The sequence below is a fragment of the Pseudomonas morbosilactucae genome (assembly GCF_023241715.1).
GTDB lineage: Bacteria > Pseudomonadota > Gammaproteobacteria > Pseudomonadales > Pseudomonadaceae > Aquipseudomonas > Aquipseudomonas morbosilactucae.
In genome coordinates this window covers 1-57,355 of sequence record NZ_JALQCW010000021.1, presented here as the reverse complement: position 1 = coordinate 57,355, position 57,355 = coordinate 1, and the positions used below count along the sequence as shown (strand labels likewise).

Here is a 57,355-nt window from a genome sequence, read left to right as displayed (position 1 = left end):
AAAGCTGAATGCGGTCTGTTCGGTTTGGTGAACGAGGGCTAATTACTGATGCCTATGCTCATGGGAAGGATGCCCTTATTGTTCCCTAAAAATTTCATAGTTTGGTCCGACGTGTTCGTCGATTGGAACTCCATGGTTTTGATGCCACTGGCATCAAATCTACTGACTGCCACCGCGCTTGCCGCGCAGTTGGCGCAATTCATTCAGACAGGCTTGGGCAACGGCAGAAGCGGGTTCGCCCTGTTGCCGAGATGGTCGCGAGGGGGGAGGTGAGGGTGATTCTGCAATGGATGCCGGTTCGGCCTGACCTGCCCAAGGATGAAAGTCTCCTTTCAGCGCCCGCTGGATCAGTCCCATCAGATAGGCCGCTGGCTTGCGGACATTTCCTGCTGTACAGCGTGCCCCCGCTTCGTTGAGCACCGCCTGCCGATCCGCAGGTTTGAGCTTGTTCAGCGCAACGGCTACGGCCTGACGCTCGCTTGGGCTCAGGTGCAGCGCCGCGGGCCATTGCAGGTTATCCTCCGCTGGGGTCGCGCGCGGTACAGTACAAATACTTTCTTTTAATACAGTACCGGAGGCGTTCGGATTCCGGACGGTGCCGGAAACACTGGCGTTCAGTCCCGGTTCGGACTCCGAACGAGGGCCTGCACGATTCCGAACGCTGTGATCTTCCCCCAGTTCGGAATCGCGCAGCGCGGTATGCGTTGCCTGATCCAATCCTTGCTGTGTCCAATGTTCGCCCCAACCGTCGATCCGCGTCGGTAACCGATCTCGATCAATATTCGTGTCCCGACGGATTTCCTCTACAGCGTGCTGAGCAACAATGCGCACGGCCTTGGTCGCATGACCGAGAGCATGTCCGACCAGCTCCAGGTAATCCTGATCCAGTTCCATTGCCTCGGCGGGGGTTAACGGCTCATCGTGCAGAACGTACAGAGAACCTTGGAGACGTCCGCTGAGCTGATCGCGTCCGCGACTCACCAAACTGAGCCAACGCGTCAACCTGAGCATCATCAACACCCGAGCAATGGTTTCACGGGAGGTTGACGCGCTGTAGGGCACGCTCGACAGGTAAGGCTGTAAATCTTCGTAGCGTGGCGTGACCATGCCTTGGCCTTGGAGCATCAGTCGAAACACTTGCCAGGCATTACGTTCCAGCGGCGTCAGCCGATTATCCAAAAGCAACCGACGCGGCACGACTTCGTGTGACTGGCCGCTGAACAGAAAGCCTGCTTGTAGCGCCTGGTTGGAGGGATGTTCAGTGGCGGTGCGTACTGGCCAACGCTCACTCAGTTGCTGAGTGCATTGCTGCAGGACACGTTGCCAGCGAGAGGAAGGGGCGTTGTTCATGTACCGTCACTGTACTGGTCAACTTGCTGCCACACGATGGTCAAGCTGATCTGTTGTTCTTCGGCCAGCATCATCATGGCGTCGAGCTGATCCTCGGTACTGTCCTGAGCCCGCAGTTGGCACCAACGCTGCCAGAGTGCATGTTCCTGGGCTTCACTCAAGTTATGAGGTCGACCCTTGCGGGTTTCTATCTTGAGTAGACGTCGACGCAAGGCGGTTTCCGAATGCGCCAAGCCAAAGCACTGATACATGATGGTGCTGCTGGCGCCCAGTTTGAGCGCTCGATTGATCATTCGCTCGTTCTGCTCATCACGTTCGGCGTGCTCTATCAACCGATGCAGCACCGGCGAGTCAACCTTGATCTCGACCCAAGACACAGTGGCATGGGCCAGGTGCGACAGCGTGGTGGGCGGTAAGGATTGCAACAGATAGATGTCGTCCTCACTCAGTCCAAGTGCCTTGCAGCGTTGCAGATTACCCAGGCGCAGCTCATACAGCACCTGGGTCAGCATGGCTTGGTTGAGGACATTGAAGGACAGGCTCATGGCAGCATCTCCTGTGAGTTGTTTTCATGGGCAAGCGTTAAGTCGATCAAGCGGCGGGCCAAACGGATGAGACGATACAGTTTGATTAACAAACTGTCGGGCAATCGTTCGAGACCTACATCGATGACTGGACGGTCTAGCAGGGGGACTTGGTAAACCCCCAGCAACAGTTGTCCGAACAGGGCTGAGGGTAGTTGCTTGCGATCCTCCCAGTTCACGTCGTCTTGAGCGCGCAACAGAGCCAGGAGCATTAGGTGAACGCCTGTCGCTCTTGGCGCGGCGAGATCAAGCCGTTCGATGTCCAGAGCGAAGCCCAGGCCAAGCGGCTGATCGATGATGCTCTCTGGATACCCGGCATAGGCCGCCATTTCCCGCGCCAGTTTGGCGATGGCTAAGCGCAGTTGTTCGGGGCTATCCAGTGCTGGTGCAATGCCCCAGATGTCGTCAGTCGTGCAGGCTTCGATGAGCGATGCTGCTTCGGTGGCTGTCTCGCGGTCGATCTGTTCGCGAATCTGTTGAATGCGTGACGGAGGGCTGATTGCTGATACGGCATCCGTTTCGGGTGCAGTGAGCAGTTCCTCCTGCGAAGTTTCAGCTTGGGTTTTGGTCTCTGTTGATTGGGGGCGTGGCTCGGAGGAAGGGGAGCCTGCCGGGGCTTCATCAACGCTTGGCGGATGGCTGTTCTCAAAGCCAGGCGTCGAGATGACTCGTTGGGTATCGCTCAGCTCCAGGGCCAACATACGGGAGGACTGTCCGAGCAAGCGGCTCATGCGTTCAAGCAGTTCATCCTGAAGCTGCTCAAGATCTAAGGACTCGGGTTCGGCATCAAAGTCGCCCAGGGTATCAAGCCAAAACTCGGCGAATACAAGGAGGTCGGTTGGATAGCGGTTCCAGGTTCGTTCGGCCTGGCTACGTAAAGCGATCAGGCGTTCGATCTGGGGCTTACCCAATCCTGCATACAGGATTTGTGGAATCGCGGGCAGTAAGTGTTCGAGGGTGTCCAGCATCCGGCTGATGTGCGGCTGAGAAATCGGATAGCCTCCAGCAACAAGACGTCGTGCCAGTTCTCGTTGTGAGAGCACAACTCCTTCTGCTTCGAGCATCGTTTTGAGTTTAGCCACGGCGAGCGCACGTTCGATGAAGGTGAGTTGGCCGTGCAGATCGCTTTCTGCCAGATGGCCGAGCAGGGCAGTGATTTCATTGGTCCAGGGGCGGAACAGGCAATGAATGCGAAAGAAGCGCTCGTCGCGGGTTTCCTGCCACAGTTCGCCGAGAATCGTCAAACGCGTGTTACCTCCATTGCGGATGATGAAATAGGTTTCACCCGGGCGACGGGTAATCGGCGGTGGTTGATCCAGCCCACGTTCACGGATCGAGGCCTTGATATCCTCATAAAGCGGATTCCGGATGAAACGCGGGTTGTGCTCGTAGGGCCGCAACTGCTCCAGGGTAATCAGCATAGGCGTATCCATGACTGGATCGGACAACCGCTCCAGTTCTGGACCTCGAGGGAAGTGGTCTTGGTACAGCTTGTCGGTCATTTCCTCCTGACTGAGCTTCTTCATCTGAGCAACCTCAGTTACGCCGGTTGTGCAAATGGTCGCCGACCTCGAACTTGATGATCTCGGCAGTTCCCGAACTTTCGAAGTGTCGGGAAACCTCTGCGAGGAACCACCCCATGTCCGAGCGCCCACCCTGCAGGCGAAAGACCACGGTGCAGTACTCTTCGCAAGGTGGGTGGGGTGGTCGAATGGAGGGTGGAACGATAATGGGCAGTTGATCCAACATCAAAAAACTCCTCGCCAACCGCTGTTGGCCTCAAGGTGAATCAAACCCAATGACTGGGTGAGAAATGCCGGCTGGGGGATTCGTCTCATTGATCCTCCGGGCGCTTGCTGACAGTAGAGATCGCTTCGCGCCATTCCGGAAACAACTCGATGGCCAGCGTTTGCATGGTTTCCAGCGCGGATGGCGAGCGTCGTTCGCGTGACTGGCGCGTCTCGATTCGGTGGACCGGTAGGCCGAGGGAAGCGGCATTGAGATACGCCACTCGGTCTGGAACTACGGTGTCTAGAACCGAGATGTTGGTAGCCTCAGCGAAGGTCTCGCGCAGGCCACGGATGATCATGCGCGTGTCAATCCGGATGCTATTCACCTGGTTCAGTAGCAATCGCAACGGGGGCGGTGGAATGCCCAGGTGGCGGAACGGTTCAAGCTCACTCAGCAGATTCAAGGTGCCGCGGCGCAGTTCGCGGGCGGCGAGCATTTCCGGCGTGATGGGAGAGAGGGCGAGATCGGAGGCCAGGATGGCCATCTCCAGTAGCACGCTACGTGCGCCTTGGGTGTCGATCAAAAGCAGGTCATAACTGGTACGAAAGGCTTCCAACAGATTGTGTAGACGCAATCGCCCGTCAGGGGCGTGCAGCAGCAAGGTACTCAGTCGGCCGTGATCATCGTTGGAGAGGATCAGGTCGAGACCGACAACCGTAGTTTTGGAAATTACCTGCTCAGAGTCTGTCAGGTTGAGTGCAATAAGCTCGTACGCGCCAGCGACAGCCTCATGGCTCAACGTGTAATAGCTGGAGAGGGTGGGTTGGCTATCCAGATCCAGTAGCAGGACACGCAGGCCAGCATCCGCGACAAGACCGCCGAGGTTGGCGGTCACTGTGGTCTTGCCTACCCCACCTTTGGTGGAAATCACCGATAACACGCGCATGGCATCAGCCCAGCTGCGCCAAGCGCTCGGTGACCCATCGCTCGATCTCCAGTGAGTCCCAGCCCACTGCACGCAATCCAATGCGCTTGGCTTGAGGGAATTTCCCTTCCTTCATCAGGTTGTAAATGTGCGCGCGCTTGAAGCCGGTTTTTCGTTCTACCTCGTCGCGCCGCATGATGTGGCGTTCGATCTGTGGTTGAGACATTTCAGCGATGGGTGAGGATTGATTGGACATGGTGGTCACTCCTAGCGCCAGTTGGCATTTGGTGGGAAGTGACCTGGATTCAATACCTGAAAATGAGATTAGTCATTGCAATGCAATTGACGTTATTGCAGTGCAATCCTTACCGCCTAGCTTGGGTAAGACTACGTCGGCCAGCCGCAAATTTTTCATCCAACGAACGCTTACTCAGCCCTGGAACATCGCCGTAGTGCGCGGTTATAGAATCGACAATAGATCTTGGCTATCAAAGATCGAATGACGTCTTCCGCTTTCAGAAGAGCCAAGCATGGTATTGACTAGTGCTCCAATAACGTTGAGAAAGCCGGCTTTACTCTGTCCGCTGATCTCTTTTGCCGAGTCGGCAAGCGAGCGAAGATTTTCTCGCTCCAATCCAGCAGCTGCCAGTTCTGCCATGAGCTCCTGGAGCTTTGTCTCGGTAGATTTTAGCTGCACCTGTAGGGCGTCCCTATCAGCTAGCAAAATCAAATATGTGCCGTAGCGTATCGATTCTTGGTCAGGTGTGATTTCGTGAAAAAGAAAAGAGGGACGCTCATCTGGATAGTGATGAAACATCCACGACTTTAGATCCGAGTGCCGGATGGTTAGCAGTTTGAGATCGACAGGTGTACCGGGTGAAACGGCGATGCCGAGCAACCCATAACGCAACTCCAGGTTTCGTACGGCATCCAGAATTTTCTCTAAGTTCTTGTATAAACAGGGCCATTGCGGGAAAGCCGAGATGAGGCGCTCAGGGTAATTCCACGTCAACTCGAGAATGCTAGCTTCGTAATTCACCAAGCCACACCAACGTATAGCCGCTTCGATGGGGCTGTAGAACAGCTTTTCAGCAGAGCTATGGGGATTAGGTCCGTACATAGAGGTAGCCTCCTATAAAAGGGCAGACCCGCTAGGTACTGTCTAAAGATCTACTGAAGTGACCTAGGCTTCCGTGCGGTTGCTGTCCGTTATTTCCCAGATGCTGAGCAAGTATTTTCCGTTCGGATTGAGTTGATCAGTCACTTTGGAGCTGCGCGGTTTAACCAACGCGTGGCGCGTCTAGTCGAGCCGCCCACTATTTTTCCGTGCGTGCTTGATGTCTTTCGAGGGTGGGGCTCCGAATCGCCGGGTATATTCGCGGCTGAATTGAGCGACGCTTTCATAGCCGACTCGCAACGCGGCGGTGTTCACGTCTACCCGCTCGATCAACATCAGGCTGCGCGCGGCTTGCAGCCGTAATGATTTTTGATATTGAACCGGGCTGGTGCCAGTCAGCTTGCGAAAATTGTGATGCAGAGTAGAGCTGGCCATGCCCGATAGTTCGGCGAGCTCGGCCACGTGCAGCGGCTTGTCATAGTGATGCTTTAACCATTCAATGGCTCTCACGATGGCCTTGTCTCGGTAACCATCACGAGTGACGCCGCGTAACCAATGGCCCGCCCCACTGAGCAGCAGCCGAACACATATTTCCCGTTTGATAAGGTCCGACATCAGCCCTGCTTCAAGCGGCCGTTCGATCAGCGTGGCGAGTCGAGCGAACGCGTCGAGCATCTCGCCTGACGCTATTCCGGCTGCGAACCCTCGCGCTTCAGATGTCATTTCTTGCTTTGGCGGTGCTTGGGTCTGGATCACCTCATTGAGCATCGAAAGATCGAGCTTCAACACAACTGCTAAATAAGGGGTTTGCTCGTTAGCCGCGGTAACGCGAGCCAGTGTCGGAATATCAACTGATGTGACGAAGAGCGCCCCCTGCCCGAACTCACAGACCTCTTCGCCGAAAGTGATCTCCTTCGCGCCCTGCAGAATGATGGCTACGCAAGGCTCATAAATGCAGTACGTGGGCGTACCTAGCTCGGCCATTCGATAAAAGGTCAGGTCTTGAATCGATGTTTTGCAGACCTCGTTCAAACCAATCTGCATGGTGACTTTTTCGATAAGCCGTCTGAGTGCCTGGAGGCGTTCGTTGGGCTGAGCGGGTTCGCTCAAGGTCATGGAATGTAGATGGCCGAAACCGAACTGCGAGAAGGAACCGCTCGTCATCACATGCGCTCCTATTTACTGAATGTTCAAGTCTGCTTAGAGTGCGTGACCAGCACAAGTGCATCGGCAGGATTGTGCAGAAAATATGGCGCATTATGGTCACCCGGCCAACCCTCGTTGTTCTAGTTTCTAATATGAAGACCGGCTTCGATGAGCCCGTGAACCCTCAGTCGCGAAAGGAACGCTGGATGGACAGACGAGATTTTCTTACCTATTCGGCGGTTGGTTACTGTTTGTTCGTTCTATCTCTTAAGGATTCTCCGAACAAGTCTTCAAATGTGCTGAAATACGTCCGACAACCTGATCCGAGCCGCCCATGCGCCAGTTCGCACGTCTGACCTTGAGCGCCCTGATCCCGGAAGACACCAAGATCATGAACTTCCGGCACTTGCTGGAGAAGCACAAATTGGCGCCTACGATCCTGGCAGTCATCAACGGTTATTTGCAGGAAAAAGGTCTGTCGCTGCGCCAGGGCACAATTGTCGATGCCACCATTATTCATGCCCCCAGTTCGACCAAGAACAAGGATGGGAAGTGCGATCCCGAGATGCATCAGACCAAGAAAGTTAACCAGTATTTCTTTGGCATCAAGGCTCATATTGGCGCCGATGCAGAGTCAGGATTGGTTCATCACGTCCATGGCTCCGCCGCTAATGTGGCTGATGTCACGCAGGTCGCCGAACTGCTGCATGGCGAAGAAAACGCGGCGTATGCGGACGCTGGATACATGGGTGTAGAGAAACGTGAAGAGCATGAAAATCGTAAAGTGATCTGGCAAATCGCGGCTCGCCGCAGCACCTATTCCAAGTTGAATAAACGCAGCCTGCTGTACAAGGCCAAACGCAAGATCGAGTACTGCAAAGCTCAGACACGAGCCAAGGTCGAGCATCCGTTTCGTGTGATTAAGCGGCAGTTTGGTTACGTGAAGGTGCGCTTTCGTGGGCTGATAAAAAACACGGCTCAGTTGACCACTCTGTTCGCTCTGTCAAACCTATGGATGGCTCGAAAACAACTGATGGGTATGGGCGAGTTTCGCGCTTAACACGGAAGACCGGGCGAAAAGGTCTTCAATACACCATGCATCATGCACTTTTCAGCAAATAGCGCTGCGTGCCGAGGGTATTTCGACTTGCCGCCGCCGCACGGCAATTTGATCGGAGCATCCTTAGATCAGTTTTCTGTCGTCATAACGGTCTTACTACGTCCGTTTTCGCTCAGCGGCTACTGACAGCTTGACGCCGGAAGAGTTTGATATACGAATCGTTCCACCGTTTGGTGAGGCTGCAGATGCCGAAGTTATTGGCGGGTATTAGGCGAAAGCTCTCGACGCATACTAGGCGATCAAGACGTCTAATAGTGAGGAAACCTTTTAGGGACTCATCCAGCAGCTAATATTTCCTGAATGACTGACGGCGGTTCAGATCTAAGGCGGCGGGATTCGAGGTTGACTATTTTCATATCTGGGGTGTGACAGCTTGTCACTCATTGGTTCGCTACTTTCATACGATGAGGGTACTGAAAAAGGCCGAATTGCTGGGCGTGATACAAGGCTGGAGACTTATTCAGTAAAAACTCCAGGTGAGCGTAGATGTTCACCTGTAGGTCGGTGCTGCCGGCGAAACTGTATTAGTCTTCTGCGACCCACGTTTGGTCGCGTCTCTAAATCTTGAAAGGGTAACTGATACAGCAATTATTTCTTCGTAGTTGCTAAAAGAAGATCTGGAAGATACTCAGGGGAGAGTTCGGGCTACTGTTAATAGGGGCGCGTATTGGGTGCCTTTGGCTTGGCACTCTTTTTTCGTAGACGGAGAAATTCGAGATTCAATCTCAATGAGCATTTCTCAGTACCGTAAAGTCAGCGAGACCTATCGGCGCTTATGCGTGAGGCCACTGGAAAGATAGAGTGTCTTTTTGTTTTTGGGTGTTAGAATTAGTTAAATTTTTTTGGGGTTTAAGAATTCGCTAGCATCAGGTTTATTTTAGCTTGATTTAGAACTATTACGATATTTTTTAGGCGTAAGAGAAAACTTTTTATGAGGCTCCTAATAATCTTTAATTTATTTATTTTGCTTGGAGTGTGTTCGATGTTGTTGCTGTGTTTTCTAGTGGGAATCCGGTTGCTCAGATTTATGAAATTTGCCAGCGCAGGAGCTTGCAGGTCAGTATTGAGGTTGTTATTTATCCAAGCGTAAATTCTGAAAATTGGCTATTTTTTGCTCCTGCAGTGTTAATGATGAGCTGAATTGATTTTCATCTCTGGGACGCTTTAGGAATACTATTAGATGACGCGCAATCTCAAATGCAGCAGAGTGGCCTCGATCCTTTTCTACTAACGCCAGTGCTAAATCAATTCCTGACGTGATGCCTGCAGATGCCCATACATTTTCATCATAATTAAATATAGGCCTGCGGCTGACCTTTACGGAAGGAGTTTTTTCGAGTTCATCATGGGCTGATCAATAGTAGTAACTTCTCGGCCATCCAGCTTTCCGGCAGCGGCAGCGGCAAGGGAAAATATGCCAGTGCATACTTAAGCTAATTGGGTGGATTTATCTGTATGGGTTACAAAGTGTTAAAAGATTTTGATATTTGCAAAGATTATGTACGCCGGAACTACCGAGCAATATTAGCGTTTCTCGCTGAAAAATTTGAGAGCGTATCATTGGTTTTCGTTAATGCTTGGATGGAAACCGAATAAGGTTTCTGATCAAGGGGCACTAGATAAACGACGGAGATAAATACGTCCAAAGCGCCAGCTAAATCAAGCAGGCTGACATCGGGGTAGATAATAAATTATATGGGCTCAGTAGGCGTGTTCGGCTGTTTCTTAGCAACAGTGGGTGAGGGCGCTGATAAATTTGGCTGAAAACGTCAACGTTTTGTCTCTTTTTAGTCTGAGCGTTCAGTTACAGTGTTTTCGTAAGTTGATGCTTTGCTTGTCGCATTAGTTACTGGCTGTGGGGAATGACTAAAAATGTTTAGTCGTAAGGTACCGTCTTTGCTTTTTTATTTTTGACGAGTTCGGAGTTTGCTATATGTCGTGCTTCATGAAAAGCGTCATGGGGTTTGAGGCGAAAAGAGTCCATGGATGATTATTTTCAATTGATACAATTACAGGGCTAATGAACCATGGACCAGTCACTCAAACTCTTGCGGTATCCACTCGCGGCCTTGGCTGTGTTGGTGATGAGCGCTTGCGGTAAAGCCCCGGAAACCACCGCCAGCATGCCGGCCGCCAAAGTCAGTGTGGCTAAGGTGCTGGAGCAGCCGGTCAACGAATGGGACGAATTCACCGGGCGACTGGAAGCCCCAGAAACCGTTGAAATCCGCCCGCGGGTTTCCGGCCAGATCGATCAGGTGGCCTTCACCGAAGGCGCCCTGGTGAAAAAGGGCGATGTGTTGTTCCAGATCGACCCGCGTCCATTCCAGGCTGAAGTGCGCCGCCTTGAAGCCTTGGTCGCCCAAGGCCGGGCCAACGCCACCCGCAGTGAAAACGAAGCCCAGCGCGGTGAGCGTTTGCGTGCCAGCAACGCGATCTCCGCCGAACTGGCTGACTCGCGCACCAGTGCGTCCCAGGAAGCCCGCGCCGCCGTTGGCGCGGTCCAGGCGCAACTGGACCTGGCCAAACTCAACCTGAGCTTCACCCGCGTCACCTCGCCTATCAGTGGCCGCGTCAGCCGTGCGCAAATCACCGCCGGCAACTTGGTCACCGCCGATATCACGGCCCTGACCAGCGTGGTTTCCACCGACAAGATCTATGCCTACTTCGATGCCGACGAACGTGTGTTCCTCAAGTACACCCAGCTCGCGCGCCAAGGCCAACGCGGCGCCACTACCCCGGTGTACCTGGGCCTGTCCAATGAAGACGGCAACCCGCACCTGGGCCAGATGAACTTTGTCGACAACCAGGTCAACCCGAAAACCGGCACCATCCGCGGCCGCGCGGTGTTCGACAACAGCGACGGCACCTACACCCCAGGCCTCTATGCGCGCCTGAAGTTGGTGGGCAGCGGCACCTACTCTGCCTTGCTGATCAACGATGAAGCCGTGGGCACCGACCTGGGCAAGAAGTTCGTCTTGGTGATGGATGCCGACAACAATTCCATGTACCGCACCGTCGAGTTGGGGCCGAAGATTGAAGGTTTGCGCATCGTGCGCAGTGGCCTGAACAAGGACGACACCATCATCGTCAAGGGCTTGCAGCGGGTGCGTCCAGGCTCGCCGGTCACGCCTGAAGTCATCCCCATGGCCAGCAAAGAAACCCTCGCCGCTCTGGCGCAACAACGACAAGCACTGGAAGCCAGCAACCTGCCTCAAGTCACGCCCGCCAAAAGCGCGCCTGGTACGGCAGTGAAACTGACCAGCGCTGCGACACCACGCGGTTAAGGGACGACAACTCCGATGAATTTTTCCCAATTCTTCATTTCACGGCCGATCTTCGCCGCGGTGCTTTCGCTGCTGATTTTGATCGCGGGTGCGATCTCGCTGTTCCAACTGCCGATCAGCGAATACCCGGAAGTGGTGCCGCCGACCGTGGTGGTGCGTGCCAACTTCCCGGGGGCCAACCCCAAAGTCATCGGTGAAACCGTGGCCGCGCCGCTGGAGCAGGCCATCACCGGCGTTGAGAACATGCTGTATATGTCCTCGCAGTCGACCGCCGACGGCAAGCTGACCCTGACCATCACCTTCGCTTTGGGCACCGACCTGGACAACGCTCAGGTGCAGGTACAAAACCGTGTAACACGGACCCAGCCGAAACTGCCTGAGGAAGTGAGTCGCATCGGGATCACTGTGGACAAGGCCTCCCCGAACCTGACCATGGTGGTGCACTTGACCTCGCCGGACAAACGCTACGACATGCTCTACCTGTCCAACTACGCGATTCTCAACATCAAGGATGAGTTGGCCCGCCTTAGCGGTGTGGGTGATGTGCAGTTGTTCGGCATGGGCGACTACTCCCTGCGCGTCTGGCTGGACCCGAACAAGATCGCGTCGCGCAACCTGACCGCTACCGATGTGGTGACCGCCATTCGCGAGCAGAACCGTCAAGTAGCCGCTGGTGCCTTGGGCGCACAACCAGCCCCGAATGCGACTGCCTTCCAGTTGTCGGTGAACACCCAGGGCCGCCTGGTCACTGAAGAAGAGTTCGAGAATGTCATCATTCGTTCCGGCGATAACGGCGAAATCACACGACTGAAGGATATCGCGCGGGTGGAGCTGGGATCCAACCAATACGCTCTGCGGTCTTTGCTCAATAACAATCCGGCCGTGGGATTGCCGATCTTCCAGCGCCCTGGTTCGAATGCGATCCAGATCTCCAACGACGTGCGCGAGAAGATGGCCGAGCTGAAGAAGAACTTCCCGCAAGGTATGGATTTCGCCATCGCCTACGACCCGACCGTCTTCGTGCGTGGCTCTATCGAGGCGGTGGTACACACTCTGTTCGAAGCCTTGATTCTAGTGGTCCTGGTGGTGATCCTGTTCCTGCAAACCTGGCGGGCCTCGATCATTCCGCTGGTGGCCGTGCCGGTCTCGCTGATCGGTACCTTCGCCGTGATGCACCTGTTCGGTTTTTCGCTTAATGCCCTGTCGCTGTTTGGCTTGGTACTGGCCATCGGCATCGTGGTGGATGACGCCATCGTCGTAGTGGAGAACGTTGAGCGCAACATTGAGCTGGGCCTGGAGCCCCTCCCGGCCACTCAAAAGGCCATGAGCGAAGTCACTGGTCCGATCATTGCCACGGCACTGGTGCTGTGTGCGGTGTTCATTCCAGCGGCCTTTATAAGCGGCTTGACCGGGCAGTTTTACAAACAGTTCGCCTTGACCATCGCCATTTCGACCGTGATCTCGGCGTTCAACTCCCTGACCCTGTCGCCGGCCCTGGCTGCCGTGCTGTTGAAGAGCCACGACGCGCCCAAAGACCGTTTCTCCAAGGTCTTGGACACACTGTTTGGTGGCTGGTTATTCCGTCCGTTCAATCGCTTCTTCGAGAAAGCCAGCCATGGCTACGTCGGCACCGTAACCCGTGTAATCCGCAGCAGCGGTATTGCCTTGGTGCTGTACGCGGGGCTGATGGTCCTGACCTTCTTTGGTTTTTCCAACACTCCGACCGGTTTCGTACCTGGCCAGGACAAGCAATACCTGGTGGCCTTCGCTCAACTGCCGGATGCGGCGAGCCTGGACCGTACCGAAGACGTGATCAAACGCATGTCCGACATTGCCTTGAAACAGCCGGGAGTGGAAAGCACCGCGGCGCTCCCAGGCCTGTCGATCAACGGCTTCACCAACAGCACGAACAACGGCGTGATATTTGTCACCTTGAAGCCGTTCGACGAGCGTAAAGACCCAAGCATGTCCGCCGGCGCAATTGCCGGTGCGCTGAACGGCAAATTCGGCGAAATCCAGGAAGCCTACATGGCGATCTTCCCGCCGCCGCCAGTACAGGGCCTGGGCACCATTGGTGGGTTTCGCTTGCAGATCGAAGACCGGGGCAACCTGGGTTATGACGAGCTGTACAAAGAAACCATGAACATCATCAACAAAAGCCGCAGCGTGCCGGAACTGGCCGGGCTGTTCACCAGCTACACCGTGAACGTGCCTCAGGTCGATGCCGCCATCGACCGCGAAAAAGCCAAGACCCACGGCGTGGCCGTCAGCGACATCTTCGACACCCTACAGATCTACCTGGGTTCGCTGTATGCCAACGACTTCAACCGCTTCGGTCGCACCTATCAGGTCAACGTCCAGGCCGAGCAGCAGTTCCGCCTTGAACCGGACCAGATCGGCCAGCTCAAAGTGCGCAACAACAAAGGCGAAATGATCCCGCTGGCGACCTTTATCAAAGTCAGCGACACCTCGGGCCCGGACCGCGTGATGCACTACAACGGCTTTATCACCGCTGAAATCAACGGCGCCGCCGCGCCCGGCTACAGCTCTGGCCAGGCCGAAAAAGCCATCGAGAAACTGCTCAAGGAGGAACTGCCCAACGGCATGACCTACGAGTGGACCGACCTGACCTACCAGCAGATTCTCTCGGGCAATACCGCGCTGTTCGTGTTCCCGCTCTGCGTATTGCTGGCGTTCCTGGTGCTGGCCGCCCAGTACGAAAGCTGGAGCCTGCCACTGGCGGTGATCCTGATCGTGCCGATGACCCTGCTGTCGGCCATTACCGGGGTGATCCTGTCGGGGGGTGACAACAACATCTTCACCCAGATCGGCTTGATCGTACTGGTGGGCCTGGCGTGTAAGAACGCGATTCTGATCGTCGAGTTTGCCAAGGACAAACAAGAGGAAGGCCTCGACCCGCTGGCTGCGGTGCTGGAAGCCTGCCGCCTGCGTCTGCGACCGATCCTGATGACCTCGTTCGCCTTCATCATGGGTGTGGTGCCCTTGGTGTTCTCCAGCGGTGCCGGTGCGGAAATGCGTCACGCCATGGGTGTGGCGGTGTTCTCCGGGATGCTCGGGGTCACCTTCTTCGGCCTGCTGCTGACGCCTGTGTTCTACGTCCTGATCCGTAACTATGTGGAACGCAGCGAAGCCCGCAAAGCCGCCCGTGCCCTGCAACTGGAGGCGCAACCATGAGCCTGAAAGTCTTCCTTCCGAGCCTGCTGGTGCTGGCACTCAGTGCCTGCGCCGTGGGCCCTGACTACCAGGCCCCGAACACCGAGGCGGCCCATATCACGGCCGCCACCGATGGCGCCGCCGGGCAAAAGAACTTTGACCGGGCACGCTTTGAAGGCATCTGGTGGCAGCAATTCGAGGACCCGATCCTCAACCAACTGGTGACCCAGTCGTTGCAAGGCAACCGCGAATTGCGGGTAGCCTTTGCCCGGCTGCGGTCGGCACGGGCGATTCGCGATGACGCCAGCAATGACGCCATGCCCACCATCACCAGCCGCGCCAGCAGTGACCAGGCCAAGGGCCAGATCCCTGGGCAAACCACCCGGCGCGTGAAAAGTGAGCGTTACGACCTGGGCCTGGACATGGCCTGGGAGCTGGACCTGTTTGGGCGTATCCAGCGCAACCTGGAAGCCAGCGATGCCGACCAGCAGGCTGCCGAGGCCGACCTCTACCAACTGCAAGTCAGCCTGATTGCCGAACTGGTGGACGCCTACGGCCAACTGCGCGGCGCCCAACTGCGGGAAAAAATCGCCCTGGCCAACCTGAACAACCAGCAGGAGTCACGCAAGATCACCGAAAGCCTGTGTGATGCCGGGGTCGGCGATCAGCTCGACGTGGTCCGCGCCGATGCGCGCCTGGCCTCGGTTGAAGCCAGCGTGCCGCAACTGCAAGCCGAACAGGCACGCCAGCGCAACCGCATTGCCACCCTGCTCGGCGAACGCCCGGACAAACTCACGGTGGACCTGAGCCCGGCGCAGTTGCCTGCAATTGCCAAGGCCTTGCCGATTGGTGACCCGGGCGAACTGCTGCAACGCCGCCCGGACATTCTCAACGCCGAACGCAAACTGGCCGCCGCCACCGCGCGCATCGGCGTGGCCAAGGCCGACCTGTTCCCTCGGGTCAGCCTCAGCGGCTTCCTCGGCTTTACCGCTGGGCGCGGTTCGCAGATCGGTTCCTCGGCAGCCAACGCCTGGGCGCTGGGCCCGAGCATCACCTGGGCTGCGTTTGACCTGGGGAGTGTGCGGGCCCGCTTGCGCGGCGCCGATGCTGAAGCGGATGGCGCCCTGGCGACCTACGAACAGCAAGTGCTGCTGGCCCTGGAAGAGTCAGAAAACGCCTTCAGCGACTACGGCAAACGCCAGCAACGGCTGATCTCGTTGATTCGCCAAAGCGAATCAGCCGCGCCGCCGCCGACCTGGCCGACATTCGCTACCGCGAAGGCACGGTGGACTTCCTAGTGCTGCTCGACGCCCAGCGCGAACGCCTGGCGGCTGAAGACTCCCAGGCCCAGGCCGAAGTCGACCTGTACCGCGGCATCGTTGCCATCTACAAAGCCTTGGGTGGCGGCTGGTCCCCAGAGACAGTCGCCAGCAAGTAACCAATAGAGCTCCTTTGGTTGGCCGCATCCAACCAAATTTTTGCCCCGCGCCCCATTCGGTCACGGGGGCTTTTTTATGTGGGGGATATGCGCAGGCTTCATCCACGGCATTGGTTTTCAATCAGCATCATCTTGGTTTCGACTGATGATCAGTTCTATTTTGGTCTGGCCACTGCTACTTGCTACCTACCTGATGTTGGCTATATTGCAATGGCGCTGAGACAGCAGTCGAGAGTGTTTTGCGCTAAAGATAGTTGCTGGACTGCGCAGCCTTTCGGCTTAATTCTAAGCTTCGTCAATATGCATTAAATATCCTGGCCTCCAGGGTTTTCGAACGCTGATTTCCCGTCGGCAAATCGAGTGCTAGAGTCACGACCATGGCCGTGGCTCAAACCAACCGTTCACTAATCGCTACGATGTTGATCGCTTGCATTTTGCTGGGCGCCTTTACCTGTGCCTTGAGGCACGCCAGCAGCGTAGGTCTTGATCTCGCGCTGGGTAAACCGCTGTTCTGTGCAAGCGTCAGCACGCCCGAAAATGTAGTGGAACTCAACAGCGGCGAGTCGTCCCAGGCGCATCCGGAAATTCCATTCAATTGTCCCTTGTGCTCGACCATTGGCCTCAACGTCGCTGTGATGTTCTGTCTCAGTTGGTTACTGCGTTTTTGCCTGTGTGCTTTGCCACCGCCATGGGTTGAACCCGATAAAACCCATCCGCATCATGCTTGGCCCCGCCTGAACCCTCGCGCATCCCCGCGCACTGCATAGCCGCTACCTCCTGAATTGACTGACGCCTGCACACAAAACAGTTGCCGGCCAGTCGACTGTGCCTGCTCCATCGAACATGGAAGTTGCCTATGTACGTTCGTCCTCTCCTTCTTGCGCGTGCGCGCATGTCCATTTTTGTGGCAAATCGGCTCAACGCCCATGTCTTGTAAAACCGGTACTGACGTTGCAGCGTATTCACTTACACCGCAACCCTATCGGGTGGCGGTGAACCATCCACGGCGTATCAGCCGTCTCGTCTCCGGTGGGGTACGGCAACAGCTCCCTGAAGAGCTTGGTGACTGCTGCTCAGAGCAGTTCAGCCTGGAGCGTGATTTGATTTTGATACGCCATCGCTATCACCCGGTCCTTGATCTAGTGGAGGAGGCCAGCCCAGCGGGTGACTTCGACATGCTGGGCATCACGTTCGGTATGCAAGGCAGCCTGGCTTATCAAGCAGTGGGTGGGCCTGCGCTATTCTTTCGAGCGGGATACACCACCGTGACGGTATTTCAGCGATCACTTGAGCACCTTAGCTTCGCAGCAGGCGCAACGGTGAACCAGTTGCGCCTGCTGGTGGGGGAGAAGACGTTATGCCGGTATGTCGGACAAGAGCACGCGCGAAGATTACTGGCGACCGGGAAACCGTGCCAACTGGCCCAGCGCAAGACTTCGAGTGCTAGCTCCGCGAACGCCAACGCGTTGGTGCGCCATCTCACCCACAACGATCACAACGTGCTGAATATTCATATCCATACCTTGAGTTTGCTGGCGGAACAGCTGGATTTTCTGGTGCCGAGTGCCAATCGGATGGCCCCGACCACACTCAGCCTGCCGGATATGCAGAAGGTGCAGCGGGTGCGTGATTTGATGATGGAGTACCTCGATCAACCCTTAACCGTCTCCTATCTTTGTTCAGCCGCCGGGTTAAGCGAATCAGGGCTGAAGGAGGGGTTCCATGCTGTGTTCAAGACCACGCCGCATCGCATGTTGCTGGAACTGCGAATGCGTCGGGCGCGGGTCTTGCTGGAGAGTGGCCGTCAAGTCGCACAGGTTGCCTATAACGTGGGCTACAAGCATCCGAGCAATTTCAGCGCGGCCTTTTCAAAGTTTTATGGGACGTCACCCAAGTCGGTATTCGCGGCTTTCCAGCAGCAATATCAAGACCCGGTAAACGCCTGACGAAAAACGTATGAAGCACAACGAATATCGTACGTATTGGCGCTGTTGCCACATTGCCCGTGCTCTATCAGTCAACAAAAATGACCGGGCACTAAGCCAAGGATATTCATGATGAAACTTCCAGCGTTGGTCGAGGCGCTCGCCGAACTGAGCAGTGACGAGATAGCACGTTACAGCCGGCACCTACTGATCCCGGATGTGGGACTGTTAGGGCAGCGACGTCTCAAGAGCAGTAAGGTATTAGTCATTGGGGCAGGAGGCCTGGGTTCTCCAGCATTGCTTTATCTGGCGGCTGCCGGGGTCGGCACCCTGGGGATCGTCGATTTCGATGTGGTTGAAGCGTCAAACCTGCAGCGCCAGGTAATTCACAAAGTCTCCACATTGGGCCACTTGAAGAGCGAAAGTGCCGCCGCGGCGATCAAGGACTTGAATCCCTACGTCAATGTGCGGGTTCACTCGCAACGCCTTGAGGCTGACAGCGCCGTTCAGCTGTTTTCGCAATACGATCTGATTCTCGACGGTACGGATAATTTTGCCACGCGTTACCTGGTCAACGATGCCTGCATCCTTGCAGACAAGCCTTACGTATGGGGCTCGATCTTCAGGTTTGAAGGGCAAACCTCGGTATTTTGGGAAGCCGCACCGTATGGCCGAGGCCTGAATTACCGCGACCTCTATCCCGAGCCACCGCCACCTGAACTGGCACCATCCTGCTCTGAGGGCGGCGTGCTGGGCATTCTGTGCGCATCCATCGGATCGATCATGGCCACTGAGGCAATCAAGCTGATTACCGGTGTCGGCGACTCTTTGTTGGGGCGGTTGATGGTGTATGACGCGCTGGAAATGACGTATCGACAGTTGCCATTGCGCCGCGATCCCAACCGTCGGTTGATCACACAATTGGCCGACTACCAGGCCTTTTGTGGCTTGCTGCCGGCCGTCGATGTTCAAGCGCCCGATGTGCCCTCAATCTCATCACAGGCATTGCATGGTTTGCTCCAAAGGCAGAGTGACGTAGTGCTGATCGATGTGCGCGAGCGTACTGAGTGGGACATCGCGCATATCCGCGGTGCCGTGCATATGCCCAGGTCCGTGTCGCTGGCCAAAGAGGTTGAAGCGCGCTTTGGCAAAGAGGCTTCGCTGGTTGTGCATTGCAAATCGGGTATGCGCTCCAGTGCTGTGCTCAGCGAGTTGCAAGCCTTGGGTTTTTCCAACGTCAAGAACCTTGAGGGCGGCATCCTCGCCTGGATCAAACACATCGAGCCCACGCTGCCGGCTTACTGAATTGACAAGGAGAAAGAGATGTTGGTCATTCTTTCAGAGTTACTGGAGGCTGCGCTGGCGCATGCCCGTGACGAGCATCCCCAGGAGGCCTGCGGGGTCATCGCGGCGCAACAGGGCTCGAGGCGACCCTCACGGTTCATTGCGATGGTGAATCGGGCGCAGTCAGCGACATTCTTCGAGTTTGACCCGAATGAACAGTTGCGCGTCTGGCGCGAGATGGAGGCGCGAGGCGAGGAGCCGCTGGTGATTTACCACTCTCATACCCACAGTGCCGCCTACCCAAGCAAAGACGATGTGTTGTTTGCCAACGAGCCACAGGCGCACTACTTGATTCTCTCGACCGCGCCGGATTGCGAATTACCGGTTCGCAGTTTTCGCATCATTGACGCCAAGGTGACCGAGGAAACACTCCAGGTCCTGCCCGCGTACGTCGCTGTTTAGAAATCCTCTAATTATCCAACGTCATTGCTATCGGCTTTTTACGCCGAGGAGTTCGTCATGCCTGTAGTTGTGAGTATCCCCACACTGTTACGTACCTTTACCCAGGATCAGAAACGTGTAGAGGCTCAGGGCGCCACTGTGTTGGAGGTGCTTGATCACCTGGATAGCCAGTACCCAGGGATCAAGCAACGTTTGATGAGTGGTGAGGTGTTGCATCGTTTCGTCAACGTATATGTCAATGAGGATGACATTCGCTTTGCCGAAGGCCTGTCCACCAGGCTCAAGCAAAACGATGTCCTGACCATCCTTCCTGCGGTGGCGGGAGGATGCTGAGTCCGTTGCTCGGCTGCACACTCACGGGGCCCTTTGCGCCAGCCTCTGCGGCTTTTGCTGCGACGATTGCGTCGTTGCGTTACCAGGCCGAGGTTCTGGGGATCGAAGTGGTGAATACGCTGCAGAGTTCGGAAAGCACGTGGCTGGATTATCAATTCAGTGTGCCTGGGCTTGATCCTGTTACGTGCACTGTCCGCGGCTGGGCCAATGAGGACAACCTAGCGGCCAGCGAGTCGACCGTTCAAGCCGCTGTAGGCCTGATGTCGGTTCACGGCCGTGCAAGTGGAAACGCTCAGGCGCTTGGTGTTGATTACGTGTCGACGCTGACCGCCAGCCTGGCGCTGACAGGCGCCATCGCGACGGCTGTGGGGCGCTTGCGCGGTGGTAACGTCAGCGAATGCAAGGTCTCCATGGCGTCTGCCGGGTTGTTAGCCGTCAGCCAATACCTCGCCGGAGCAACGGCGCCAGACGCTCCGGAGTCGCTGTTGCCGGGCAGCACCTGCGCGGTGCTACGACCACCTTTTACCTCATCGGATGGCATTGTTTTCGAGTTGGAAACGCTGGATGCAGGCCCTTGGCGGTCATTTTGGACGGGTATGCATGTGCCCCTTGAAGATATCGCCAAAGGTTGGCACGGGTTCCTCATGCGCTATGCCAAAGCGGTTTCCCCAATACCCGACACCTTGTGCCTTGCCCTGGCGCAACGGCCTTATGCGGAGATCGTTACGCGCTGCCGGCAGTCGGCATTATCGATCTGCCCGGTGCGCACGCTCGAACAGCGCCTCGATGAACGCCTCCAGGCTTCAGGGCCATGGACATTTGCGTTGTCAGCGGTGTCGACGCCGTTCCGTCCCTGCACGAGCGAGTTGCCGCTCAGTGGGCTGAGGGTGGTGGAGTCATGCCGGCGAATTCAAGGGCCATTAGCTGGGCACCTGTTGTCGTTGCTGGGCGCCGAGGTCGTGCGATTGGAGTTGCCGGGTGGCGATCCCCTGCGCGGTATGGCGCCTTTGGCGGATGGCTGCTCCGTGCGTTTCGATGCGCTCAACTGCCATAAGCAGGTCGTCGAAGTCGACATCAAGTCGGCCGCGGGACGCTGCGCCGTTTTGCAGCAGGTACGCGAGGCCGATGTCTTCGTGCATAACTGGGCGCCCGGTAAAGCAGAAGAGTTGAGGCTGGGCGAGACAGACTTGGCAGCAGCCAATCCACCGCTGATTTACGCCTATGCCGGTGGTTGGGGGCCGCAGGGGCATCCGGATGGGTTGCCAGGGACGGACTTCATGGTTCAAGCCTGGTCAGGGGTTGCGGCGATGATTGCCCGTGCGAGCGCAACGGCAGGTGGTTCGCTGTTTACTGTGCTGGATGTGTTGGGTGGCATTGTTTCAGCGCAAGGGATCGTCGCGGCGTTGCTAGCTCGTCAGTTGAGTGGCCACGCCGGGCGGGTGGACAGTTCCTTGCTCGGGTGTGCCGACTTGTTGATGCATAAGCCCACGGATAAAGGTCAGTTTGGCGGGGTATTTGCCACTGCCAGGGGACTGCTGGCGATCGAATGTTGCGAGCCATCCCATCTTGAACAATTGGCCTTTGGGTTGGGGTACTCGCCGTCAGCGGTTGGCGCTGAGCACGAGCGGCTCCTGCGCGAACAACTGCTGACGAGGACGGCAAGTGAATGGCAAACCATGTTGCAAGCCCGAGGTATTCCTGCCGCAACAGTCGTTGAGGACCTGCTCGACGTCACATGCAACTCTCGTTTTCAAACTTGCTTGAGTGCCCGGGCTTATACCCGAGTCAATTCACCCTGGAGTTTCACATGAACAGTTCAGGCATGATCGACCTCGTACCGCCAGCCGTACGAGCACAGTGGGTACACGAAGGCTTGTACCCAAACCAGACGGTGTTCGAGCTTTTTCGCCGTCATGCCACTTCAACCCCTGATAAGTTGGCGGTGCTGTTGCCGCAAGAGACCATCAGCTATGGCGAACTGTTGCATCAGTCGTTGTGCCTGGCGGCGAGCTTGCGCGCCCAAGGCATTGTCGCTGGCGATGTCGTCGCCTATCAGTTGGCCAACAGTTGGCAATGTTGTGCGATTGATCTGGCCGTTGCGGCATTGGGCGCGGTGGTTGCGCCGTTTCCGCCCGGGCGAGGGCGGCTGGATATTGAGTCGTTGCTCAGGCGTTGTGATGCTCGCGCAGTGATCGTTCCTGAGGTGTATGGCGGCACCGATTTATGTGCATTGATCGAGTCCCTGCGACCCACCCTGTTGTCGTTACGCGCGCTGATCGTTGACGGTGCGGCGCGTGGCGGATGGTCGACGTTGCAAACAGTGTTATCGGCGCAACCGTTGGCCCTGGATGAACTGCCCAGCATCAGCGCTGATTCACCGGTGCGCCTATTGGTTTCCTCAGGCACCGAATCAGAGCCCAAGCTGGTGGCGTACTCGCACAATGCGTTGATTGGTGGACGGGGCCGCTTTCTTCAGCGCCTGCACCCTGAAGGGGAAAGTTTTAGGGGGCTGTACCTGGTGCCGTTGGGCTCCTCGTTTGGCTCCACGGCAACCTTCGGTTGTCTGTCTTGGCTTGGAGGCTCTATTGCGTTGTTGCCTCAATTCGATGTCGCAACCGCCATTGCAGCGATTGAACACTTGAAGCCGACCCATATTCTAGGCGTGCCGACCATGTTACAGCGTATCGCTGCCGACCCTGGCCTGGCGCGTATTGATCGCTCCAGCCTAGTGGCTCTGATCAGCGGTGGGTCGCTGATTGACGAGCAAAGTATACGCCGCTGTGTCGATGCGTTCGGCTGCGGTTTTATCAGCCTCTACGGTTCCGCTGACGGAGTGAACTGCCATAACACCCTGGACGATCCCATCGAGGTGGTACTCAACAGCGTGGGTCGGCCCAACCCGAGCGTTTGCCAGATCAAGGTTGTGGATGCGCAGGGCCAAGCCGTACTTGATGGTGATGTCGGTGAGATCAAGGCACGTGGTCCGCTAAGTCCCATGCAATACGTCAATGCGCCGGAGTTGGACGCACGTTATCGCGATGCCGAAGGCTGGGTGTGTACCGGCGACTTGGGCTATATCGACCCGGACGGTTACCTAGTCCTGGCGGGGCGCAAGAAAGACATCATCATCCGCGGGGGCGCGAATATCAGTCCGGTCCAGATCGAAATGCTCGCCACCGGGCATCCCGATGTGGTGTGTGCCGCCTGTGTGCCCGTTCCCGACCCTGACTTGGGGCAGCGCGTGTGCATTTGCGTGACCCTGCGCGAAGGCGCTGCGCGTTTTGCGCTCAAGGGCCTGACGGATTACCTGCGCGCCCAAGGCCTAGAAGCCAACAAGTTGCCGGAGTACCTGCGTTTCTATCGCAGTTTGCCGTTGAGCCCGGCCGGCAAGGTCGACAAGAAAGCACTGGCGACAGAAGTAGCCTTTCTGGAGCGCGGTATAGGTATCGCCTGTTAAGGAGAGTGGCATGTTCAACGGACTGCCGGATCAACCCGGCCAAAACCTACAGTTGGCAGAGCGTGTGCGCGCATTTGTCGAGCAGGTCATCATTCCCCGGGAAACACAGTTGGCAGCCGATGATGTGAGTGCCAGCCAATGTACTGCGGCCCTCGCGCAGCAAGCCAAGGATGAAGGTCTCTGGGGGCTTGCCTATCCCGATGGCCAACCACTGCAACGCGGTTCGCTGCAGGCGTATTTACCGTTGGCCGAGCAGGAAGGCCGGTCCGAATATGGGCCGGCCATACTGGGTGCCGAGGCCGCTCTGGATACCTACATGTTGCAGGGCGCAGGGGAGGCTATAAGGCAGGATTTTCTGAAACCGCTACTGGCCGGTAAGGTGCAGTCCAGTTATGGAATGTCAGAACCGGACAGCATCGGTTCGATTCCGGCGACGCTCAGCACACAGGCACGCCTGGTCCACGGTCAATGGCGCCTCAACGGTCGTAAGTGGTTTATTTGCCGCGCCGAGCACGCGTCGTTCATGACCGTGGTTGCGCGAACGGGAGAGGGCGCTTTATCCATGTTCGTGGTGCCCACGCAGTCACCGGGCTTCAACATCGAGCGCCGTCTGGAGGTGTTGGGGCGGTTTCAGGGTCAGTGTGAAATCTCACTGACCAACGTCGATGTGCCCCAGGCTTACATGCTTGGGGTACAGGGGCAGGGCCTGGCGTTAATGCAACAGCGCCTGGGGCTGGGGCGCTTGTTGCGCGCGGTGCAGTGGCTGGGCCTCGCCCAGCGTTGTATCGACTTGATGGGCGTGCGCATCGCATCGCCCCGAGGTGAGCAGGCGAGGCTGGCCGATAAGCAACTGGTGCGCTTGCGCATGTTTGATGCCTTCGCGGCGGTAGCGGGCGCCCGGGCGGTTTTACGCGACGCGGCAGCCAAATTTGATCACCATGTCGACACTTCAATTGAAGTGAACCTGGCCAAGCTGACGGCTTCACGGGCGCTGAGCGTGTGTGCCGACTCCGCGATCCAGATCTATGGCGCTGAAGGGCTCAGTGCGCTTTCCCCGCTCGCGGGCATCTATCGCTGCGCACGAACCACACACATCCTCGACGCGCCGATGATGCGTTGATCAGTGCCGTGGGGCGCAGATTGATCGCGGTCTACGAACAGGGGGCTTGCCTGGACTTCGACCTGCCGTCCCTACCGGGTAGGTTGGCATGTTGAATGTGCGCAGCGGGGTCTTTCTAAGGATGCTGCTAATCAGCGCTATGGCACTGCCGATGCTGGTGTTCTATGCGGTCGGTGCATTGGCGCCATTTCTGGTTGCCGATGCGCTTGTGCCGCCCGGCGCCCTGGGTTACCTGACCCTGAGTGCCTTTGGATTTGCCGCGATTTTATCGCTTTGGGCGGGTGCGCTGGTCAATCACCTGGGCTCACGGCGCTCGCTGGTACTCTTGTTTTTTTCATCGGCGCTGGCGTATGGGCTGATGGCGACGGTCCCAGGCTTTTTGGGGCTGGTACTGGGCCTGGCGGTGTGTGGTATTGCCCAGGCGCTCGCCAACCCGGCCACCAACCTGTTGATTCTCGAGCGTGTTCCCGCACAACACAAAGCCGCTGTGGTAGGGCTCAAACAGGCGGGCGTGCAGCTGTCGGCGTTGGTCGCCGGATTGTTGTTGCCCTGTGTCGCTCAATGGCTGGGCTGGCGAGTGGCATTGCTGTTGATGGTGCCGTTGGCGTTGTGGCTGGCCTTGACGGTGCCGTGGGTTGCAACTCGATCCGTGGCGAACAGCACGCCAATGCGTTTTGCGCTGAGGCGTCCAAATAGGTTGCTGAGTCTGTTGATGGCGGTGCAACTCTGTACCGGAGTCGCATTGTCTTCATTCGTCACTTTCCTGGGGCTGTTCTCAACGATGCAGGGCATGTCGCCAGTGGTTGCTGGCGCACTGCTGGCCGTGTTCGGCATCACCGGCATCCTGGCGCGGGTTTTCCTGACACCGCTAGGGGCGCGCATGCGCGATGAGTCCTTATTGTTGCTGGTTTTACTGATCCTGGCGGCATTTTCGGTTTGGATGACGTCCAATGCCAATGAGTGCCAATACTGGTCACTTTGGCTGGGCAGTATCGGTATGGGGGCGACCGCTGTGGCGACCAATGCAATTGCCATGAGCATGCTATTGCGTGACCCAGGGTTTGGCGCACCAGCGGTCTCGGCAGGGATGCTTTCCGCGGGTTTTTTCTCAGGGTTCGCGTTGGGACCACCTGTGTTTGGCGTTCTCATTCATACAGATATGGGTTTCGATATGGCCTGGAATGCCTTGGTCGGAGTCCTGCTGGCTGGCAGTCTGATCTGTTGGGCTTTGCACCGAGCCCGAGGCACCGAGGTTGACCCGTGAGCATAAGTCCAGCTGTATTGAGTGAGAGAGCCTTAAATGCGGCTGTCACCGCTATTTTTGCCCGTATGGACACGATTGAACGGGCATGTGGTGAGCGATTCCCCCTGTTTCGCAGAGCCGGCGACAGTCTCTGGCTTTGTTCTTCGGGCGGCTCCTGGATGGGGGGGTTCTGGACCGGCTTGTATTGGCTCCGGGCTCACTGTCGAGCGTCTGAACAAGACCGTCGCAAAGCCGCTTCATTGTGCCTGAAGCTGGCCATCCATTTGGATACCGATACCCAGAACCGCAGCCTGATCTACTGGTACGGTGCAGCCTTGGGCGACCGCTGCTTTGGGGACGCATATGCGAAATCCTTGGCCGAGCAGGCGGCATTGCGTCTTGCCGAGAGCTGGCGTGACAGCCACCGTTGTTTGCCCCTGGGCTGCGCGATGGGCGGTGGAGAATCTGGCAGTACACAGATCAGCATTGATCCCCTGGCTAGTACCGTGCAGTTGTTGACGCGCTACGCCAATGAGCAAGCCAGACAACGGCTCCGGCACCATCTGCACACCGTAGCTCGAACATTGGGTGATGGCCGAGGCGCCTATGCGGCGCATGCGGATCTTCCCGCGGGAACCGATGCCAGGCGGGAGGTTGGCAATTGGTCTCGCGGGCAAGCCTGGGCAATGCTCGGCCTTGCACGGGCGGCCACTCATCTTGCAGGGCCCTACGTCCCGTTGGCCGAGCAGGCAGCGGATTATTGGCTCGCATCAAGACCAGAGTCGTTGGCACTCAATCGCCTTGACCAACCTGATGGCGAGTATGACCCCTGTGCAACCGTAATCGCTGCTCTTGCCATGCAGACGTTGGCGCCGGTCAGTAGTCGTCAGTCGCAATGGCGCGTGAGGGCTGCCCAGTTGTTGACCTCCGTGGTACGCAGTCCGTATTTCAGCCGCGAGGGCAAGGACGCAGGCAGCTTCGTTGGGCTTTGTTATGGAACGGCGAAGGGGGTTGAAGAGCGGGTGGAGTCACCCTGCAGTAGTTTCTTTTTGCTAGCCGCCCTGCTGATCATGGCAGAGCGGCTCGATCCTTCAGCGGTTTGATCAGTGCGTTTTTGAAGAGTGCTCGGCACCGACGTTCATGACGCCCTTGAATAGGGCAAACTGCTTGACCCTGCTTGGCGCCAAGGTGCTCTCGGTCTGCGTTACGGCTTTGCTCATCTGACTCGCGGCCTCTGCCGACAATCCGGCGCTGCGCAAGGTTTTTGGGTCAAGCAAGGCGTCTCCTGCACACAGCACGACTCGCCAGCCTTTATCGTTTTTGCTCAGCAGAGCGCGACCACCGCGTTCGCCTTGGGTCCAGCCGGCCACTGCGTGATCGCCTTCCACTGTTACCGGACCGACATCCAGCGGTGCATCAGGGCGCTCCCAGGTATGGCGCATCATATGTTCGATGGTTTGCTGGTCGGTTGCGGTGTCGGCAAACACCGCACCGCAGAAGGCTGTCAGCAGAAGCAGTAATGGAGCAAATTTCATGGTGCAGATCCTTCAATTGAGGCTGCCGTCGGTAGCCCGGCAGCCGATTGTTATTTAAAAGCCCATCTTCACGCCAAGCTGCGCCGAGGTACCAGGCATCGGGTAACCGGTGCGGTAGGCGTAGTCCCGGTCGAAGAGGTTTTCAACCGCCACGAAGACTTCACCGACTTTGCCCAGGGCGGGAACCGCATGCCCGACCCTCAGGTTGACCACGGTGAAGCTGTCGACTTGGGAAAAATTCGCCGCGCCGGCAGTGCGCTCTTCCGCCAGTACATACATGTCTTTTTGATACTGGGCATCGGCGCTGAAACGCCAAGGGCCGGTCTCATAGGTGGTGCCGAACGACAGTGATTGCTTGGGGGCGTAAGGCAGGGTTTTGAGTGATGGATCCAACCAGGTGAAGCCTACAAAGCTGCTCCAGCTGTCGGTCCAGCGTTGCTGCCAGGTCGCTTCGGCGCCCTTGATTTCGTAGTCACCCAGGTTGGTGAAGGTCGGTTGCGAAACCGCTGGCGGGAACGCGAACAGGTAACGGTCCTTGTACTTGTCCTTGAACACCGCAAGGTCCAGGGTCGCACTTTCAATCGGATTGAACTTGACCCCCAATTCCTGATGATCAAGCTTCTCGGGCTTGAGGTCTTTCCAGGTTTGCCCCAGGGCCGGGATCGAGTTTGACAGCACCGGCGCTTCAAGCCCCGGGTAGTTGATACCCCGGGAGAGATTGGCGCGGAACTCAACATTGCTGCTGGACAACAACAACCCGGCATGGGGCGCCGTCGCGCTTTCGAAGACGTTGTGCTCGTAGGTCCGTACGCCGGCAGACGGCGTCAGGGTCCATGTATCGTTGAGTTCGAACGCGTGGCTAACAGCGACGTGAGGCGATATCACCCGCAAAGTCGGGGCGGTGTAGTCGCCGCGGGTGGCAGGCGCCACGCGTTTGAAGGTCACGTCGCCCTTGCTCTCGTCGACATCCATGCCCAGCGCCACTTCACCGTTTTGCCACAGCCGCAGGTTTTCTTCCCAGCGCAGGCCTTGCAAAGTGAAGTTGCTGATGGTGTCGCCATCAGTGCCTTGTTGATCCAAAGCGCTGCCACGACCTTCGTTATGGTAAATCTTTACGCTGCCACTGCCCCAATCGTAGGTGTGATCGAGGGAGAGTGAAGCCAGGGTGCCACGGGTATTGAATTTTCCCGTCTTGGTATCCGGCAGGTCCTTTTGGCCGGGGTCGGAAGCCTGGTTGTTGGCATGCAGTAACAGCAGGCCAGCACTCCAGTTGTCGTTCAATCGATAGCCGATACGCGCCATGCCATTGTTCAAACGGCCATCGCCGTCCGGGCGGTCACCGTCCGAATGAGCGGCGCCTTGTGCGAGCAGGTAATCCCAGTCACCACTACGGCCATAGAGAGAGGCCTGGTCGGTCGCGGTGCGAAAACTGCCACCGGTGACCTGAAGTTCGCCATGCTGGTTGTCGCCTTCTTCCGCCCTGAGCGGGGTCAGGTCGATGGCCGCAAAGGTGTTACCGAACTTCTGGGGTTGCGGGCCTTTGTAGACGCTGATGCTTTGCATCGCATTGATAGGCAGCAGGTCCAGCAACGGGTGACCCCAGACGCCCATGTAGAACGGCACACCATCGATGTAGGTCTTGATTTCGCTGCCCGGTCGGCTGGCGCCCATTCCGCGGATGTAGACCGCGCCGCCTTCAGCCCCGCCAAACGAACCTACTGGGTTGAAGCGCGATACCGTAACCCCGGGCGTGCGCCGTAAGGCCGATGCCAGGTCCAATGCGTTAAGATCCCGGATCTGCTCCTGACCGACTACGGTGGTCAGGCTGCCAAAGGAGTCAACCTTATTCTGGTCGATCACCGAGGAGCCGATTACCTTCGTGTCCGGCAACTCCACTGTAGACGTCTCAGCCTGCGCAGCACCTGTTGCGCCCAGCAGCGACAGTGATACGCCGTACCAAATAGCCTTGTGTGTCATTCCTTTGTACTCCCTGTTATTCACGCAACGCGATCGCCTGGCGGCGTGTACGCGCACGTTTTTTTAAAGTCTGAAAGTCAGCCTGCAATGCATCCCCATGCAGTGCAGGTAGGTGCCAACATCAGTTTGCTGTGCGCATCGAGCCGTCCTAAGGACGTAAAAATCCGGACGATCAAGCGAACAATCAGCGCTGATGAGCGTGGCGAATCAGAACAAGGGGGAGGCGCGTGGATTGGCTGACGGCCAGGAGTAGCGGGGAGGTGCCTTGCTACGTGTTTCAAGAGGTTTGCGTTGAGGCGCGAGTGTTCTCGCCAGCCAGGCGAGGCAGAATAGGAACACCAGGCTCAAGGTGATGGAGGAACATAGGGGGCAGCTGAAATTACTGCTCCAGCTGCTTGTGGGCATGCTAGCGGGATCACTTCCGATATCCGCAACCCCCAGTTTGGACACGGAACAGAGCTGACCGCCGGCGCCGTTGAGGGTCAAGCCGCTCATCTGGCCGTGGGCAATTGCGCACGCCAATACATTGAACAAGACGCAGGCATAGAGCATCCAGGCAATCAGCGAGCGGTCTTTGCGGGTTCGGTCCATGGCGGCGACTCTAGCACCTGATATTAGGGTGTGCCACATCGCCACTACTTTTTGTAGCGCCCGCGTAGGCTTGAGCGGATGTGCTGCTTCGCCAGCAAACTGGGCAGTTCAGAGGCGGCTTCAAGCGCCACACCTACTTTGACATCCAGTCGATCACTGCCTTGTAATCCTCAGCAGTGCAGTTCATGCACAGGCCACGCGCCGGCATGGCGTTGAACCCTTCGGTCACATGCTTGACCAGTACATCATTACCTTGCTCCAGGCGCGGTTTCCAGGCCACGTGATCGCCTTTTTTCGGCGCCATAGGCAGTTGGCCGCTGTGACACATCGTGCAGGAGCGATTGAAGACCGCCTCAGGATCCTGTGCAGCATGGGCAGTAGAAAATGCGAATACCAAGGCCGCAGCCACTATTTTTTTCACGGTTGACCTCAACGAGTATTTTTATAATAAGAAAGCTCGCACTCGAAGTGGCGCATGCCCTCCGTGGCGTATGAAGCTTGCTGCCGCGTGCTCTCAGGCAGCCGCGATCCAAGTCTATTGAGAGGCTTTGAACAGCCAAAGTGCGACGTTCTGCCGCAGTTTGTGGCTGGGGCTTGAATACCATTGAGTTTGAGTGGTGGTGCTTTTATGTGTGGCAGGTTGTCGCAGCCTCGTCCGTTATCCGGTGCGTGTTAAATTCTAGGATGACACGATGATTTCTCTTGGCAGGGTTAGCGTCGTGTTATCAAACGCCTGTGCTCTGAAAAGGGATGGGCGTTTTTTTGTAGTGCGCCAGGCACGGCGCATAGCGCCTTGACAGGGCGGTTGGCGCTCGCCTTTGCGAGCAGCTCCACAACCCAGAATCCTGATGTGCTTGCGCGATTCATTGATCGTGCTGTGCAAGCATGCCTACGTGGTGAGTCCTGATGTCCGAACCAACGGGAAACCCAGCGCCGGGTGCGCTGCATGCTTTAATCAGAAGACTGCATTTTTATATTGGTTTTTTGGTCGGTCCGTTTTTGCTGGTGGCAGCGGTCAGCGGCGTGCTGTATGCACTCACACCGCAAATCGAAAGCCGTCTTTACGACCATGCTCTTCATACCGATTCTCAAGGGCCGTCCTTGAGCCTCGCGCAAATAGTCCAGTCAGCTCAGGTAGTGGTGGGGCCTTCCGTGGCGGTGACAGCGGTGCGCCCAGCCCCTGCTCAGGGCGATACTGCGCGCGTGTTAGTTGCGATGCCTGGGCTGGGGCCTTCCGAATACCGTGCGATATTCGTTGATCCCGTCAGTGGGCAGGTGCGTGGTGACATCAAGGTGTATGGCACCAGTGGCGTGCTGCCACTGCGGACCTGGATCGATCAGTTCCATCGTGGGCTGATGCTGGGTGATATCGGCCGTATTTATAGCGAACTGGCGGCTTCCTGGTTGTGGGTCGCCGCACTAGGCGGTTTGCTGCTGTGGTTCGCACAACACCGCAAAAAGATGCCTGCAACGAGGCCGGCGAAAAAAGGCCTGCGCCAGCTTCATGCAACGCTTGGACTTTGCCTGCTGCTGGGGCTGCTGTTCTTCTCGGCGACCGGGTTGACCTGGTCTCAGTGGGCGGGTGACAACATCGGTGTACTGCGAGCCTACTGGGGCTGGTCCACGCCCAGCGTGTCTACCACGCTGGGGCAGACCCACGCGATTAACAGGCCGTCGGATGAACATGCTGGACATCACATGGCCGGCGTGGCGATGCTCACATCGACCCTGGATCTCTCTCTATTTGATACGGTGCTGGCCAAGGCGCGCGCTGAGGGGATTGATGCCGCCCGAGTAGAAATACGCCCGTCCTCGGCACCGGACAAAGCCTGGACCGTCACCGAGATTGACCGCCGTTGGCCAACCCAGGTCGACGCCGTGGCGATTGACGCCGCCACCCTGGCCGTCGTCGACAAGGTTGTGTTTGCCCAGTACCCACTGGCAGCCAAGCTGACCCGCTGGGGCATCGATGCCCACATGGGCGTGTTGTTCGGGCTGGTCAATCAGTTGGTGTTGATTGTGTTCGCCACTGGGCTGGTGGTGATGGTCGTCATGGGTTACCTGATGTGGTGGCGCCGTCGGCCTACACGAGCACTGAGCGGGGGGAGGGCTGCCACGCGGCTCAGCGCCTGGCGTACGTTGAGCCGCGGCGCGCAAGTTGCGGTAGTCAGCGTTGCGCTGTTGCTGGGTGTCGCACTGCCGGTATTGGGTTCCAGCCTGTTGGTGCTGGTCGCTTGGGATGCATGGCTGACAGTCGTGCGCAGCCCGCCCGCGCTTGCTGAAGACAAGGTCTGACCGCACCGTGAGCGCCTGATGGGAAACCGCCGCCGGATTGGAGCATGGCTGAGTCTGTTCGCCATGTTGAGATCTATATCGGTCCGCTGAAGAAGGCAATGATCCAGATGGCTGTAGACTTCACGATGAGTGCATAAACACTTGCTGGTATGACGAAAGGTTGAATCCCCAAGACTTACTGCGCGTTCCATTTCAGGGGCGCGCCGTGAGCATTCATTCACGGCGAATGTTATGAGTAAGCGTCCAGTGAACACACCGTTGCTTTCTGGCATTCGAGAGTATGGTGCCGGTCTGTGTTGAGTAGGCATTACTCCGTTCAAGGTCAGGGTGCCGATGCCACCATTGAATGGCGATCTCTTCACCGCGACTACTCCGACTCAAGCGTTACAAATTTACCGGATGCGTTAAATTTTTAGGTCAGTCTTCGCATCAACTCCAGCTTTCCAGGCTGAAGACCATGAACATCAGAGCCAGGGAATCAAAACGATCACTGCAATGGGAAGTGCCAGTGCTGCAAGCACAGTTTGACTGGCAATTATCCCCGCCATGAGAGGTGCGTCTCCACCTAGCTGTCTCGCCATGATGTAGGACGACGAGGCTGTAGGCAGTGCCTGGAAAAGCAATGCCGCTATTGCTGCTTTGCCGTCCAATCCAAACAAATGACATGCGCACAGCGTGGTTAGTGGCATGATCATGAACTTGACCACCGATGAATACGCGACGGGCCGAACCCAACTGCGCACAGAGCCCAACTCAAGTGCTGCCCCTACACACAGTAAGCCCAGTGGTAAGGATGCCTGCCCTAAAGCCTTAATCATCGGCTCAATGCCAGCAGGCAGGCCCAATCCTAGTACCTGAAGCAGTATCCCTCCGAAACAGGCGAGTACCAGTGGGTTCAGTGCCAACTGCTTGGCAACATTGCCCGCAGACATCCTGCCACCTGTGCCGTAGCGCGCGAACACCAGTACGCACAGAATGTTCACGGTCGGCACTATGGCCGCATTGGCTACGGCAGCCAGAGCGATGCCCTGAGCACCGAACAAGCCGGCTACCACTGAAACGCCCACGTAATTATTAAAACGCACCCCTCCCTGGAAGACGGAAGTGAACGCTGCGTCGTTACCCTTAATGATCCCACGTGCGCCGACCATCAGCAGCGCGACCATGATCGTCGAGAGTACAAGCGCCATGATCATCCCTTGGACTGGCACGTTGTCCAATTTGGCGGTCGCCAGACCATGCAAAAATAGCGCGGGTAGGAGAACGTAGTAGCCTAGGCGCTCGGCCTGTGCCCAGAAACTGTCTTCCAGAAACCGACTGCGCTTGAGCCAGGCGCCCATGGCAATCAGCAGGGCAATAGGCGCGAGGGCAAGCAAAAGTTCGCCAGTCATGAGTACGCCTCGAGCGCACGAACTAACCGTTTACACCCTTCAGCCAGGGTGGCTTCGTCCGTAGCAAAAGAAAGCCGAAGGTGGCCAGGCAGCCAAATCATGGCGGGAAAGCTGGCCCAGTAAGGGGCCGGGACAATAACGTCATCACCGGGCTTAAGGGGCGCTTGGAAGGCGTTAAAGATGATCTGTTTTGCGCCACACCCAACCGCGATGTGATCATCACCGAAATCTAATCCTCGGTCTTCACGTGCCCGCATACGGATAGCCTTGCGAAGCGGCTCAATAGCGTTTGATGGGGAGTAGGTTAGACGGCTGCCTAACGCTAGGTGCGCTGCGTCCAGCACGTGCTCAGTGGCATTGAAATCAGGTTCGCGAAGCGTTAAGTCAATAACATCCCACCTCTCAGCGCGCAGGGTGCCGCACGTTTGGCCATGAGTAGAATGGGTGATTGGAAAGCGCTGGTTGGAGTTTCGTTGCTGTGCATGGTGCCCATTCGGAATGCGTTTGGATGGGCACTACGATAAGGAATCGATACCTAAAGTAAAAACGATATAAAATTCACGTTTCGACAAGTTTTACTCATTGGTCGTTACATGGAGGTGTGCTTTTTTGACAGCCTCCGCCAGGGCTGCTGCCAGCCGTCCTAATGGCCTTTCTTCTTGCTCCAAAAGCACAACACGACGCGTTCTTTGTGGTGATCCGAATGACTGGACTTCCAGGTGCTTGAGTTGTTCGAGGTTCTGGCTGGAAAGTGGAACCACTGACACCCCCAAACCACTGGCAACCATCTGGATGATCGCATCCTGACTGTCTAACTCCATACTGGTTTGCACGCGAAGGCGCATCCGGCGAAGCTCCCGGTCAATGGTACGCCCAGCCCAAGCCCTGCGGTCAAAGCGGATAAACGGTAGTTGCTGAAGTAGCTGCCTAAAATCTAAACCTGCGCATGAGCCCGGAGCAATGATCCAAAAACCTTCTTCGTAGAGTGCTGTACTAACCAGACCGTAAGGGTGCGGTTTCACAGGTTCAGTGGTGATTGCGACATCCAACTCACCAGCCTCTACGCGCGTGGCCAATTCGGCAGACATGCCTGAGGCTACGTTTATGCGTAGATCTGGTTGCTCGGCAGCTAGCGCGGCCAGGGCCAAAGGCAACGCACTGGCCAGCGCAGTCTGGATGGCACCAATTTTCAGTCGACCCCGCAGCTCGTGATCACCTCCAATGTCCGAAGCAATGCTGTCGTAAAGTGCAACGATCTCGCGCGCACGCTCCACCGCCAAGTGGCCTGCATCGGTTAATACGGGCAATCGACGCGAGCGGTCAAACAACGAAGCGTTGAACTCCTCTTCAAGTGACTTTATGTGCAAGCTCACTGCTGATTGTGTGAGATGAACTGTGTCTGCGGCTCGCGCAAATGAACCGTGCTGAGCGATAGCAATTAAGGTACGAAGCGCGCGCAATGACATAGTGATCTCTCATGCGTTGCGGTCGGCAAGCACACGTCAGCGGTCGGGAGCTCGTTGGTAAGCTCATTGGAGCATTCCAAGCATAGCTGTTCGTTTTTGCTGCGCTGTCCAGCAGGTATCATCCAGCCACCCAGCAAGTTTGCGTAGTCACTTGCACAGCGCCGAACAAAATCAGCATCAGAAACAAGCCGCCGCTGGCCAACCGTATCGCCGTGAACGACTCGGGGTCGATTTGACCCTCCATTAATGCATGCCGGCAAAAAATTGAATTTACCGCAAATGCCACCAGACATAAGATCACTTGGAGTATCCAGCGTGAGGGGCTAGAACGGCCTCGATCAGCGTTTGTATTTATGATCATTGCCAAAAGCCATGTAGATAGAAAAAAATTCTACCGTATTCGATAGGTGATTACGCAGTAGCACTGAAAATATTGGTTAAATTATATGCTTGTCCAAATTTGAGCTCGTTCACAACAAAGATCTTCTATGTTGACAGGGTCTATGCTCAGCGCTCCGAAGCGTGATGAGTTGTCACGCCACGATTCATCAGAAGTCGTTCATCGGGAGCTTTTTTTACGTTGAATACCCTGCGTTAGTAAGCGGACGCTCAACATTCCTTGATAAGACTTTCACGTTATTCGGTTTCGATGGCAGCTTCTTCCCCAATGCTTCTTGGCTTGCCTAAGAGCGGCAACCAGAGCGAACCCCGGCCGCAGCCGTTTTGTTCCATTTAAAGGGTTTGGCTGAATGCTCGTTATGAGCTTCGATAAATTGACGGATAGCTGTTTCCAAATCGGCCACGCTGGTGAAGGCGCCCCGGTACAGCGCTCGTCTTTCCAGTTGTGCAAACCAGCCCTCCACGGCGTTCAGCCAGGATGCGCTGGTCGGGGTGAAGTGCAATTTGAAGCGTGGATGCTTTTCCAGCCACTGCTTGATGGAGGCAGTTTTATGGGATGAGCTGTTATCCAGAATCACATGAAAATCCAGTCCAGCTGGCGTGTTGCGATCGATCTGTTGCAGAAAGGCCAGAGACTCCTTGGCGCGATGGCGCTGGGTAATCTGCCCGATGACTTGGCCGCAGCAGCAACATCAACTGAGTACGATCCAAAGCCTGGATCTGAGTTTTCTCGTCAACCGACAGCACCAGCGCGTTATCCGACGAGTTTAGATAGAGCCCAACCACGTCGACCGACCTTGTCGGCGAAATGGGGATCATTGCTGATTTTTAAGGTCTTCAGACGATGGGGTTTGAGGTCGGAAGCCGTCCAAAGTTGTCGAACCTGCCACGTGGTAACCCGAGCATAAGGTGTTAAAGCGAAGGGAGAAGCTGGCCGAGGCATACGTATAACCAATCCATGACATTCGGCGCATAGTATATCGTCGCTTATAGGAAAATAAATTAACCGTTCAGGACACTAGAATATTTAGAACATAGGTATGGCGACATTGAAGCTGACATAATGGACGACTATCTTTCGCTCGGCGTCATCGGTCGCATCGATGCAATGTATTCAGAGCGCGGCTGTATTTAAAGCAAGACTCCATCTAGGTAATTTTATTTTGTGTAAGTAATGTGGCGGCCACGCAAAGTGACTTGGGTCGCTATTGATTTTTTACAGCGGGCTACATCTACTCTGTGGGTATTTTGCTCAAACGCTGGTCGAGTAATTCAAGGGCTTGTTGTTGGATTTCTCCCTGTTGTCGTATTTCGGCGATGATTTCCTGTTCACGCTTATTATTTGTCCACAAGGGTGTTAATGAGCGTTTGATGTTGGACTCAACAGTTCCCAAGTAATGCCCGTCTGGTGTGTGGAATTCCAGTGAAAGAGACGACTCCGGTTCCGAAGAGCGGTTGTTAATAAGCCGCGTTTTCATATCTAATTTTGCAATGAGTGGCGAGTCGCTGCGTGAAGCCTGTTCAATTGATTGATAATTGCGCACTTCGCCGAAGCGTTTTTTTAAGTAACCGGGTGACGCCGTTTAAACTCAAGGCAGGATCTGAAGTCTCTACATATGCTTGGCGTATAGAGTCCATGTAAAAACGCGCGGTCCAGCTATTTTTATAATGGTTGTTGTAGGTGCTCAGCTGTTTGATCGTTTCAGTTGCTGAATCAGAGATGATAAGGGCGATAGGGCCGGGCGGTAATTTTGCCAGGGGCGAAAATTTATGGTCAGCTTCTTCGTAATCTCGTGTTTTTGCACAGCCTGAAATAATCAAAAACAAGATTACCGATAACATCGGCTTCAGTAGGTTGAGTGGCTTTTTTGAACGTTGAACGCGCAGATAGTTGTATGAGGTACACATGGCAGTACTCAAATATTGATACGGGGTGAAAGAGTTGAAGGATGCATCTATTTGCAAGTTGCTGCCCGGAGACCCTTTTTCACAGTTACGCCGAGGCAGCGCAGCTTAATGCGGCGGTATTTGAAGCCTCTCCGAAAGATAGTCTTGAACACCTGGATGCTAGGAGTTCGAGAAGAACCTGCAGTGACTTGGAGGAGAAATAAACCAGCATAGAGGCCGCATCATGCCAAGCGAACTCTATCAACCACTCGTGGGAGCTTGGGTTCTTTTTAAACGTGCAGCCAACGCAACGAGGAGAGTTCTTTTTAATGTTATTTAATAGCAACAGTATTTCAAGATGTAGGCTTTCATCCATTTGAGTTTCAAACTCGATGATGCTGCGTACTAATTTGGCCATGGTGACGTTCTCTGATAAATTTCTCGCGCAGAATGAGTGTTGAGTGTCTAACTAGATTCATGATATGACATGAGATCAACTAGGGATCTTTTGCGAGTTGTATGAGGACTTTAATCGTTGGGTGTGCATTTTTTTTAGGCTGCAAAATAACTATAAAATAATCTGGGTTCGCAGGAATGCCAAAACGTTGATCATTTCCGCCATTTTTTATGAATTTACGTTTGGCCTATTCCTTGCTCTGCGTAACGGTTTCGCTACTACTGATCAGGTGGCCTCAAGGTTTTGACCTCGGCGCCTGCGACAAGCTGCCGCAGTCATCGAGTTAAGCGTTGTTGCAGCACTTAATACGGGTGAATGCTTTTTGGTGTGGCAATTTGTCGCAGTGCAGAATGTCGATAGGTGAGTGCTACCTTTGTGCATGACATGTGATTTCCCTTGGCAGGGTTAAAGCGGTGTTATCAGGCGCCAAGGCTTGAAAAAGCCTTGGCGCTTGTTCTTATGTTCGAAGTTCATGATTTGGGCTAGATGCGCAGACTAAATATCTCCTGATCTGTGCGTCTAACCTCACTGTGGTGACGTCTTTCCTTATGAAAATCGCACGCAATGAACGCTCTCTCGTCGCATGGATTCTCTATGGATGCATCCTGTTCAGCGCGTGCACCTGCGCCATAAGTCATGGTCAGATGGCCGGGTTGCAACTCGCTGGCCTTGAGGGTCAGCCTTGTTCCATTGGTGGCAACTTCGACGCGGGTGCTCAGTTTGACGATTCCGGCCTAGTCACACCGATTACTGCCACAGACTCCACGTGCGTGCTGGTTAGCCTGTTCAGTGCCATCATTCTGGCCGCGTTTTTTTGCCTATGGGGCTTACTTGCTGCCGCCCAGACACGACCTCTTTGCAACTTGCAATTCCCGCGACTAACTCAGCATCGGTGGCCCACGGCCAATCCTCGCGCATCCCCCTTCGGGCTTCCGGTTCTTTGAAATCACCCGTCCAGCTTGGCTTTCATGCCAGGCAGCGTGCGGATTTATCGAATAAAAAGTCTGGAAGTTCTCTATGTTTCGCATGACTACTCTGACGCTGCTCGTTGGCAGCAGTGCCCTTGCGTGGGCGCAAGAAGCCCCCCTGAAATTGCCTGCCGTTAACATATCCGCTGTTGCGGCCGAGCCCAAAGAGGCAACCGCTCTTAGTCTGGACAAGACCATCGACAGCGGTTCGCGCCTCAACCTGAGTGCGCGCGAGAACCCTGCGTCAGTTAGTGTGGCCGACCGCCAGACAATGGAGCGCATCGGGGCGCGCAACTTTCAGGACGCGGCTAATGCGCTACCTGGTGTGAATGCTTCTGCACCACCCGGCTGGGGAGGTTATGTCGCCTATCGTGGTTTTAATGGCGGGCAGATCGGCCAGCTGTTCAACGGTATCAATCTGCAATCTGGCGGCGCGGCCCGTCCTGTCGGCGCCTGGATCTATGATCGAGTCGAGCTGCTAGGCGGGCCCTCGTCCTTTCTCAATGGCAGCGGGGCAGTGGGCGGCAGCCTGAACTTCATTACCAGGCTGGCCAGCCGCGATAAGGATAGTGTCGAGGGGCGGGTGAGCTATTCGCGTTATGACACCTGGGAAACTGCGATTGGCGTTAATCAAGCCCTCAACGAGGGAGATGGGCCTCGGCACTATGCGCGCTTGGACTACAGCCGCACTCACACCAATGGCTACATCGGTCGTCAGGAGAACGGAGCCGGTAATTTCGCGTTTTCGCTGTTGAGCGACGTCAACGACCAGCTATCCCACACACTCGCCATTGAGTATCTGGAAGAGCAGGAAGACAGTCCGTATTGGGGGGCGCCGGTGTTGCAACCGCTGACTGGCAAGCTGCATATCGATAAACACAACCGCTTCAACAATTACAACGTTGATGATGGGCGTTACGAACAACGTACTCGCTGGCTGCGCTCAATCACCAACTACCGTCTGGATGATGCCACCCAACTGCGCAATACCTACTATCACTACGATGGCCAGCGCGATTATCGAAACCTGGAGGTGTATCGCTACAACAGCGACAACACTGCCGTGTCTCGTTCTGGCGCCTACCGCCAGCGACATGACCAAGAGGTAAACGGTAATCGCCTGGAATTGACGCATATAGGCGAGTTGTTCGGTCAGGCCAGTGACTGGGCCTTCGGCTTGGAATACAGCCGCAATAAACAGTTCATCTATCCGCTGTCTATCAATAGCCAGTTCGGTGCTGCGGTAAATCCGAATGGCTTCGATCCAGGTGACTTTCTCGACATTCCCGGTATGGATGCGCCCCGTACCAAGAGCCGTAGCACCTGGACGGACACTTCGTCGACCTTTGTGGAAAACCGCACGCGGCTGACCGATCGCCTGGCGCTGGTGACTGCGTTGCGCTACGACCATATCGACTTCGAAGTGGTTGATCATACGGCTCGAAATACGCTGAATCGCCGCTGGGACGCCTTCACCGGTCGGGCCGGATTAGTCTATGACGTAAGCGATACCGTCAGCGTCTACACCCAATACAGCACGTCCGCCGAGCCGCCAGGCGGAACACTGACCAGCGCCAGCATCGGCCAAGTCGGTAACTTTGATTTGAGCACAGGTCGACAGGTCGAGGTGGGCAGCAAGCTCGACTTTCTCGAGGGGCGTGGATCGGCTACGGCTGCGGCCTATCGGATCGTGCGCAAGAACATCTCTGTGCCATCTTCCACCCTGCAGAACACCACGGAGCAGGCCGGTCAACAGACCTCTACCGGTATCGAGTTGGCGGCATCGCTCAAGGTAACGCCGCAGTTACTGGCTGCCGGCAACTTCGCCTGGGTGCGCGCCGAATACGACGAGTTCAATGAAACCGTTGGCGGGGTGGTGCATTCGCGCAAGGGCAAGAACCCGGTGAACATTCCGGACCGTGTCGCTAACCTCTGGCTGACCTACGATTTGTCACCGACGTGGCAAGTCGGGGCCGATGCGCGTTACGTCTCTTCGGTCTATGCCAACACGGCCAACACCATGTGGGTGCCGTCTTACACCGTTTACGGACTCTCCATCAAGCACGACCTTGACGCTCATACCGAGCTGAGCGCGCGCCTGCGCAACCTCACCGATGAGACCTATGCGCGTTTCATTCATCAGACCAACACCCAGTACTACCTGGGTGAACCACGCAGCCTGGAAGTGGCTGTGCAGTGGCGCTACTGATGCTGCTGACGCGCCCGAGCTGACAACACTGGGTGAGCGATAACGCGGCCCACTTAGCTAACCCGGTAGGCGTCTACTTCACATGCCGCCTGCCTAACTGATAGGTAACCCTATGTTCCTGAAAAAAATCCTGCTGGCGTTCTCGCTCCTGTCGCTGGGCCACATTGCTCATGCGCACGAGTTTCAGTCCGGCGACATTAAAATTGTTCATCCTTGGTCACGTGAGCTCCCAGCGGTAGCACCAACAGCTGCTGCGTATTTTGTTCTCAAAAATCCGGGCAGCGAAGCTGATCGCCTGCTTTCTGCAAGTACTCGTGTCGCTGGCAAAGCAGAGTTACACGAGCATGTGCATGCTGGTGGCGCGATGAAAATGCAGCAGGTAATGAGCGTAGAAATTCCTGCTGGAGGTGAAGTGAAATTCGAGCCAATGGGCTATCACGTGATGCTGCTGAATTTGAAACAGCAAGCCAAAGCTGGTGATCACTTTCCTCTTACGTTGACATTCGAAAAGGCCGGCACGGTAGAAGTCGACGTCGTTGTACAGAAAGACGCCCCTACAGAGCACCAGCCCGAGCATAGCCATGGCGAAGGCCACCAACACTGACACTCGGGGCGTCAGAGGCCGTAGCCGGAGCATACATGCCCTGAGCGCATGACTTAGAGCGTTCTCACTACCGAGTTCGCATCGAGTTCGCATTGCAATTTCTGGAGATGGAAAATGCGTCGTTTGCTGATGTTGGTGACCGCTTTATGTGCAGTGGGCGCAGGGCTTTTCTATTGGGCTGTGAAGACAGAGCCGTTGGATGAGACGGCGCTAGCGAGAGCCGGTATCGTGCTGCTGCCCAAACCTCATGTGCTCCCAGATGTGCGATTGGCAACGGTAGATGGCCAGGCTTTCGACTCAAAATTCTTCGCCGGAAAGTGGACATTGGTACTTTTCGGCTACACCTTTTGCCCAGACATTTGCCCAACCGCCCTCAGTGAATTGCGGCAGGTGTATCTCGCTCTGCCGCCTGATGCGCGCAAACTCATGGGGGTAACGATGGTCAGCGTCGATCCGCACCGAGATACACCCGAGCGTACCCAGCAGTACGTGAGCTTTTTCGATCCAAGCTTCACTGGCATGACCGGCAATCTTGCAGCGGTGCAGCAAGCCTCCAATGACATTGGCCTGCCATTTGTGCCAGGGGACATTGATCAGCCTGACTACACAGTCGTACACACCGGAAACCTTGCGCTGGTAGATCCAACAGGCAGGCAGGTCGGTTTTGTCAGAGGGCCGCTCAGGGTGAAAGAGCTGATTCGGATTCTGCCTGGGCTTTTCGCTCAGGGCGCTTCGGATTGACACCTAAGGTAGGCGCCAGATGCAGGGGTAATTGAAAAAGGGCGCGCGGGGAGAGCGCCTACTCCGTCATTGGACGCGGAGCAGAACTGACCGCCCATGCCGTTGAGGCCCGGCCGGTCATCTGCCAATGAGCAATACCGTAAATAGATTGAACAGGATGCAGGCGTAGGGTAACCAAGCCATCAGCGAGCGGTCATTGCGGGTGTGTTCTCCCAGAACGGCCGATGAACGCGTCAATGCATATTGCGATGTTCCGGGGCGCCCAAGGCTCGGGCCGGAGCCTCGACCTGGATCGACTGCTTTTCACCCTTGGCGTCTTCGACGGTCAGGGTCAGCGGTACTTTGTCGCCTTCCTTAACCTGAGCCACCAAGTCGATCAGCATTACATGATAACCGTGAGGGCTCAGGCTGACCGCCTTACCTGCCGGCAGCTCCACCGACTCGATTTGTTGCATGCTCATCACATCATTTTTCATGCTCGACTCATGAATCTGTACGATCTTGGCCACTGGCGAGGTCGCGCTGATCAGCTTGCTGTCGCTAGTGGCAGTGAGCGTCATGAACGCTCCGGTCGCTTGCTGACCGGCTACCGTTGCCCGAACCCAGGGCTCACTGATATTGACCTGGGTTTGCGCCGTGGCCTGTCCTGCTAACGTCAGCAGTGACACGCTCAGGAGCAGCTGTTTAAGGCGTTGGTTGTGGTTTTTTTTTTGCAGGATTAGGGTTCATGAACGAACCTCCATGACAGTGAGTAAATCTTCCGCACATTCCTGTGCGGTCAGTGAAGCGGACAAACTCAAGCGCAGCTTGCCCAGGGAGTCATAGACATAACTGGTGGCGGTATGAGACAGGGTGTAGGTGTCCCCACTTGGGATTTTTTCATAAAACACACCGAACTCTTTTGCCGTGGCCGCGGTTTGTTCCAAGGTTCCATAGAGCGCCTGGAAGCTGGGGTCGAAGGCTTTTACGTATGCATCCAAGACCTTGGGCGTATCCCGCTCTGGATCCAGGGTGATGAAGATCACTTGCAGTCGGTCACCGTCACGGCCCATGAGCTTCTTGATTTGTACTGCCCTGGCCAAGGCGGTAGGGCAGACAGCAGGGCACTGGGTGAAACCGAAGAAGATCATCGGCACCACGCCTCTATAGCTGGTGAGCATCCGTGTTTCACCTTGTGGATCCTTGAGCTTGAAAGAGCGCCCCATGATCGTGTTGCTCAGATCCTTTGCGTATTTGAAGGACGGCTTGTTGCTGTCACATCCCGTCAGCAGGCCCAGGCCAAGCACGCTCAGGCTGCCAAGTACTGCGCGCCGTGAAAATACCGATTTCATAGGGGCATCCTTTCTACAAAGAGTTCAAGAAACTGATCAATGCTTCGCGTTGCGCTTGGTCAAACTGCAGTACGGCGTTACGCGAGCCTCTTGCTTCCCCGCCATGCCAGATGATGGCTTCCATCAGATTTCGCGCGCGCCCGTCATGCAGGTACAAGGTATGCCCGCTGACTTGTTGCGTCAGGCCGATGCCCCATAAGGGCGGCGTGCGCCACTCATTGCCGTCAGCCAGGTATTCGCCACGTCCGTCGCCCAACTCATCGCCCATGTCGTGCAATAACAGGTCGGTGTACGGGTAGATTTTCTGTTGGCTCAACTCAGGTTCTGCCGCCTCTGCGGTGACATAGGAGGGCACGTGGCAGGTCGCACACCCGGCTTGGTGGAACAGGGCTTTGCCTCTCAGGGTTTGCGGCGTATCGACGTCACGGCGCATCGGCACCGCGAGGTTACGTGTATAGAAGAGGATGCTGGCCAAGATGCTGTCGCTGACCTCCGGGGTGCCACCGTTCGGGGCTTGCTGGCAGGCTACCTGATTCTTCGTGCAGTCGTCCTGGGTTAAAACACCGCTGGTCAGCCCCATGTCGCCGGCAAAGGCGTGGGCATTCTGCTGGTTGAGGTTGGGTTGGCCGGCCTTCCAGCCAAAGCGCCCGATGACGGTTTTACCTTGGACGTCATCCCATACCAGGTTGACCTTGCCGCTGACGCGTCGGGAGCTTTCGGCTTGCTGCACTGCATTGGCGCGGATGTCGTCGTCGCTAATGGCCTCCAGCAAGCCCAGGCCGATCATCGGTGGGGCGATGCGGGCTGAGAATTGGGTCTCTGGATGCATCGGGCCATAGCCGAGCGAGTCGATGTGCAGGTGTGGCTTACGCAGGCTGATCGGGCTGCGGTCGGAAAAAACCATGGGGATCTCGGTGTATTCAACCCGGATGCTGCCCTCAGGCAGATGGCCCGCTATCGCCGCATCTTGCAGTTGCCCGCCGTAAGTGGGCTCTGGCACCACGCCACCGCGCTGCAACTGGGGGGCGTCCGTGGCGCGGGGCTTGATCGAGAGCCGGACCAACATCGATACCGCGGGGCCGCTGGCACCGGTCGGTGGGTGGCCGCGGCCATCCTTGATATGGCAGCTTTGACAGGTGTCGGTATTGAACTGCGGCCCCAGGCCGTCACGTGCGTTCTGTTGAGTGGATGCAACCTTCCAGGGATTACGGAAAAAGCCGTTACCGACAAAAAAATCCATCCGTCTAAGGGGCGACAGGTTGGCAGAGGGCATGGAAAACGCATTGCTGTCTGTCTTGGCAACACTGGTCGAGCCGCCAGAGAGCTTTTCACCAGGCTCCAGGGTGGCGAACTCCTCTGACGGCTGGCAACCGCTTGCGGCGATCAGCAATGCACACGCCAGCAGGCCATGACTGGAGGCACGCCAGATTTTTTGAGTGGTTGGCGGTGCTGTTGGAGAAGTGTGCCAAACGTGCCTTTTGAGCATTGCTTAAGACCGGGCCGCAGGAGGGGCGGTAAGTCTAACGACGCTATTTATTCTTAATAACCTGCGACATTCGGGCACACCTGCGATGTGCCGCTCACGAGCGTTGGCTCTGGTGTCGAGATGTGGCAGGTTGTCGCAGGATGGATTCCCCTGATAGGGCGACGACCCTGCTGGCCGGTGCTTGGTGTAGTTGTTTACGCGACCCGATCGCGCTTCAATCTACTTGCTGTTCGGTGTTAGAGTCGCCGCCATGAAACTGACCCGCTCAGACCGCTCGCTCATTGCATGGACGTTATATTTTTGCGTCCTGTTCAATGTGTTCGCCTGCGGTTTGGCTCATGGACAGATGATGGGCCTGGAGCTCAATGGTGTAGGCGGGCAGTTCTGCTCGTCCCTGGGCAGTCCTGCGCCGGCATCGAAAACGGATTTCACCGACCTATCCATTAGTGGTTGGTCAGGTAGTTTTTCCTGTCCGATCTGCTCGGCCGTGACCTTGAGCATTGCCTTGCTGTTTTGTCTTGGCTGGTTACTGCGCATTGGCCAAGTACGCCGGCCTGACCGCGAACAACGCTGCAAAGCCCCCCCTCGCTATTCCTGGCCTTCTGCCAACCCTCGTGCGTCACCTCTGATCTGACCTGTGTAAGCGGCTAGCTGCATTTAGCTGGACACCGCTGGTTTGCTGTCGCCCGTTTTTTGCTCTTGCTAGGCAGGTGTGAGCGGGCAGGCGCTATTCAATAGTGATTATTCAGAGCGTTGTTGTATGCCTTTTTTGTGTTGCCTGCTGACAGTGCGCCTCGGCGCAGTGTGTTATCTGAGCGGGCTGGCCTGATGCGCCGGGGTGCAATGAGTCGCGCCAGCCATCAGAATGCCTGGGTCGCAGCGTTCTTGGCGATTGTGCTCAAACTCATGGCACTGCCGATGGCCAGTGCCTTTGGCACTCTGAGCCTGGAGCAGTTGCTGACGGGCAGCTTTTGCTCGTCGGGTGGTGTGCAGCAAGTCGCGCTCACGTTGGACAAAAACGAGCCATCGCTCTCCGCCAAGACGGATCAATCCCATTGCTGCTGCTCCCAGTCCGTCGGAGCGGTACCGATTCCGGCGCAAGCGCTCGCGATGCCCGAATTTTTCGCGGCGGCCCTGTTGCGGCCGACCGTACCCTTGCGCTGGCTATCGCCCCGAAGCCGCTGGCCGTCGATCAACCCTAGAGCCTCTCCTGCACCGTGCGTATGACCGCGTTTATCTAAGCCCTCTCTTGCCTGTGGTAACGCAGGCTCGTCAATGCGTTACGGGGGCTCCACGGTTAAAGGTGACATTGGAGAAGTACAAAAATGGCTCATGTATGTGAAAGCCTGAATCGCCTGTTACTGCCAGGTTTTGCAGTGCCTGATGAGTTAAAACGCTATTCGACACGTACAGCGACACCGATAAGCTGGAGGTCGCTATGCGTGTGCTAGCCGTTCCATCCGGTGCGTCTCGATTGGTCAGCAAATCTTCGCGGCTACGCACCCAGGGCGAGCTTTTACTGCCGTTTCCGGATTACCCCGGCAACGCGCGCAGCTTCGTGCACCTCGATACCAGGCTGCTGCCTTACTGGCACACTTTGTTCGATGTGTGCCCGGGCTTACTCAAGCTCGATCCGCCCGACGGTCTGAACATATTTCGCGGTTTCATGACCTGGGCCTATCGCAATCACCCACCGCTGAACTGGACCTATTACTTGAGCGTGTGTCGCTGGCTGCTGGGTTCCAAGTATCAGGCGCGGATTAATGAGGAACATATCGAGGCCTTTATGAGTGCTGCCGCGGCACGCTGGGTCAACAGCGATGACAGCCAGGCACGAGGATTGGTACTGGCCTGGCAAGACTCGCCTGAGAGGGTGTTCGATTGGAAGTTGGCGCCGCGCCTTGTGACTGCGTACGAACCTGATCTGGAGGAGCTTCCACCAGTACCTTGGGACTTTGCCTGGTGCCCTTTAACCGGAAAAGGTGGTGTTGGGTTTCGCCGGTGGTTGCCGATTCCGTGACAGGACTTGCCCTGGGAATCCGTTCGTTAGCTCTGGTGATCTGCGACAAAACACCACGTCTGATCAGGGCATTTCACAAGCGCCACCAGGCGCGTGGATCGGAGCAAAACGAGAAGTTCGCGCGTCCGATTGTCGCAGTTGTTGCCTATAGGCTGCCCACATAAAGTGTGCGGGCTTTGAGCGGAGGCAGACACTTCCACGGTAGCTCGAGGCTTCGCAATTAAACCAGTGCACGTTCTGGTTGCTCGGCCCTCTGCCCAGGGGGCCTTTTTTTATCTAAAAAATCAGGTCATCACTCCAGGGTTCACCCTGGCTCGTATGAAATGACCGGCTTGCCTTGTGCGCATCACAGGGGCAGGTGGTTGGGTACAGCAGACAGGGGATACATGATGCTCAAGGATTCACTGAGCAAGGAAATCACCGTCATCTTGGTGATCAAGCTGTTCGTAATTTTACTCATCAAGTTCACCTGGTTTGCCCAGCCCACGCTTCCAGCCCTCGATACCCAACCCATCGTTGAGCATGTGTTGGGCTCTGGTGAAAAACCATCTGAAGGAGAGCCGAGATGATCTCGGAAAGCGTTGTTGATCTATCGCGCTTGCAATTTGCAATGACCGCGCTCTATCACTTTCTATTTGTGCCGCTGACACTGGGGTTGTCAGTAATCCTGGCGATTATGGAGTCGGTCTATGTAATGACCGGAAAAGAAGTCTACAAAGACATGGTTAAGTTCTGGGGCAAGTTGTTTGGTATCAACTTTGCCCTCGGTGTGACCACTGGCCTGACTATGGAGTTTCAGTTCGGCACTAACTGGGCGTATTACTCACATTACGTCGGGGATATCTTCGGAGCGCCACTCGCTATTGAGGGCTTGATGGCGTTCTTTCTCGAATCGACGTTTATCGGCTTGTTTTTCTTCGGCTGGGATCGGCTGTCGCGACGTCAACACCTGGCGGTCACTTGGTTGGTGGCGCTGGGCTCAAATCTATCGGCGTTGTGGATTCTGATTGCCAACGGTTGGATGCAAAACCCAGTGGGGGCTGAATTCAACATTGAGACCATGCGCATGGAGTTGGTGAGTTTCAGCGCACTGCTGTTCAATCCGGTGGCCCAGGTTAAGTTTGTACACACCGTGGCTTCGGGTTATGTCACCGGCGCTGTGTTCGTATTGGCCATCTCTAGCTTCTATCTGCTGAAAAAACGCGATCAGGGTTTTGCCAGGCGTTCATTTGCTGTGGCATCGGCGTTTGGCCTGGCCGCCATCGCATCGGTGATAGTGCTCGGCGATGAGTCTGGTTACGAGATCGGTGATGTGCAAAAAACCAAGCTGGCGGCCATTGAAGCCGAATGGCACACCGAACCTGCACCGGCAGCGTTCACCCTGTTCGGGCTACCCAACCGCGAGACCATGCAAACAGACTACGCGGTAAAAGTGCCGTATCTGTTGGGGCTGATTGCTACCCGCTCGCTGGACAAACAGGTCACTGGTATCAGCGATTTATTGGAGCAGCACGAGGTGCGGATTCGTAACGGCATGATCGCTTACGGATTGTTGGAACAAGTTCGTGGTGGCGACAAGTCAGCAGCCACCTTGGCTGCGTTTGATGCGGTCAAGCAGGACCTGGGTTACGGCCTGCTGCTGAAGAAATACACCACCCGTGTGGTGGATGCCAATGCTGAACAGATTCGGCAGGCAGCGCAGGACACCATCCCCAATGTGTTCAGCCTGTTCTGGAGTTTTCGCCTGATGGTTCTCTCTGGCGTACTGATGCTGGGCCTGTTTGTCTGCGCGTTCTGGGCCTCGGCGCGCAAAAACGAAGAGCGCAAACCCTGGTTGCTGAAGTGGGCCCTGTGGAGTCTGCCGCTGCCATGGGTGGCGACTCAGACTGGCTGGTTTGTGGCTGAGCACGGTCGGCAACCCTGGTCGATTGCCGAAGTGCTGCCGACCCATTTGTCCGCCTCCAGCGTGTCCAGTTCGGATGTCTGGGGCTCGCTGCTGGCGCTGGTGGCGTTCTACAGCGTGCTGCTGGTTATCGAAATGTACCTGATGATCAAGTTTGCTCGGCTTGGCCCAAGTAGTTTGCATACGGGGCGCTACCACTTTGAACAGACGCTGATCCCACAGCCGGCCCGCGCTTGAGGAAATGAGCATGTTTGATTACGAAACACTGAAGCTAATCTGGTGGGTACTGATCGGCGTGCTGCTGATCGGCTTTGCCCTCACTGACGGTTTTGATCTGGGCGCTGCCGCACTCATGCCCTACGTGGGCAGGAGCGACGACGAGCGGCGCGTAGTCATCAATACCATTGCACCGCATTGGGATGGCAACCAGGTGTGGTTCGTCACGGCGGGCGGGGCGTTGTTCGCCGCTTGGCCCATGGTGTACGCCACCGCATTTTCGGGTTTTTACTGGGCGCTGCTGTTGGTGTTGTTCGCTCTTTTCGTACGACCTGTGGGATTCGATTACCGCAGCAAGTTACAAAACCCTCGCTGGCGCACCAGTTGGGACTGGGCCCTGTGTACGGGGGCGATCGTGCCTTCGCTGGTGTTCGGCGTGGCGTTTGGCAACCTGTTTCTGGGCGTACCGTTTCACTTCGATGGCGACTTGCGTTTAACGTTCCAAGGCAACTTCTGGCATTTACTTAGCCCCTTTGCGCTGCTCTGTGGGGTGGTCAGCCTGAGCATGTTGTGCCTGCATGGCGGTACTTGGTTAATGATGCGCACCGAGCAGGCCTTGGCCCAGCGCGCCCGACGGGCCGTGCAATGGCTGTTGCTGGTGTATGTGGCGAGCTTTATCGCGGCCGGCATCTGGCTAGCTGTTGGCAATATCGAGGGGTTTGCCATTCGCTCAGCGTTTGATCCGGGAGCAATTCTCAATCCCCTGGGGAAAACCGTCGAACAGAACAATCACGGTTGGTTGGTCAATTATTCGCTTTATCCGTTGACTCAACTGGCGCCTGTTATTGCCTTGCTGGGCGCTGCGTTAGCCTTTGTTGCCGCGGCGGCGCGTCGTTCCGGGCTTGCCTTTCTCGGCTCCAGCCTGGTGATCGTCGGCACCCTGTGCACCGCCGGTTTCGCCCTGTTCCCGTTTATCCTCCCATCCAGCCTGGACCTAGCTTCGAGCCTGACGGTATGGGACGCGGTGTCGAGTCAAAAAACACTGGACATCATGTTGGTGGCAGCGAGCATTTTTGTGCCGTTGATCCTCTGCTACACGCTGTGGGGTTACTTCAAAATGTGGGGCACCCTCAACGCTGATCACATCAAAGCCAATGAACATGGCCTTTATTGAGCCGCAGATGAGACGATTGTTATGTGGTATTTCGCTTGGATTCTCGGTGTGTTGCTGGCCTGCAGCGTGGGCATCATCAATGCTTTGTGGTTGGAAAACTATCTGGACCTGGACGCGGAGCCCGAGGCCGATGCCTGACCTGAACCGATGGACACAGCATGGCGCGTGCCGGGCTGTGTCCTTGGCGCTGGCGGCGCCGATGGGGCTGTTACTGCTGATTCATCCGGGCTCTATGGTCGGGCCCGATGGGCGTTACAGCCATGGCCTGCTTATGCTGGTGATGCTGGGGATTTGCACGGGGTTTGTGCACGGCGTAGGTTTCAACGTCACGTCGCATTGGGCGAGCTGGTTGACCAATCCGCTACTGAGTTGGTGCTTGCTGGTCGGGGGCTACCTGATGCTGCTGCAGGCGCAATAGCTGACAGCAGCTTCCTGCCTTAACCGCGTCACACGCCTGCCCGGGGTTCATCTGTAGCCGCCGGGCAGGTCTTCAGGTGAGTCGGGTGGGTGGCGCTACTGGCCCCCAAATCTGGGTTGATTCAGTCAGTTGCTCCGAGAGTGGTTTTCATGCCGATATCTCGATCAATGGATAGGCTTAGCCTCCAGTGCGGCAAACAACAACATTCCGGCCAGCATCGCCAACATGAACACGATTGCTTGCCAGTGGCCTGCCAGAAGTATGACCATCGCAGGGCCAGGGCAAATGCCTGCTAATCCCCAGCCCGCGCCAAACAGCAGGTTGCCGCCAATCAAGCGCGGGTCCAACTTACGTTGGGTTGGTAATTGTATTGTTCTTCCCAGCAACGAACGGGATTGTTGGCGTGCCCAGGTAAACGGGCCTATGGCGACGGCAATCGCGCCTACCATGACTAGCCCCAGAGAAGGGTCCCAGGCGCCAGACAAATCCAGGAATGCCATTACTTTTCCTGGGTTGACCATGTCCGCCAAAAGCAGGCCAACGCCGAACAGCAGGCCAGCGATGAAGGAAGATACTTTGATCATGTTCATCCCTCCAGCACATGACGCAGGACGTACACCGTCATGAAGCCGCTGAGCATGAAACACGCAGTGGCAACCATTGAGCGTGGCGAAAGGCGCGATATACCGCAGATCCCATGTCCACTCGTACATCCTGAACCATACCTTGTGCCCATCCCGACCAATACGCCGGCGACGATCAGTTCGAACCCACCCCCTTGGAATTCGATTCGTGGCAACGTGACAAACAGCCCCCATAGCAGTGGCGCGACGAGCAGGCCAAAAAGAAACAATGCCTTCTCACTCTTTCCTTCGCTATGACGTTGCAGAAGGCTGCCAATCAGACCGCTGATGCCTGCGATCCGCCCATTGGCGACCGCCCACAGGCCGGCTGCCAGACCAATCAAAGCGCCGCCGGCAAGCGATGACCAAGGTGTGAAGTGAATCCAGTCAATTGTCATGGGGTTGTTCCGCGCAAGACTGTTGATACGGGGTTTGGAGCCCTATTAGGGCAGCAGGGTTGCTGATGCTAGGCATGCTTGCACTCGCGCAGCCATAACTGGTGCAGGAGGATCAAACGATCCGGATTGGCGAGGACCTTTCAGGAGTTGGCTGGTGCTATAAAAACAAGCGCCCCGAAGCAGTCGGGGCGCTTGTTCGGCTCAATCTCGGTGCGTTATTACACCCTCTGCGTGGCGATGCGTCTAATCGCCCGAACATTCAGACGAAGCACAAACAGAGTCTCATGAGCTTATGCCGAGAGGTACTCGTCCACCGATTTAACGGTGGCGTAGCCGAACTCAAACGCTGCCATCATCGTCGCATGCGTGTGAGCTGCGGGCACGGTCACGCCGCCAAAGGTAAGATCCAGGGTGGCGCAAGCGTCATGCAGTACGGTTACTGGATAGCCCATGTCTGCTGCAGCACGTACAACCGCGTCGATGCACATGTGACTCATTGCACCTATGACGACGATTTCTTGGACATCGAAGGTATCCAACTGCTGCTTGAGATCAGTCTCTCTGAATGCGTTGATGTGTCTTTTTACAATCACGGGTTCTTGAGCATCAGAGGCGACAGCAGCCTGAGTTTCTGCTCCGGTAGATCCCTTGGCGAAGAATGGAGCCCCCTCGTCATCGAACTCATGCCGTATGTGAAAAACTGGAATACCTGTCTTTCGCGCGTGACTGATCACCCGACTAGCATTCGCCACGGCCGCTTCGATGCCGGTCAAAGGCAATTTGCCAGTGGGCAGGTATTCGTTTTGCAGATCAACTACTACAAGACCTTGTTTCATGAACGATCTCCAATCAACTTATCAAAGTGATGCTGTCCTGAAGGCTGAAACGGCTGGTCAGCAAGCTGTCTTCTGCCATGGCGCAGCGGGGTTTGAATCAGAATTCCAGTGAGGCGCCGTCTTCTGGAATGTCGACGCGACTCTCGATACCTTGCTTCTTGACATAGGTGCGCAACTCTTCACGTGTCAGGGACATGTGATTGACTGCATCCATGTGTACCGCGACGATTTTCGCGTTTTTTGCGGTCTGTGAAGCGCGTAGAACGTCTTCCTCACCCATGATGATTGCACCCTCGAACCCATTCACTTTCGCTTTCCCAGCGTTGAGCACGATGACTTCGGGGTGATACTTCTCAATGGTTTGGTCTACTTCTTTGCGCCAGATAGTGTCACCGGCAAGGTAGAGTGTCTTGTAGCCTGGAGCTTGAAACACAACGCCCATGGCTTCGCCCAGAAGTTTTGCGAGCGGGGGCGCAGCATACATTTCGTCTGTGCCGTGCTGACCACCGGCTTTGGTGATTTTGACGCCACCGAATTCAGCTTCATCCGTCAGCACACGCACATTTTTAAAACCCTGGGAGCGAATCAGCTGCGCATCCTCTTCGTGCTGAGTGAACAGAGGGATGTCTTTAGGTAGCGCTTTTTGTGCGGCATCGTCCCAATGGTCAAGATGCGTATGAGTGACGATGACTGCGTCGACACCTGTGATCACTTTAGTGGGCGATTCGGTTAGATCGACGAGGGGATTACGCAGGTTGCTACGGTAAGTATTTTCAAATCCTGGGTAGGTTCCCTTCTTGGCCAGCATCGGGTCAATCAGGAAGGTCGTGCCACCGTAGGAGATTTTCACCGTTGCGTTACGAACTTGCTGTAAATCCACTTTATGGGATGCGTCCGCTGCTTTGGGGGCGTCTGAGCCCGCAAATGCAGATGGGGCCGCTGCAGCGCAAGCCATGCTGAGGGCAAGAGGAAGCGTTCTAAATTTCATCGGATGAGTCCAGTTGATAAATCGATGATTCTATTCTTGCCGAATGCTCTGGGGCCTGACAGTGGCCTGAATGACAGATTTCGATATAATCGGGCCAAGCGGTCAGAGTTTTTTTAGGCATGTGGGGGGAGGGTGATGTATCCCTTTCTTCCGTGAAAATTCGTATGCCTGAGCGATCGTCCATAATTCCAGTGGGGCGATAGATATGAGCCAAAATAGGGCTAATCCGAGGCTGCCTGATGCCATCCATACGCGTTGCTGTTCTAGCTTTTAACGGCGTTAGCCTGTTCCATCTTTCTGTTCCGGGAATGGTGCTGGGGACGGCTCAATCAGCACCTGGTGAACCTCAATACCAAATCAGTTACTGCGCAGAAGTACCGGGATTGGTGAATAGCGACCAAGGCATTGGGCTTGCGGTAACTCAAGGTCTGGAACTGATGGAGGTATCTGACGTAATCATCATTCCCGCGTGGGGCGATCAATCAATCGCTGCATCTGCACGGCTTGTCAGCGCTTTGCAGGTCGCCAATGTCCAAGGCAAGCTCATCGTTGGCTTATGTTTAGGCGCATTTGTGCTTGGAGATGCGGGGCTACTTGATGGGAAAGAAGCAACCACTCACTGGGCGGCTCGTGATGAGTTCGCACGACGTTTTCCAGAGGTTCGCTTCAGGCCCGAGGTGCTTTATGTCAGTGCCGATAATATTATGACCTCTGCAGGAACGGTGGCGGCAATCGATTGTTGTCTGCATCTGATACGTCAGCGACTCGGTGCAGATGTGGCGAATCGTACCGCGAAGATGCTGGTGACACCGCCACATAGGCAGGGAGGCCAGGCGCAGTACGTTGAGCGCCCTGTGCCGCAACTATCTAGCGAGACTCATTTATCTGACGTACTGGCATGGGCTCGAACGAACCTGAGCAATGACCTGTCGCTCGACGTGCTGGCGGATATGGCGAAAATGAGTAGACGCACGTTTACTCGTCGATTCAGGGAGGCGACTGGCAGTACCGTCTCAAAATGGCTGAACGCAGAACGCGTTGTCAGGGCACAAGAACTGTTGGAAACGACGGACTTGTCTATCGAATGTGTTGCCGATGAGTCAGGTTTTGGAACGCCTTTATCGCTGAGGCAACAGTTCGGCATTCATCTCGGTACGTCGCCCTCTGAATATCGGCGAACGTTTTTTCGCGAAATGAATCCGGGCCGGAAGGTGAGCGAGAGTAAGTGAGCTATCGACTCGTTATCGTTGAGAGTTAAAACGAGCACGATATTCCTTGGGAGTAACAGCGAATTTTTTTATGAAACTTCTTATGAAAGTTGACTCATTGCCCAGTCCGCAACTTTGGGCTACTTTTTTAAGCGGACTGTTGGACGTGGCCAGTAAATGACGTGCGGCCTCTAGGCGTAGCAGTTCAACCGTCTTGCTTGGAGTTTGCCCAGTGTTTTCACTGTACTTACGTGTGAATGTTCTCTCGCTCATGGTCATGAAGTTCGCTAGCGCAGGAATCGACAGGTCAGCATTAAGATTGTTGTTTATCCATGCATGAAGATCTGAAAACTGGCTGCTTTTTGATTGCAGTGTCAAGGAGGAGCTGAATTGATTTTGATCGCCAGGGCGCTTTAAAAATACTATCAGATGACGTGCGACTTCCAGTGCCGCAGAATGCCCTAGGTCTTCCTCAACTATTGACAGCGCCAAGTCAATTCCAGAAGTGACACCCGCCGACGTCCATATGTGTCCATCATTAATAAATATAGGGCCGCGCCTGACTTTAATTAAGGGAAAGTTATACTCAAGTTCATCATATGAAGACCAATGTGTCGTTGCTTCTCGACCATTTAGCCTTCCGGCAGCCGCTAGTGCAAAAACCCCCGTACACACTGAAACCAAGCGGGTGGCCTTGTCAGCATGGTTTACAAAATGTGAAAAAAACTTTGGATCCTTGCAAAAGTCATGTATGCCGGGCCGCCGGGCACGATCAAGGTATGCGCTGATAGCGTTTCTGGCTGTAACGTTTCAGCACTAACTGAAAAGCTTGAGAGGATTTCATTAGTCGGATTTAACGCATGAATAGAAATCGAATACGGCTTCTGATCAGGGGGCGAAAGATGATTAGCTGCGATAAACACATCCAGTGGGCCAGCCAAATCCAATAGGCTTATCCGAGGGTACGTAATAAATTGTATGGATTTAGCAAGCATATTCGATTATCCCCTAAAGACCATTGGCTGAGATTCTGATCATTTTGGCTGAAATCGTCAATGTTTTGTCGTTCCGCATTTGGCATTTCAGTTGTCTTACTTTTTAAAGCCATAACAAGTAGCGTTAGCCAGAATGTTCAGTATTGGCTCAGGCAAAAATGCTACCTCAGTTGGATGTATTTATGTATCTCGTCGTTTTTTACTCTCAGGCATGTTGACGTTATGTCAGATCTTATAAAAAAGTGATGGAGTTCGAAGCCAGAATGGACCTTTCTCTTAAAACTGAGATATTGGTATTACTCAGCTTGATAGAGTACCAATCTCATGGTCGTGCAAGATGCGAGTTGAGAAAGGCTGAGGGTTTCAATGGCTGGGTGGTTGACTGTAATTGGTCGGATGAAGAATCAATGCCCACTCATTTTCAATCGGCGCAATTGCAAGACTTAATATGGGCTATAGCGAGCAGATCGAGTGGCATTAGATTTCAGTTTATGGTTGGCGCTGTTGCCGGGGCCTATCAAGCCCCGGCAGATGGTTTGATCAAAAATCCACGCTAACGCCTGTATACACCGCACGCCCATCACCTGGTGAGTGGAGAGAGGCTTGAGCTCCGTCCGGGTCGTACCAGGCATATTCGTAGTAACGGTTGGTGAGGTTTTTCAATTGCAGGTCAACGCTAACGGCCTCAGTCACTTGGTACGTAGCGCCGAGGTTCATCAGGACATAGCCGCCGTAAGTGCCCTTGGTGTTCTCACGTTCCAGGTAATAGTTGGTCTGGCCGTTCATCCATGCCGTCAACTGCAGCGCCGGGGTAACCTTGTGGCTCACACCTGCGCTGTACAGATGATGTGGGATATGGTCGATTTCCTGGCCTTTACTGTTGGGCAGAGACGAGCTTGGCTGGAGTATTTTCGAATACTGCCAGGAGTAGGCCAGCCAGATATCAGTGCGTTCATCTGGACGTAGGTTCAACTGCAGGTCATAACCCCAGCGCCGGGTTTCGCCGACGTTATCCGACTCGCCACTGGGGTCGTTTAGGCGCCGACTGACTTCACCGCTCGCTTCTTGTTGCCAGTAGGCTACACGGCCGTCGACCCAGTCCGCCGGTGTGAACTTAATTCCCGTTTCCCAACCTTCGTTGATGGACGGTGCGAGGTCCGTATCCCTCGGTGGAATCTTGTAGGCCGCAGCACCGGTACCCACCTGGAACGTGCGGCCCCAGTTTGCGTAGATGCTGGCAACGTCCCATGGGGAATACACTACGCTGAGCTTGGGTTGTTTGATTAATCCATAGTCATTGATGTCGTAGTCTAGGCCGGTCATTTTCATTGGTGAAGTCGCCTGGATCTTTGTCGACGCGATACGCCGGGATGATTTTTGAGCGATTCAAACGGTTTGATCTCTGCCTGGACGTAAGCACCGTAGGTGTCGAAATCAAATTGCTGGTCACGGGTTTGAGCCTGGCGTGCGCGGTCCTTGGTTCGGTAACGTTCGCTTTTGGTTTTGTTGGCGCTGGATGTCTGCGCCACCTTCCAGGGCGAAGTCG

Annotated in this window: 52 protein-coding genes and 5 pseudogenes; 29 read left to right on the top strand and 28 right to left on the bottom strand. The window is 55.8% G+C overall.

All coding sequences use genetic code 11. The features are described 5' to 3' along the window. Positions 1-159: 159 nt before the first annotated feature. The 8 genes from M1B34_RS10295 to M1B34_RS10260 all read right to left on the bottom strand — a co-directional run bounded on the left by M1B34_RS10295 (position 160) and on the right by M1B34_RS10260 (position 6,871). Complete coding sequence (locus M1B34_RS10295) at positions 160-1,350, bottom strand: STY4528 family pathogenicity island replication protein (RefSeq protein WP_268265048.1); 1,191 nt, start codon at positions 1,348-1,350, stop codon at positions 160-162. Further along, entirely contained in the window at positions 1,347-1,895 is a 549-nt protein-coding gene (locus M1B34_RS10290; protein WP_268265047.1) for a DUF2857 domain-containing protein, read from the bottom strand. The genes M1B34_RS10295 and M1B34_RS10290 overlap by 4 nt, the downstream gene beginning before the upstream one ends. Next, positions 1,892-3,460, bottom strand: coding sequence for a ParB family protein (locus M1B34_RS10285; protein ID WP_268265046.1), 1,569 nt, complete (start codon positions 3,458-3,460; stop codon positions 1,892-1,894). Before M1B34_RS10285 ends, M1B34_RS10290 begins: the two co-directional genes overlap by 4 nt. A 10-nt stretch (positions 3,461-3,470) precedes the next feature. After that, positions 3,471-3,683 carry a hypothetical protein gene (locus M1B34_RS10280; RefSeq protein WP_268265045.1) on the bottom strand — a complete coding sequence of 71 codons (213 nt, stop codon included), beginning with the start codon at positions 3,681-3,683 and terminating at the stop codon, positions 3,471-3,473. A gap of 85 nt (positions 3,684-3,768) precedes the next feature. Next, complete coding sequence (locus tag M1B34_RS10275; protein WP_268265044.1) at positions 3,769-4,611, bottom strand: ParA family protein; 843 nt, start codon at positions 4,609-4,611, stop codon at positions 3,769-3,771. 4 nt (positions 4,612-4,615) lie between these two features. After that, complete coding sequence (locus M1B34_RS10270) at positions 4,616-4,846, bottom strand: AlpA family phage regulatory protein (RefSeq protein ID WP_220224030.1); 231 nt, start codon at positions 4,844-4,846, stop codon at positions 4,616-4,618. 204 nt (positions 4,847-5,050) lie between these two features. After that, positions 5,051-5,710: a hypothetical protein gene (locus M1B34_RS10265; RefSeq protein ID WP_268265043.1), complete on the bottom strand. Its 660-nt coding sequence runs from the start codon at positions 5,708-5,710 to the stop codon at positions 5,051-5,053. A gap of 180 nt (positions 5,711-5,890) precedes the next feature. Further along, positions 5,891-6,871, bottom strand: coding sequence for an AraC family transcriptional regulator (locus M1B34_RS10260; protein ID WP_268265042.1), 981 nt, complete (start codon positions 6,869-6,871; stop codon positions 5,891-5,893). A gap of 316 nt (positions 6,872-7,187) precedes the next feature. Between M1B34_RS10260 and M1B34_RS10255 the strand changes: the two are divergent. The 15 genes and pseudogenes from M1B34_RS10255 to M1B34_RS10195 all read left to right on the top strand — a co-directional run. Continuing rightward, positions 7,188-7,913 (top strand): annotated as a pseudogene (locus tag M1B34_RS10255) (IS5 family transposase); the annotation flags it as partial. 2,087 nt (positions 7,914-10,000) lie between these two features. Then, a complete protein-coding gene (mexE, locus tag M1B34_RS10250) occupies positions 10,001-11,257 on the top strand; it encodes a multidrug efflux RND transporter periplasmic adaptor subunit MexE (protein ID WP_268265041.1) in 1,257 nt (418 codons plus the stop codon). Positions 11,258-11,272: 15 nt separating this feature from the next. After that, positions 11,273-14,452, top strand: coding sequence for an efflux RND transporter permease subunit (locus M1B34_RS10245; protein ID WP_268265040.1), 3,180 nt, complete (start codon positions 11,273-11,275; stop codon positions 14,450-14,452). After that, positions 14,449-15,869: pseudogene (locus tag M1B34_RS10240) on the top strand (efflux transporter outer membrane subunit). Before M1B34_RS10245 ends, M1B34_RS10240 begins: the two are co-directional and overlap by 4 nt. A gap of 40 nt (positions 15,870-15,909) precedes the next feature. Next, positions 15,910-16,089, top strand: a complete 180-nt coding sequence (locus tag M1B34_RS34040) for a cyd operon YbgE family protein (RefSeq protein WP_425273505.1) — start codon at positions 15,910-15,912, stop codon at positions 16,087-16,089. Positions 16,090-16,246: 157 nt separating this feature from the next. After that, positions 16,247-16,636: a DUF2946 family protein gene (locus M1B34_RS34035; RefSeq protein WP_425273504.1), complete on the top strand. Its 390-nt coding sequence runs from the start codon at positions 16,247-16,249 to the stop codon at positions 16,634-16,636. 159 nt (positions 16,637-16,795) lie between these two features. Continuing rightward, positions 16,796-17,815: an AraC family transcriptional regulator gene (locus tag M1B34_RS10235; protein ID WP_268265039.1), complete on the top strand. Its 1,020-nt coding sequence runs from the start codon at positions 16,796-16,798 to the stop codon at positions 17,813-17,815. Between the two features lie 111 nt (positions 17,816-17,926). Beyond that, positions 17,927-19,099 (top strand): molybdopterin-synthase adenylyltransferase MoeB, encoded by a 1,173-nt coding sequence (gene moeB, locus M1B34_RS10230; RefSeq protein ID WP_268265038.1) that lies wholly within the window; start codon positions 17,927-17,929, stop codon positions 19,097-19,099. Positions 19,100-19,117: 18 nt separating this feature from the next. Next, a complete protein-coding gene (locus tag M1B34_RS10225; protein ID WP_268265037.1) occupies positions 19,118-19,540 on the top strand; it encodes a M67 family metallopeptidase in 423 nt (140 codons plus the stop codon). A gap of 57 nt (positions 19,541-19,597) precedes the next feature. Beyond that, a complete protein-coding gene (locus M1B34_RS10220; protein ID WP_268265036.1) occupies positions 19,598-19,873 on the top strand; it encodes a MoaD/ThiS family protein in 276 nt (91 codons plus the stop codon). Continuing rightward, positions 19,867-21,684 (top strand): CoA transferase, encoded by a 1,818-nt coding sequence (locus tag M1B34_RS10215; RefSeq protein ID WP_268265035.1) that lies wholly within the window; start codon positions 19,867-19,869, stop codon positions 21,682-21,684. Before M1B34_RS10220 ends, M1B34_RS10215 begins: the two co-directional genes overlap by 7 nt. Next, on the top strand, positions 21,609-23,330 hold the full coding sequence (locus tag M1B34_RS10210) for a class I adenylate-forming enzyme family protein (RefSeq protein WP_268265034.1): 1,722 nt from the start codon (positions 21,609-21,611) through the stop codon (positions 23,328-23,330). Before M1B34_RS10215 ends, M1B34_RS10210 begins: the two co-directional genes overlap by 76 nt. Before the next feature lie 10 nt (positions 23,331-23,340). Next, positions 23,341-24,450 carry an acyl-CoA dehydrogenase family protein gene (locus M1B34_RS10205; protein ID WP_341870544.1) on the top strand — a complete coding sequence of 370 codons (1,110 nt, stop codon included), beginning with the start codon at positions 23,341-23,343 and terminating at the stop codon, positions 24,448-24,450. A gap of 88 nt (positions 24,451-24,538) precedes the next feature. Beyond that, positions 24,539-25,714 (top strand): MFS transporter, encoded by a 1,176-nt coding sequence (locus M1B34_RS10200; protein ID WP_268265033.1) that lies wholly within the window; start codon positions 24,539-24,541, stop codon positions 25,712-25,714. A 263-nt stretch (positions 25,715-25,977) separates the two neighbouring features. Continuing rightward, positions 25,978-26,796, top strand: a complete 819-nt coding sequence (locus M1B34_RS10195) for a glucuronyl hydrolase (RefSeq protein ID WP_268265032.1) — start codon at positions 25,978-25,980, stop codon at positions 26,794-26,796. Here M1B34_RS10195 and M1B34_RS10190 read toward each other — a convergent pair whose 3' ends face one another. The 4 genes from M1B34_RS10190 to M1B34_RS10175 form a co-directional block, all read right to left on the bottom strand. After that, positions 26,797-27,228 (bottom strand): copper uptake system-associated protein, encoded by a 432-nt coding sequence (locus tag M1B34_RS10190; protein WP_268265031.1) that lies wholly within the window; start codon positions 27,226-27,228, stop codon positions 26,797-26,799. A 54-nt stretch (positions 27,229-27,282) separates the two neighbouring features. Continuing rightward, positions 27,283-29,088, bottom strand: a complete 1,806-nt coding sequence (locus M1B34_RS10185) for a TonB-dependent receptor (protein WP_268265030.1) — start codon at positions 29,086-29,088, stop codon at positions 27,283-27,285. A 324-nt stretch (positions 29,089-29,412) separates the two neighbouring features. After that, positions 29,413-29,796 carry a DUF2946 domain-containing protein gene (locus M1B34_RS10180; protein WP_268265029.1) on the bottom strand — a complete coding sequence of 128 codons (384 nt, stop codon included), beginning with the start codon at positions 29,794-29,796 and terminating at the stop codon, positions 29,413-29,415. A 133-nt stretch (positions 29,797-29,929) separates the two neighbouring features. Next, a complete protein-coding gene (locus M1B34_RS10175) occupies positions 29,930-30,217 on the bottom strand; it encodes a c-type cytochrome (RefSeq protein ID WP_268265028.1) in 288 nt (95 codons plus the stop codon). 485 nt (positions 30,218-30,702) lie between these two features. Between M1B34_RS10175 and M1B34_RS10170 the strand changes: the two genes are divergently transcribed. Beyond that, complete coding sequence (locus tag M1B34_RS10170) at positions 30,703-32,091, top strand: PepSY-associated TM helix domain-containing protein (RefSeq protein WP_268265027.1); 1,389 nt, start codon at positions 30,703-30,705, stop codon at positions 32,089-32,091. A gap of 464 nt (positions 32,092-32,555) precedes the next feature. On the opposite strand, the gene M1B34_RS10165 is transcribed toward M1B34_RS10170, so the two are convergent. From M1B34_RS10165 to M1B34_RS10140, 6 genes and pseudogenes are all read right to left on the bottom strand, one after another. Next, positions 32,556-33,482 carry an AEC family transporter gene (locus M1B34_RS10165; RefSeq protein ID WP_268265026.1) on the bottom strand — a complete coding sequence of 309 codons (927 nt, stop codon included), beginning with the start codon at positions 33,480-33,482 and terminating at the stop codon, positions 32,556-32,558. After that, a complete protein-coding gene (locus tag M1B34_RS34030; RefSeq protein ID WP_425273508.1) occupies positions 33,479-33,871 on the bottom strand; it encodes an aminotransferase class I/II-fold pyridoxal phosphate-dependent enzyme in 393 nt (130 codons plus the stop codon). The genes M1B34_RS10165 and M1B34_RS34030 overlap by 4 nt, the downstream gene beginning before the upstream one ends. 186 nt (positions 33,872-34,057) lie before the next feature. Further along, entirely contained in the window at positions 34,058-34,948 is an 891-nt protein-coding gene (locus M1B34_RS10160; protein ID WP_268265025.1) for a LysR family transcriptional regulator, read from the bottom strand. Between the two features lie 683 nt (positions 34,949-35,631). Then, positions 35,632-36,257: pseudogene (locus tag M1B34_RS10150) on the bottom strand (IS630 family transposase); the annotation flags it as partial. A 322-nt stretch (positions 36,258-36,579) separates the two neighbouring features. Then, the gene (locus tag M1B34_RS10145; RefSeq protein ID WP_268265024.1) at positions 36,580-36,891 is read right to left on the bottom strand and encodes a hypothetical protein; all 312 of its coding nucleotides are present in this window, start codon (positions 36,889-36,891) and stop codon (positions 36,580-36,582) included. Next, complete coding sequence (locus M1B34_RS10140; protein WP_268265023.1) at positions 36,869-37,255, bottom strand: hypothetical protein; 387 nt, start codon at positions 37,253-37,255, stop codon at positions 36,869-36,871. The genes M1B34_RS10145 and M1B34_RS10140 overlap by 23 nt, the downstream gene beginning before the upstream one ends. A gap of 984 nt (positions 37,256-38,239) precedes the next feature. On the opposite strand from M1B34_RS10140, the gene M1B34_RS10135 reads away from it, so the two are divergent. The 4 genes from M1B34_RS10135 to M1B34_RS10120 all read left to right on the top strand — a co-directional run bounded on the left by M1B34_RS10135 (position 38,240) and on the right by M1B34_RS10120 (position 42,213). After that, entirely contained in the window at positions 38,240-38,635 is a 396-nt protein-coding gene (locus tag M1B34_RS10135; protein ID WP_268265022.1) for a DUF2946 domain-containing protein, read from the top strand. Positions 38,636-38,708: 73 nt separating this feature from the next. Next, the gene (locus M1B34_RS10130) at positions 38,709-40,868 is read left to right on the top strand and encodes a TonB-dependent receptor (protein WP_268265021.1); all 2,160 of its coding nucleotides are present in this window, start codon (positions 38,709-38,711) and stop codon (positions 40,866-40,868) included. Between the two features lie 112 nt (positions 40,869-40,980). Next, a complete protein-coding gene (locus tag M1B34_RS10125) occupies positions 40,981-41,472 on the top strand; it encodes a copper chaperone PCu(A)C (RefSeq protein ID WP_268265020.1) in 492 nt (163 codons plus the stop codon). 114 nt (positions 41,473-41,586) lie between these two features. After that, entirely contained in the window at positions 41,587-42,213 is a 627-nt protein-coding gene (locus tag M1B34_RS10120; RefSeq protein WP_268265019.1) for an SCO family protein, read from the top strand. A gap of 233 nt (positions 42,214-42,446) precedes the next feature. On the opposite strand, the gene M1B34_RS10115 is transcribed toward M1B34_RS10120, so the two are convergent. Genes M1B34_RS10115 through M1B34_RS10105 form a run of 3 tightly spaced genes read right to left on the bottom strand, consistent with a single transcriptional unit; the run spans position 42,447 to position 44,973 of the window. After that, complete coding sequence (locus tag M1B34_RS10115) at positions 42,447-42,932, bottom strand: copper chaperone PCu(A)C (RefSeq protein WP_268265090.1); 486 nt, start codon at positions 42,930-42,932, stop codon at positions 42,447-42,449. Between the two features lie 6 nt (positions 42,933-42,938). After that, positions 42,939-43,544: an SCO family protein gene (locus M1B34_RS10110; RefSeq protein ID WP_268265018.1), complete on the bottom strand. Its 606-nt coding sequence runs from the start codon at positions 43,542-43,544 to the stop codon at positions 42,939-42,941. A 13-nt stretch (positions 43,545-43,557) separates the two neighbouring features. Continuing rightward, positions 43,558-44,973 carry a di-heme oxidoreductase family protein gene (locus tag M1B34_RS10105; protein ID WP_425273507.1) on the bottom strand — a complete coding sequence of 472 codons (1,416 nt, stop codon included), beginning with the start codon at positions 44,971-44,973 and terminating at the stop codon, positions 43,558-43,560. Positions 44,974-45,280: 307 nt separating this feature from the next. Between M1B34_RS10105 and M1B34_RS10100 the strand changes: the two genes are divergently transcribed. The 8 genes from M1B34_RS10100 (at position 45,281) to M1B34_RS10070 (ending at position 50,761) form a co-directional block, all read left to right on the top strand. Beyond that, the gene (locus M1B34_RS10100) at positions 45,281-45,664 is read left to right on the top strand and encodes a DUF2946 domain-containing protein (protein ID WP_268265016.1); all 384 of its coding nucleotides are present in this window, start codon (positions 45,281-45,283) and stop codon (positions 45,662-45,664) included. A gap of 194 nt (positions 45,665-45,858) precedes the next feature. Next, positions 45,859-46,257: a DUF2946 family protein gene (locus tag M1B34_RS10095; protein ID WP_341870548.1), complete on the top strand. Its 399-nt coding sequence runs from the start codon at positions 45,859-45,861 to the stop codon at positions 46,255-46,257. Between the two features lie 211 nt (positions 46,258-46,468). Continuing rightward, positions 46,469-47,050, top strand: a complete 582-nt coding sequence (locus tag M1B34_RS10090) for a putative natural product biosynthesis protein (protein ID WP_268265014.1) — start codon at positions 46,469-46,471, stop codon at positions 47,048-47,050. Positions 47,051-47,481: 431 nt separating this feature from the next. Beyond that, the gene (locus tag M1B34_RS33835) at positions 47,482-47,619 is read left to right on the top strand and encodes a hypothetical protein (RefSeq protein ID WP_341870547.1); all 138 of its coding nucleotides are present in this window, start codon (positions 47,482-47,484) and stop codon (positions 47,617-47,619) included. Continuing rightward, complete coding sequence (locus M1B34_RS10085; RefSeq protein ID WP_268265013.1) at positions 47,616-49,190, top strand: cytochrome ubiquinol oxidase subunit I; 1,575 nt, start codon at positions 47,616-47,618, stop codon at positions 49,188-49,190. Before M1B34_RS33835 ends, M1B34_RS10085 begins: the two co-directional genes overlap by 4 nt. A gap of 10 nt (positions 49,191-49,200) precedes the next feature. Then, positions 49,201-50,343: a cytochrome d ubiquinol oxidase subunit II gene (gene cydB / locus M1B34_RS10080; RefSeq protein WP_268265012.1), complete on the top strand. Its 1,143-nt coding sequence runs from the start codon at positions 49,201-49,203 to the stop codon at positions 50,341-50,343. Between the two features lie 21 nt (positions 50,344-50,364). Beyond that, positions 50,365-50,481, top strand: a complete 117-nt coding sequence (cydX, locus tag M1B34_RS10075) for a cytochrome bd-I oxidase subunit CydX (RefSeq protein ID WP_191958637.1) — start codon at positions 50,365-50,367, stop codon at positions 50,479-50,481. Continuing rightward, a complete protein-coding gene (locus tag M1B34_RS10070) occupies positions 50,474-50,761 on the top strand; it encodes a cyd operon YbgE family protein (RefSeq protein ID WP_268265011.1) in 288 nt (95 codons plus the stop codon). Before cydX ends, M1B34_RS10070 begins: the two co-directional genes overlap by 8 nt. A gap of 164 nt (positions 50,762-50,925) precedes the next feature. Here the strand turns inward: M1B34_RS10070 and M1B34_RS10065 are convergent, their stop codons facing one another. The 4 genes from M1B34_RS10065 to M1B34_RS10050 form a co-directional block, all read right to left on the bottom strand. Next, positions 50,926-51,345, bottom strand: a complete 420-nt coding sequence (locus tag M1B34_RS10065) for a DUF6691 family protein (protein ID WP_268265010.1) — start codon at positions 51,343-51,345, stop codon at positions 50,926-50,928. Positions 51,346-51,347: 2 nt separating this feature from the next. Further along, positions 51,348-51,782, bottom strand: coding sequence for a YeeE/YedE family protein (locus M1B34_RS10060; RefSeq protein WP_268265009.1), 435 nt, complete (start codon positions 51,780-51,782; stop codon positions 51,348-51,350). A 290-nt stretch (positions 51,783-52,072) separates the two neighbouring features. Continuing rightward, entirely contained in the window at positions 52,073-52,618 is a 546-nt protein-coding gene (locus M1B34_RS10055; RefSeq protein ID WP_268265008.1) for a cysteine hydrolase family protein, read from the bottom strand. Between the two features lie 97 nt (positions 52,619-52,715). Then, a complete protein-coding gene (locus tag M1B34_RS10050) occupies positions 52,716-53,606 on the bottom strand; it encodes an MBL fold metallo-hydrolase (protein WP_268265007.1) in 891 nt (296 codons plus the stop codon). A 239-nt stretch (positions 53,607-53,845) separates the two neighbouring features. Here M1B34_RS10050 and M1B34_RS10045 point away from each other — a divergent pair, with 239 nt between their 5' ends. Further along, complete coding sequence (locus M1B34_RS10045) at positions 53,846-54,835, top strand: GlxA family transcriptional regulator (RefSeq protein ID WP_268265006.1); 990 nt, start codon at positions 53,846-53,848, stop codon at positions 54,833-54,835. A gap of 12 nt (positions 54,836-54,847) precedes the next feature. On the opposite strand, the gene M1B34_RS10040 is transcribed toward M1B34_RS10045, so the two are convergent. The 3 genes and pseudogenes from M1B34_RS10040 to M1B34_RS10030 form a co-directional block, all read right to left on the bottom strand. Beyond that, entirely contained in the window at positions 54,848-55,306 is a 459-nt protein-coding gene (locus M1B34_RS10040) for a GlxA family transcriptional regulator (protein WP_268265089.1), read from the bottom strand. A gap of 36 nt (positions 55,307-55,342) precedes the next feature. Beyond that, a pseudogene (locus M1B34_RS10035) lies at positions 55,343-55,489 on the bottom strand (AraC family transcriptional regulator); the annotation flags it as partial. A gap of 860 nt (positions 55,490-56,349) precedes the next feature. Then, positions 56,350-57,355 (bottom strand): annotated as a pseudogene (locus M1B34_RS10030) (TonB-dependent receptor); the annotation flags it as partial.

Excerpts from the sequence above, each read along its gene's own strand:
- cydX (WP_191958637.1), top strand. The coding sequence starts at position 50,365 with ATGTGGTATTTCGCTTGGATTCTCGGTGTGTTGCTGGCCTGCAGCGTG.
- M1B34_RS10225 (WP_268265037.1), top strand. The coding sequence starts at position 19,118 with ATGTTGGTCATTCTTTCAGAGTTACTGGAGGCTGCGCTGGCGCATGCC.
- M1B34_RS10060 (WP_268265009.1), bottom strand. The coding sequence starts at position 51,782 with ATGACAATTGACTGGATTCACTTCACACCTTGGTCATCGCTTGCCGGC.
- M1B34_RS10275 (WP_268265044.1), bottom strand. The coding sequence starts at position 4,611 with ATGCGCGTGTTATCGGTGATTTCCACCAAAGGTGGGGTAGGCAAGACC.
- M1B34_RS10200 (WP_268265033.1), top strand. The coding sequence starts at position 24,539 with ATGTTGAATGTGCGCAGCGGGGTCTTTCTAAGGATGCTGCTAATCAGC.
- M1B34_RS10090 (WP_268265014.1), top strand. The coding sequence starts at position 46,469 with ATGCGTGTGCTAGCCGTTCCATCCGGTGCGTCTCGATTGGTCAGCAAA.
- M1B34_RS10070 (WP_268265011.1), top strand. The coding sequence starts at position 50,474 with ATGCCTGACCTGAACCGATGGACACAGCATGGCGCGTGCCGGGCTGTG.
- M1B34_RS10100 (WP_268265016.1), top strand. The coding sequence starts at position 45,281 with ATGAAACTGACCCGCTCAGACCGCTCGCTCATTGCATGGACGTTATAT.
- M1B34_RS10160 (WP_268265025.1), bottom strand. The coding sequence starts at position 34,948 with ATGTCATTGCGCGCGCTTCGTACCTTAATTGCTATCGCTCAGCACGGT.
- M1B34_RS10285 (WP_268265046.1), bottom strand. The coding sequence starts at position 3,460 with ATGAAGAAGCTCAGTCAGGAGGAAATGACCGACAAGCTGTACCAAGAC.
- M1B34_RS10135 (WP_268265022.1), top strand. The coding sequence starts at position 38,240 with ATGAAAATCGCACGCAATGAACGCTCTCTCGTCGCATGGATTCTCTAT.
- M1B34_RS10265 (WP_268265043.1), bottom strand. The coding sequence starts at position 5,710 with ATGTACGGACCTAATCCCCATAGCTCTGCTGAAAAGCTGTTCTACAGC.
- M1B34_RS10260 (WP_268265042.1), bottom strand. The coding sequence starts at position 6,871 with ATGACGAGCGGTTCCTTCTCGCAGTTCGGTTTCGGCCATCTACATTCC.
- mexE (WP_268265041.1), top strand. The coding sequence starts at position 10,001 with ATGGACCAGTCACTCAAACTCTTGCGGTATCCACTCGCGGCCTTGGCT.
- M1B34_RS10245 (WP_268265040.1), top strand. The coding sequence starts at position 11,273 with ATGAATTTTTCCCAATTCTTCATTTCACGGCCGATCTTCGCCGCGGTG.
- M1B34_RS10190 (WP_268265031.1), bottom strand. The coding sequence starts at position 27,228 with ATGAAATTTGCTCCATTACTGCTTCTGCTGACAGCCTTCTGCGGTGCG.
- M1B34_RS10165 (WP_268265026.1), bottom strand. The coding sequence starts at position 33,482 with ATGACTGGCGAACTTTTGCTTGCCCTCGCGCCTATTGCCCTGCTGATT.
- M1B34_RS10290 (WP_268265047.1), bottom strand. The coding sequence starts at position 1,895 with ATGAGCCTGTCCTTCAATGTCCTCAACCAAGCCATGCTGACCCAGGTG.
- M1B34_RS10210 (WP_268265034.1), top strand. The coding sequence starts at position 21,609 with ATGCAACTCTCGTTTTCAAACTTGCTTGAGTGCCCGGGCTTATACCCG.
- M1B34_RS10095 (WP_341870548.1), top strand. The coding sequence starts at position 45,859 with ATGCGCCGGGGTGCAATGAGTCGCGCCAGCCATCAGAATGCCTGGGTC.
- M1B34_RS34035 (WP_425273504.1), top strand. The coding sequence starts at position 16,247 with ATGGCCGTGGCTCAAACCAACCGTTCACTAATCGCTACGATGTTGATC.
- M1B34_RS10125 (WP_268265020.1), top strand. The coding sequence starts at position 40,981 with ATGTTCCTGAAAAAAATCCTGCTGGCGTTCTCGCTCCTGTCGCTGGGC.
- M1B34_RS10170 (WP_268265027.1), top strand. The coding sequence starts at position 30,703 with ATGTCCGAACCAACGGGAAACCCAGCGCCGGGTGCGCTGCATGCTTTA.
- M1B34_RS10280 (WP_268265045.1), bottom strand. The coding sequence starts at position 3,683 with ATGTTGGATCAACTGCCCATTATCGTTCCACCCTCCATTCGACCACCC.
- M1B34_RS10235 (WP_268265039.1), top strand. The coding sequence starts at position 16,796 with ATGTCTTGTAAAACCGGTACTGACGTTGCAGCGTATTCACTTACACCG.
- M1B34_RS10130 (WP_268265021.1), top strand. The coding sequence starts at position 38,709 with ATGTTTCGCATGACTACTCTGACGCTGCTCGTTGGCAGCAGTGCCCTT.
- M1B34_RS10215 (WP_268265035.1), top strand. The coding sequence starts at position 19,867 with ATGCTGAGTCCGTTGCTCGGCTGCACACTCACGGGGCCCTTTGCGCCA.
- M1B34_RS10205 (WP_341870544.1), top strand. The coding sequence starts at position 23,341 with ATGTTCAACGGACTGCCGGATCAACCCGGCCAAAACCTACAGTTGGCA.
- moeB (WP_268265038.1), top strand. The coding sequence starts at position 17,927 with ATGAAACTTCCAGCGTTGGTCGAGGCGCTCGCCGAACTGAGCAGTGAC.
- M1B34_RS10065 (WP_268265010.1), bottom strand. The coding sequence starts at position 51,345 with ATGATCAAAGTATCTTCCTTCATCGCTGGCCTGCTGTTCGGCGTTGGC.
- M1B34_RS10055 (WP_268265008.1), bottom strand. The coding sequence starts at position 52,618 with ATGAAACAAGGTCTTGTAGTAGTTGATCTGCAAAACGAATACCTGCCC.
- M1B34_RS10120 (WP_268265019.1), top strand. The coding sequence starts at position 41,587 with ATGCGTCGTTTGCTGATGTTGGTGACCGCTTTATGTGCAGTGGGCGCA.
- M1B34_RS10045 (WP_268265006.1), top strand. The coding sequence starts at position 53,846 with ATGCCATCCATACGCGTTGCTGTTCTAGCTTTTAACGGCGTTAGCCTG.
- M1B34_RS10295 (WP_268265048.1), bottom strand. The coding sequence starts at position 1,350 with ATGAACAACGCCCCTTCCTCTCGCTGGCAACGTGTCCTGCAGCAATGC.
- M1B34_RS10180 (WP_268265029.1), bottom strand. The coding sequence starts at position 29,796 with ATGGACCGAACCCGCAAAGACCGCTCGCTGATTGCCTGGATGCTCTAT.
- cydB (WP_268265012.1), top strand. The coding sequence starts at position 49,201 with ATGTTTGATTACGAAACACTGAAGCTAATCTGGTGGGTACTGATCGGC.
- M1B34_RS10110 (WP_268265018.1), bottom strand. The coding sequence starts at position 43,544 with ATGAAATCGGTATTTTCACGGCGCGCAGTACTTGGCAGCCTGAGCGTG.
- M1B34_RS10140 (WP_268265023.1), bottom strand. The coding sequence starts at position 37,255 with ATGTGTACCTCATACAACTATCTGCGCGTTCAACGTTCAAAAAAGCCA.
- M1B34_RS10085 (WP_268265013.1), top strand. The coding sequence starts at position 47,616 with ATGATCTCGGAAAGCGTTGTTGATCTATCGCGCTTGCAATTTGCAATG.
- M1B34_RS10220 (WP_268265036.1), top strand. The coding sequence starts at position 19,598 with ATGCCTGTAGTTGTGAGTATCCCCACACTGTTACGTACCTTTACCCAG.
- M1B34_RS10270 (WP_220224030.1), bottom strand. The coding sequence starts at position 4,846 with ATGTCCAATCAATCCTCACCCATCGCTGAAATGTCTCAACCACAGATC.
- M1B34_RS10050 (WP_268265007.1), bottom strand. The coding sequence starts at position 53,606 with ATGAAATTTAGAACGCTTCCTCTTGCCCTCAGCATGGCTTGCGCTGCA.